The 57,671-nt window shown below is 40.3% G+C and carries 50 protein-coding genes (2 of these 50 running past the window's edge); 9 read left to right on the top strand and 41 right to left on the bottom strand.

The annotated features are described in order from the left end of the window. The 39 genes from V7161_RS03550 to V7161_RS03360 all read right to left on the bottom strand — a co-directional run. A protein-coding gene (locus tag V7161_RS03550; RefSeq protein ID WP_335442307.1) for an alkaline phosphatase PhoX crosses the window boundary here: on the bottom strand, positions 1–595 show its start. Its footprint begins 839 nt before the window's first position; the window shows 595 of its 1,434 coding nt (coding positions 1–595); it begins with the start codon at positions 593–595; its stop codon lies beyond the left edge, outside the window. Between the two features lie 164 nt (positions 596–759). Next, the gene (locus V7161_RS03545) at positions 760–1,326 is read right to left on the bottom strand and encodes an MOSC domain-containing protein (protein ID WP_335442306.1); all 567 of its coding nucleotides are present in this window, start codon (positions 1,324–1,326) and stop codon (positions 760–762) included. A gap of 50 nt (positions 1,327–1,376) precedes the next feature. Further along, positions 1,377–1,682 carry an ArsR/SmtB family transcription factor gene (locus V7161_RS03540; RefSeq protein ID WP_289989864.1) on the bottom strand — a complete coding sequence of 102 codons (306 nt, stop codon included), beginning with the start codon at positions 1,680–1,682 and terminating at the stop codon, positions 1,377–1,379. 24 nt (positions 1,683–1,706) lie between these two features. Further along, positions 1,707–2,471 (bottom strand): SDR family NAD(P)-dependent oxidoreductase, encoded by a 765-nt coding sequence (locus V7161_RS03535; protein ID WP_335442305.1) that lies wholly within the window; start codon positions 2,469–2,471, stop codon positions 1,707–1,709. Positions 2,472–2,731: 260 nt separating this feature from the next. Beyond that, complete coding sequence (locus V7161_RS03530; protein ID WP_335442303.1) at positions 2,732–3,058, bottom strand: cupin domain-containing protein; 327 nt, start codon at positions 3,056–3,058, stop codon at positions 2,732–2,734. A gap of 19 nt (positions 3,059–3,077) precedes the next feature. Beyond that, entirely contained in the window at positions 3,078–4,283 is a 1,206-nt protein-coding gene (locus V7161_RS03525) for an oligogalacturonate lyase family protein (protein WP_335442302.1), read from the bottom strand. A 262-nt stretch (positions 4,284–4,545) separates the two neighbouring features. Next, a complete protein-coding gene (locus tag V7161_RS03520; RefSeq protein ID WP_335442300.1) occupies positions 4,546–6,033 on the bottom strand; it encodes a UxaA family hydrolase in 1,488 nt (495 codons plus the stop codon). A 14-nt stretch (positions 6,034–6,047) separates the two neighbouring features. Next, positions 6,048–7,517, bottom strand: a complete 1,470-nt coding sequence (locus V7161_RS03515) for a tagaturonate reductase (protein WP_335442299.1) — start codon at positions 7,515–7,517, stop codon at positions 6,048–6,050. A 26-nt stretch (positions 7,518–7,543) separates the two neighbouring features. Then, a complete protein-coding gene (uxaC, locus tag V7161_RS03510) occupies positions 7,544–8,944 on the bottom strand; it encodes a glucuronate isomerase (protein ID WP_335442298.1) in 1,401 nt (466 codons plus the stop codon). 25 nt (positions 8,945–8,969) lie between these two features. Further along, complete coding sequence (locus tag V7161_RS03505; protein WP_335442297.1) at positions 8,970–9,812, bottom strand: sugar phosphate isomerase/epimerase family protein; 843 nt, start codon at positions 9,810–9,812, stop codon at positions 8,970–8,972. Between the two features lie 63 nt (positions 9,813–9,875). Continuing rightward, positions 9,876–10,652: a 2-dehydro-3-deoxy-D-gluconate 5-dehydrogenase KduD gene (kduD, locus tag V7161_RS03500; protein WP_335442368.1), complete on the bottom strand. Its 777-nt coding sequence runs from the start codon at positions 10,650–10,652 to the stop codon at positions 9,876–9,878. A 41-nt stretch (positions 10,653–10,693) separates the two neighbouring features. Beyond that, the gene (kduI, locus tag V7161_RS03495) at positions 10,694–11,524 is read right to left on the bottom strand and encodes a 5-dehydro-4-deoxy-D-glucuronate isomerase (RefSeq protein WP_335442296.1); all 831 of its coding nucleotides are present in this window, start codon (positions 11,522–11,524) and stop codon (positions 10,694–10,696) included. Between the two features lie 24 nt (positions 11,525–11,548). Further along, complete coding sequence (locus V7161_RS03490; RefSeq protein ID WP_335442295.1) at positions 11,549–12,562, bottom strand: sugar kinase; 1,014 nt, start codon at positions 12,560–12,562, stop codon at positions 11,549–11,551. A 3-nt stretch (positions 12,563–12,565) separates the two neighbouring features. Further along, the gene (locus V7161_RS03485) at positions 12,566–13,213 is read right to left on the bottom strand and encodes a bifunctional 4-hydroxy-2-oxoglutarate aldolase/2-dehydro-3-deoxy-phosphogluconate aldolase (RefSeq protein ID WP_335442294.1); all 648 of its coding nucleotides are present in this window, start codon (positions 13,211–13,213) and stop codon (positions 12,566–12,568) included. A gap of 203 nt (positions 13,214–13,416) precedes the next feature. Continuing rightward, positions 13,417–14,973, bottom strand: coding sequence for a response regulator (locus tag V7161_RS03480; protein WP_335442293.1), 1,557 nt, complete (start codon positions 14,971–14,973; stop codon positions 13,417–13,419). Beyond that, positions 14,960–16,762, bottom strand: coding sequence for a sensor histidine kinase (locus tag V7161_RS03475; protein WP_335442292.1), 1,803 nt, complete (start codon positions 16,760–16,762; stop codon positions 14,960–14,962). Before V7161_RS03475 ends, V7161_RS03480 begins: the two co-directional genes overlap by 14 nt. Before the next feature lie 264 nt (positions 16,763–17,026). Further along, positions 17,027–18,148, bottom strand: a complete 1,122-nt coding sequence (locus tag V7161_RS03470) for a class I mannose-6-phosphate isomerase (protein ID WP_335442291.1) — start codon at positions 18,146–18,148, stop codon at positions 17,027–17,029. An 87-nt stretch (positions 18,149–18,235) separates the two neighbouring features. Further along, positions 18,236–19,348 carry a glycoside hydrolase family 88/105 protein gene (locus V7161_RS03465; protein ID WP_335442290.1) on the bottom strand — a complete coding sequence of 371 codons (1,113 nt, stop codon included), beginning with the start codon at positions 19,346–19,348 and terminating at the stop codon, positions 18,236–18,238. Between the two features lie 96 nt (positions 19,349–19,444). After that, positions 19,445–20,788 (bottom strand): ABC transporter substrate-binding protein, encoded by a 1,344-nt coding sequence (locus V7161_RS03460; RefSeq protein ID WP_335442289.1) that lies wholly within the window; start codon positions 20,786–20,788, stop codon positions 19,445–19,447. Positions 20,789–20,830: 42 nt separating this feature from the next. Then, positions 20,831–21,667 (bottom strand): carbohydrate ABC transporter permease, encoded by an 837-nt coding sequence (locus V7161_RS03455; RefSeq protein WP_335442288.1) that lies wholly within the window; start codon positions 21,665–21,667, stop codon positions 20,831–20,833. Positions 21,668–21,675: 8 nt separating this feature from the next. Beyond that, positions 21,676–22,617 (bottom strand): carbohydrate ABC transporter permease, encoded by a 942-nt coding sequence (locus V7161_RS03450; protein WP_335442287.1) that lies wholly within the window; start codon positions 22,615–22,617, stop codon positions 21,676–21,678. A gap of 386 nt (positions 22,618–23,003) precedes the next feature. Further along, a complete protein-coding gene (locus tag V7161_RS03445; protein WP_335442286.1) occupies positions 23,004–24,347 on the bottom strand; it encodes an ABC transporter substrate-binding protein in 1,344 nt (447 codons plus the stop codon). Positions 24,348–24,718: 371 nt separating this feature from the next. Continuing rightward, positions 24,719–26,020: a Gfo/Idh/MocA family protein gene (locus V7161_RS03440; protein WP_335442285.1), complete on the bottom strand. Its 1,302-nt coding sequence runs from the start codon at positions 26,018–26,020 to the stop codon at positions 24,719–24,721. Positions 26,021–26,209: 189 nt separating this feature from the next. Beyond that, entirely contained in the window at positions 26,210–27,496 is a 1,287-nt protein-coding gene (gene kynU / locus V7161_RS03435) for a kynureninase (RefSeq protein WP_335442284.1), read from the bottom strand. 159 nt (positions 27,497–27,655) lie between these two features. Continuing rightward, positions 27,656–28,438, bottom strand: a complete 783-nt coding sequence (locus V7161_RS03430) for a serine hydrolase (protein ID WP_335442283.1) — start codon at positions 28,436–28,438, stop codon at positions 27,656–27,658. Positions 28,439–28,441: 3 nt separating this feature from the next. Further along, on the bottom strand, positions 28,442–29,446 hold the full coding sequence (locus V7161_RS03425; protein ID WP_420491564.1) for an ABC transporter ATP-binding protein: 1,005 nt from the start codon (positions 29,444–29,446) through the stop codon (positions 28,442–28,444). 2 nt (positions 29,447–29,448) lie between these two features. Beyond that, entirely contained in the window at positions 29,449–30,363 is a 915-nt protein-coding gene (locus tag V7161_RS03420; protein ID WP_335442282.1) for a C40 family peptidase, read from the bottom strand. Beyond that, positions 30,356–31,456, bottom strand: a complete 1,101-nt coding sequence (locus V7161_RS03415; protein ID WP_335442281.1) for a mandelate racemase/muconate lactonizing enzyme family protein — start codon at positions 31,454–31,456, stop codon at positions 30,356–30,358. Before V7161_RS03415 ends, V7161_RS03420 begins: the two co-directional genes overlap by 8 nt. Before the next feature lie 14 nt (positions 31,457–31,470). Then, positions 31,471–32,394: a S66 peptidase family protein gene (locus tag V7161_RS03410; RefSeq protein WP_335442280.1), complete on the bottom strand. Its 924-nt coding sequence runs from the start codon at positions 32,392–32,394 to the stop codon at positions 31,471–31,473. Between the two features lie 99 nt (positions 32,395–32,493). After that, positions 32,494–34,128, bottom strand: coding sequence for a peptide ABC transporter substrate-binding protein (locus tag V7161_RS03405; RefSeq protein ID WP_335442279.1), 1,635 nt, complete (start codon positions 34,126–34,128; stop codon positions 32,494–32,496). A gap of 27 nt (positions 34,129–34,155) precedes the next feature. Then, complete coding sequence (locus tag V7161_RS03400; RefSeq protein ID WP_335442278.1) at positions 34,156–35,154, bottom strand: ABC transporter ATP-binding protein; 999 nt, start codon at positions 35,152–35,154, stop codon at positions 34,156–34,158. Between the two features lie 4 nt (positions 35,155–35,158). Next, a complete protein-coding gene (locus V7161_RS03395) occupies positions 35,159–36,112 on the bottom strand; it encodes an ABC transporter permease (protein ID WP_335442277.1) in 954 nt (317 codons plus the stop codon). Then, a complete protein-coding gene (locus V7161_RS03390; protein ID WP_335442276.1) occupies positions 36,112–37,044 on the bottom strand; it encodes an ABC transporter permease in 933 nt (310 codons plus the stop codon). Before V7161_RS03390 ends, V7161_RS03395 begins: the two co-directional genes overlap by 1 nt. A gap of 13 nt (positions 37,045–37,057) precedes the next feature. Then, on the bottom strand, positions 37,058–37,882 hold the full coding sequence (locus V7161_RS03385) for a M55 family metallopeptidase (protein ID WP_335442275.1): 825 nt from the start codon (positions 37,880–37,882) through the stop codon (positions 37,058–37,060). Between the two features lie 211 nt (positions 37,883–38,093). After that, the gene (locus V7161_RS03380; RefSeq protein ID WP_335442274.1) at positions 38,094–39,248 is read right to left on the bottom strand and encodes a Ger(x)C family spore germination protein; all 1,155 of its coding nucleotides are present in this window, start codon (positions 39,246–39,248) and stop codon (positions 38,094–38,096) included. After that, positions 39,249–40,661 carry a spore germination protein gene (locus V7161_RS03375; RefSeq protein ID WP_335442273.1) on the bottom strand — a complete coding sequence of 471 codons (1,413 nt, stop codon included), beginning with the start codon at positions 40,659–40,661 and terminating at the stop codon, positions 39,249–39,251. Further along, on the bottom strand, positions 40,658–41,749 hold the full coding sequence (locus V7161_RS03370) for a GerAB/ArcD/ProY family transporter (protein WP_335442272.1): 1,092 nt from the start codon (positions 41,747–41,749) through the stop codon (positions 40,658–40,660). The genes V7161_RS03375 and V7161_RS03370 overlap by 4 nt, the downstream gene beginning before the upstream one ends. A gap of 143 nt (positions 41,750–41,892) precedes the next feature. Next, a complete protein-coding gene (locus V7161_RS03365; RefSeq protein ID WP_335442271.1) occupies positions 41,893–42,264 on the bottom strand; it encodes a hypothetical protein in 372 nt (123 codons plus the stop codon). Between the two features lie 90 nt (positions 42,265–42,354). Continuing rightward, positions 42,355–42,921, bottom strand: coding sequence for a GNAT family N-acetyltransferase (locus V7161_RS03360; RefSeq protein ID WP_335442270.1), 567 nt, complete (start codon positions 42,919–42,921; stop codon positions 42,355–42,357). A gap of 208 nt (positions 42,922–43,129) precedes the next feature. Here V7161_RS03360 and V7161_RS03355 point away from each other — a divergent pair, with 208 nt between their 5' ends. The 7 genes from V7161_RS03355 (at position 43,130) to V7161_RS03325 (ending at position 53,136) form a co-directional block, all read left to right on the top strand. Beyond that, a complete protein-coding gene (locus V7161_RS03355; RefSeq protein ID WP_335442269.1) occupies positions 43,130–44,350 on the top strand; it encodes an ATP-grasp domain-containing protein in 1,221 nt (406 codons plus the stop codon). Positions 44,351–44,368: 18 nt separating this feature from the next. Then, positions 44,369–46,360: a hypothetical protein gene (locus V7161_RS03350; protein WP_335442268.1), complete on the top strand. Its 1,992-nt coding sequence runs from the start codon at positions 44,369–44,371 to the stop codon at positions 46,358–46,360. A 274-nt stretch (positions 46,361–46,634) separates the two neighbouring features. After that, positions 46,635–47,669: an N-acetyl-gamma-glutamyl-phosphate reductase gene (gene argC / locus V7161_RS03345; protein WP_335442267.1), complete on the top strand. Its 1,035-nt coding sequence runs from the start codon at positions 46,635–46,637 to the stop codon at positions 47,667–47,669. A gap of 68 nt (positions 47,670–47,737) precedes the next feature. Next, the gene (gene argJ, locus V7161_RS03340) at positions 47,738–48,967 is read left to right on the top strand and encodes a bifunctional ornithine acetyltransferase/N-acetylglutamate synthase (protein ID WP_335442266.1); all 1,230 of its coding nucleotides are present in this window, start codon (positions 47,738–47,740) and stop codon (positions 48,965–48,967) included. A 17-nt stretch (positions 48,968–48,984) separates the two neighbouring features. Continuing rightward, positions 48,985–49,758 (top strand): acetylglutamate kinase, encoded by a 774-nt coding sequence (gene argB / locus V7161_RS03335; protein ID WP_335442265.1) that lies wholly within the window; start codon positions 48,985–48,987, stop codon positions 49,756–49,758. Next, positions 49,755–50,933, top strand: coding sequence for an acetylornithine transaminase (locus V7161_RS03330; protein WP_335442264.1), 1,179 nt, complete (start codon positions 49,755–49,757; stop codon positions 50,931–50,933). The genes argB and V7161_RS03330 overlap by 4 nt, the downstream gene beginning before the upstream one ends. Before the next feature lie 370 nt (positions 50,934–51,303). Further along, on the top strand, positions 51,304–53,136 hold the full coding sequence (locus V7161_RS03325) for a hypothetical protein (RefSeq protein ID WP_335442263.1): 1,833 nt from the start codon (positions 51,304–51,306) through the stop codon (positions 53,134–53,136). A 181-nt stretch (positions 53,137–53,317) separates the two neighbouring features. Here V7161_RS03325 and V7161_RS03320 read toward each other — a convergent pair whose 3' ends face one another. Together V7161_RS03320 and V7161_RS03315 are read right to left on the bottom strand one after the other, a co-directional pair. Continuing rightward, positions 53,318–53,953, bottom strand: coding sequence for a DapH/DapD/GlmU-related protein (locus tag V7161_RS03320; RefSeq protein WP_335442262.1), 636 nt, complete (start codon positions 53,951–53,953; stop codon positions 53,318–53,320). Positions 53,954–53,983: 30 nt separating this feature from the next. Next, the gene (locus V7161_RS03315) at positions 53,984–55,288 is read right to left on the bottom strand and encodes an alkaline phosphatase (RefSeq protein WP_335442261.1); all 1,305 of its coding nucleotides are present in this window, start codon (positions 55,286–55,288) and stop codon (positions 53,984–53,986) included. 273 nt (positions 55,289–55,561) lie between these two features. Here V7161_RS03315 and V7161_RS03310 point away from each other — a divergent pair, with 273 nt between their 5' ends. Both V7161_RS03310 and V7161_RS03305 read left to right on the top strand, forming a co-directional pair. Next, on the top strand, positions 55,562–56,704 hold the full coding sequence (locus V7161_RS03310) for a glycosyltransferase family 4 protein (RefSeq protein WP_335442260.1): 1,143 nt from the start codon (positions 55,562–55,564) through the stop codon (positions 56,702–56,704). Between the two features lie 50 nt (positions 56,705–56,754). Beyond that, a protein-coding gene (locus tag V7161_RS03305) for a metal-dependent hydrolase (protein WP_335442259.1) crosses the window boundary here: on the top strand, positions 56,755–57,671 show its 5' portion. It continues 67 nt past the right edge of the window; only the first 917 of its 984 coding nucleotides appear in the window; the start codon lies at positions 56,755–56,757; its stop codon lies off the right edge, out of view.

The raw sequence follows: 57,671 nt of genomic DNA, 5'->3' as shown, positions 1-57,671 counted from the left end.
GGGTTCTGGACATTTCGTTCTCCGGCTGTGTCGGATCCACTTCGAATACATAACCGTGAGTTTCGGAACGTGTTTCTTCACAAGTCAACCAGGTTCCCCATGGTGTAGCTCCTCCTGCACAATTTCGGATTGTACCTGAAGAGGTTACATATTCTTTGATAACTTCACGATTTGGTGCTACAACCAAAGCCGTTGTACCTCCTGCTGCAGCCGCATCAAAAGGCTTGGTTCCGACTACCGGATTTGCGGCACCTGGACTCAATTCATGATTCCGAACCAGAATCGTCGTATTATTAGGACCTTCAAAAGCAGCCATTCCATCAAAGGCACCTGGGATTTTTCCGCCGTTTGTCAGTTGACCGCCCTCTTCGGAGATAATTTTGTAATGGAACCCTTTTGGAAGATCAAGAATCCCATTTGGATCAGGAACTAGTGGACCATATCCGCCAAAGCCGCTTGTTGGATTACTAGCAGTATCCGCAAATGCTTTTGAACCGAGTGTTAAGACCCCAGTTGTTCCAAGTGTAAGTGCAAGTGTGCTCATACCTCCCGCTTTTAAGAAATCGCGCCGATTCATGCCGTTTTGATTTTCCATAAAGTAAAATTCCTCCTTAATGTTTTTCAATCTATTGCTAGTTTAACTGGAAAACATTAAGCATTAATGGAAATACTGTATGGATTAGGTAAATACGGTTAAAGAAATGTAAAAATACTCTGAATCAACTAAATAAGAGTAGTCAGAAGCATATACACCTTTATTTACTGCATCGGGTTGGTAAAATCATTAACTAAAATCTGAACTTCATCATTTTCATGAATTTTTCCGGGCCTTTCTACTGCACATACGATGCCGCGCCGCTTATAGCCTGCACGCACAAAACGGAAAGACAACCTCTCGTGATCTTCGTAATGCTTTTGGATTTCATCTCCAGGCAAGGTACAAGGCATATTTTCCCCCATACATATTAGCCCTGCACCACTTGGAAATAGGATGCGCGAGCCCATCGTGAGTTTCGTTAGATCCGGAAATCCTTTTATAAAAAGATTAGCCCCCAGCCACTCAGGCAGCACCAATTCGACCTTTAATTCTTCTGCAATCCTGTCTAATTCTTCTTCGGACACAATCGTTATTTGACGGCGGTTCAGAATTTCTGTCCCTCTTGGATACATTGGCTGTCTCGAATCCGCCTTGCTCGTTATGCCAAAGTGGCGATCCCCGCGAATCCCGCCGAATTCCAGATTTACTTCTTTAATCCTTCTGGTAACAAATGTCTCTGGATCATCTGCTATTAATATGCCATTTACGGTTGCCCAAACTTTTTCCAAATGTAAATCTCACCTTTCCGTTTATCTATTAGGTTGAATTCCGGAGAGAGCTAAAGAATACACTCACTCTCAACGATTTCAATGAGCTGCTTCAATTGTTTGACACTTTGATCTAAAGAAAGAGAATAATAGCGCTGTGTCCCTTTCTGTTCTAGTTTAACAAGGTGATTGTCGCGCATGATTTTTAAATGATGGGAAATGGCCGGGCGTGAGAGGTTCGATTGCTCGGCAATTTCGTTTACACTTAATGGCTCCTGTTCTGCAAGCATTAGGATAATGTCCTGTCTTGCCGGATCACTTAAAGCGTTAAATAATGGGATACATGACCTGAAAACATCAATAGCTTGCTGTGCCATATTAAAAAATTCCTCCAACTATCATTACTTTTCCTCTGCAACATACTTGGCAACTTTAGCGGCTAGACTTCTTGGCATAAATTTAGCTCCAACTGCACCTGCCTTATTGAATCCTCCCGTGACCACCACGCGCTTCCCACTCATCAATGCTTTATATCCACTCTTTGCCACCTGATCAGATGCCATCGCCCTGCTGAACATTTTAGTGCCCTCAACATTGGCCACCGCTCCAAAGTTGGTTTTCGTTGGACCTGGGCAGAGGGTTGTCACAGTAACCGAACTACCGGATAGCTCTTCCACTAGGGCTTCAGAAAATGAAAGCACATAGGCTTTGGTTGCATAGTACACTGCCATTTGCGGTCCTGGCTGAAATGCTGCAGTACTTGCTACATTTAAGATTCTGCCAACATTCCTTTGTTTCATTTTTTGCAGACAGTAATAGGTTAATTCCGTTAGTGCAGTTATATTTAATTGAATCATATTTAGCTGTTTTTGGATATCCAGTTCATCAAATGTACCCATTAACCCGAAACCAGCATTATTAACGAGAACATCAATGATAATTCCACTATTTTCGATCTCTTTAAATACTTCTTTTGCTGCCCCAATGACACTCAAGTCTTTCGGGATGACGGTTACTTCTAATTGGGAATAGGATTGTTTGATTTCCTTTAGTTTCTCTTCGTCTCTAGCCACTAGGACTAAATTGTATTTGTCATTGGCAAACAATTTGACAAATTCATATCCTAAACCGCTTGTTGCTCCTGTAATTAATGCTGTCTTTTTCATTTTATCTTGTCCTCCAATATTTTCAAATGTTTATATGTTTAAGTGTTTAAACATATAATAATTAAAAATACAGAAAGAGTCAATAATATTTATCGATTGGTATCGAGCAGGACTTTGATTTTGGTATACAGAAATGGGTGCCATAGCTTAATCTGACACCCATTCTATTAATATACGATTTATAAGGACAGGTTTCGCTTTCCCTGCCTGTGTTTTGTCTTCATGAACGCTCCATGAGGACAGTTCCCCCTTGTCTTCTATTACTTTAAAAAGTCAGCCCTCTGGGGGGTAAATACATCTAAAATTACTGAGTTCTCTTCCAGTGCTTTGACCCCGTGCAGCGCATTGGAGGGAATGTAAATACTATCCCCTTTCCCTACCTTCTGAATTTCCCCAGCCAAGTTGAACTCAAAGCTACCTTGGCTGATATAACTAATCTGTTCATGGGGATGGGAATGGATGCTGCCAATGGCGTCTTTCTTAAACGTTACTTCTGTCATCATTAAACTCCCGCCATAACTTAAAACCTTCCTCTTTACCCCTTCTTCCGTTGGCTCCGACTTTATCTGCTCTCCAAATGTAAACATTCATTTTCCTCCCGGCAAATTATTTTGGTACATCTACTAAATATAGATTACAGACTCCCTCTCGGTCTGAGGCAAATAGGATTTTTTCATTGTTCCAGCTAAAGGTAGGATGGCAGTGTGTCTGTTGGTTATTCCAGCTTGTGTGGTGGGAACATAAGGTTTGAATCGATGCTGTTTTCCCGCTTATATCAATTAATACTAAGTCCTCCACATCATCACCGACTAATAGCGTATTATCACGATTGCTGTGATAATGATTGCAATAATATGGTACATCAATCTTTCTCGATAATTTTCCATTTTCATCCGTAAATCCTACAAAGGGGACTTGTTTGGTTTCGGGCTTTACTTGAATCGTTGCTTGGGTTTTATGTACCGTAATGGTTCCATCATGCCCCTTTCGGCGATTATCGAAAAAGATTTTTCCATCATTTGTCCAAAACTCATGTCCAATACAATCATCTTCCTCCTGCCGGTAAACCGGCTCAACAGACCTTGCCCGAATATCCAACAGCCAAATTCTTTGTTGAACAAGATTCCACGGACCCTCGTGACAAAAAGTGGCTAAGCTATTATGGATCGGTGAGAATTGAAAGTGACCTAATTGATGGGTATCCTCAAAAACATCAAAGGCCTGCTTCCCATCCAGACTGATCAGGGTAATCCACCCTTTTTTTATGGCAAACATGCTCTCTTTAAATCCTTTGTAATTTGCTCCTCTTTCAATTTCTACGCTTTCATTTCTAGCCATCCCCACATACTTTTTATCAGCTGAAATGTGCGGGTGCCCTAATTTAATTCCTGGCCTTTCCTCATATAGTACTGATGTTTCCATTGTAGTGACATCCAATTTCTTGAGTAACCTTCCTGTTACATAAACAATAATGTCACTTTCAGGTGGTTTGGTATGAAAGCTGGGAGCTATTCCTTCGGGTTCATCGGTCATTTGTATCATTTCCCCTGTTTCAAGATCCATTTTAAAAAGATTGTAGATTCTCGGTATTGGAGATGACCGATCAGATAAGAAATAGATTTCTTTATCACCTAGCGTAAAAGAATTATCAGTAAAGTAAAAATGAAAATTATTGGACCCATTAGATGTTAATTGTTTAACGACCTTTCCTGTTTTCTGATCAATATACTCTTTCATTTCTGAAGGATATTTTTTACCGATCATCTCAATTCCCACCTTTTCATTTGGTGATAAACAAAAGGTGTCGCTCATCTAAACGACACCCTGTTTGATCATGAATATTTGTAGGGTACCAGCATTTCTTAATTAAAAATGCTGTGTTAAACTTTCCTGTTGATTTCCGCTCCAGGCGCTTCGCTTTCCGCGGGGAGGTCCTAGAGCCTCCTCGGCGCTTTGGCGCCTGCGGGGTCTCCAGTGACCTCTATATCCCGCAGGAGTCTCGCGCCCTCCACTCCAATCAACAGGGGGTAAAAAATCAACAATGGTCTTAAACACAGCCAAATAAAAATACTAGCTACAACGTCACTCCGGTTTTAAAAATAGCAATCTCTCGAAAATCATTTTTTTCGTTATTTACCCATTCACCGCTGGCCACTGAAATGATGTATTGAATAAATTCACGTAACACCACATCTGACTCCTTTTCCAAAAGCACTCCGGCATTAAAGTCAATCCAATGCGGTTTGGCTTCGTAAATGGGTGTATTAGTTGAAATCTTCATCGTTGGTACAAAGGCTCCAAACGGTGTGCCGCGGCCGGTCGTAAATAGAACTAATTGACAGCCTGCAGCCGCTAAAGCAGATGAAGCAACAAGATCATTCCCAGGAGCGCTTAACAGGTTTAGGCCTTTTTGTGTTAATCTTTCACCATATTTAAGGACGTCGGTTACAATCGATGTACCTGCTTTTTGAGTGCAGCCGAGAGATTTATCCTCCAAAGTAGTAATACCGCCTGCTTTATTCCCAGGTGAAGGATTTTCGTAGACTGGCTGTTTATTTTCAATAAAGTATTCTTTGAATTCATTAATTAGGTCCACTGTTTTTTCAAAGACTTCCTTGTCAGCTGCACGCTCCATTAGAATCGTTTCGGCACCGAACATTTCAGGCACCTCTGTCAGCACCGTTGTTCCACCTTGGGCAACCAAGAAATCCGAGAATCTTCCTAAAAGCGGATTGGCCGTGATCCCTGAAAATCCATCAGAACCACCGCATTTCAGGCCAACCTTTAATTCCGATAGCGGGACGGTCTCTCGCTTATCGCCCTTCGCATTTTCATAGATTTCCTTAAGGAACGCAACGCCCGCTTCAATTTCATCGGTCACTTCCTGGGAAACGAGAAACTTCACTCGGGTTTCATCGTATTCTCCCAGGCTTTCTTTAAATTCATATAAATTATTGTTTTCACAGCCAAGTCCAAGAACCAGGACACCGCCGGCATTCGGGTGCAGTACGGCATCTCTTAAGATTTTCTTCGTATTGTCATGGTCATCCCCTAATTGGGAGCAGCCATAATTATGCTTTAAGACTAGAACATTTTCGAAAGGACTTAAATCGCCCACTTCTTTTTCGAACAGCTTAATCATTCTTTCGGCCACACCATTGACACAGCCTACCGTTGGAACAATCCAAAGTTCATTTCTTATCCCAACATTGCCATTTCTTCTTCTGAATCCCTGGAATGTTAGGTCCTCCTTTTCATATTGGACCGTATTAAGCTTTTGATTATATTGATACTCCTGAATCCCATCTAAGTTCGTTTTTGTATTATGGGTATGAACATGTTCCCCCACAACAATTGCTTTAACGGCATGCCCAATCGGATAGCCATACTTCACCACATGTTCATCGACAGCAATATCTTTAACCGCTATTTTATGTCCTCTTGGTACATCGTCCTTCAGTTCAATGATGACTTCATCCACAGTAAATGTTTGACCTGCAGCTAAATCCTTTAATGCCACTACCACATTGTCTATATCATGGATCTGAATGATATCCAACATTTGCTTTCCCCCCACTATTTGGCTGTCTTTTGACCTATAAGGGATTCTACCGCCTTTTTCATTCCCAATGATTCAATCTCGTAAAGGTCATTGGAAATCGCATCCGTTAATCCAGGCACTTGATTTAAATCCTGCTCCCACACTTTTTCGTACCCTAACACACTCCGAGCGATAGCCCTGAGACTTTCAAAGCTGCCATTATATTGACCCCATTGCTCCTGGAATAATTCCAATACATCCTGGTCGTCTGATAGTGCAATCGATTCCTGTCCTCTCTTTCCTTTATAGAAGGAAAGAAGTGCAGCAAAAGAGAAAACGAGTTTTCTCGGCAGTTCCTGTTTTTGATGATAATAGTCTAGTAATGTTGGTAAATCTCGTGTCTTAAATTTAGACATTGAATTAAGTGAAATGCTTAATACGAAATGTTGGATAAATGGATTCTTGAATCGATCTAATACCGCATCTGCAAAGGCATGTAATTCATCGATTGGCTGATCCAAGACTGGAATAATTTCGTCGTATATAAGTTCTTTTACAAATTGCCCGACCACTTCATGGCCAACTGCTTCTGCAACCGTATCAATTCCATATAAGTAGGAAACGGGTGTCATCGCTGTATGGGCACCATTTAGTATCCGGACTTTTCTCGTTCGATAAGGGGTGAGGTCATCGACAACTAAAGTATTTAGCCCTGCTAAATGGGCCGGAAATTCCTCGCGAATCCATTGCGGTCCTTCTATGACCCATTGCTGGTATTGTTCACCCGCTACAACGAGGTCATCTTTGTAGCCCAGCTCCTCTGTGATTTCTTCAATCGTATCCCGAGGGTAGCCTGGGACAATCCGATCGACAAGGCTCGAGCAAAAGGCATTCGCATCATGGATCCACTGGATAAACTCTTCACCAAGATTCCATTGTTCTGCATATTTCAGGACGATTTGCTTTAATTTTTCACCACTTTGATCAATCAGTTCACACGGAATAATGATAAAGCCTTTTTTCCGATCACCTTGAAAGGCAATAAACCGATGATACAAAAAGGCAGTTAATTTTCCTGGAAAGCTCTTTTGCGGCCGGTCTTCTAACCGATCATTTTCATTAAAGGCAATACCTGCTTCTGTCGTATTGGAAAAAATAAACCGCAGTTCAGGATTCGAAGCCAGTTCAAGATATTGATCATACTGATTAAACAGATTAATTCCTCTGCTAATGCTGGTGATGATGGAATGCTCCTTAACCGCTTTTCCTTCCTTCAGCCCTTGTAAATAGAGGGTATAGAGGCCATCCTGTTGATTAAGCTTTTCGACCTTTTCCTGGCCGCGCGGCTGTACCACCACAACACTGCCGTTAAAAAGACTTTTCTTATTCATGACATCAATTTGCCAATCTACAAATGCCCTGAGGAAATTCCCCTCGCCAAATTGCAGGACTTTTTCCGGATATGTTTGCAAATCTTTGACTAAGCCTTTATTTAATTGTTCCATTGCGCACCTCCCCGCCAATCGGGCAATTAAAATTGAAAATACTCTTTTGCATTTTTGTAGGCGATTCCTTGGACGATTTCACCCAAATACTCCGTATTATTCGGTACTTCACCATTTTCTACCCATTCACCAATGAGATAGCAGTATAATCTTCTAAAATATTCATGCCTTGTATACGATAGAAAACTTCGTGAATCTGTCAGCATCCCGATAAATCGGCTGAAAAGACCAACATTGGCTAAGGCTTGCATTTGATCAAGCATTCCGGACTTATTATCATTAAACCACCAAGCGGTCCCAAATTGGATTTTCCCAGGAATGCCTCCTCCTTGGAAGCTGCCGATTATCGCAGCAATAACAGCATTATCTTTTGGGTTTAACGAATAAATAATGGTTTTCGGCAGGGCGTTTTCCTGCTCCATCGCATTTAGTAACTGGACCAAAGGCTTGGCAATTTCTTGGTCATTGATCGAATCATATCCCGTATCAGGCCCCAATTGCTCATACATCCGGGCATTATTATTTCTTAAGGCATTAATATGAAACTGCATCGCCCAGCCTAACTCGGAATACAGCTGTCCAAGGAAGGTTAAGGTATACGCTTTATATTTCTTTTCAGCTTCAATGGAGATGTTCTTACCATCTAAAGCATCTTTAAAAATCTTTGCTGCCTCTTCTTTGGTTGTATCGGCATACATCATGACATCAATGGCATGGTCTGACACTCTTCCCCCAACAGAGTGGAAAAACCGGACTCTTGATTCAAGTGCCTGTAAAAAGCGGTCATACGAATCGATTTCAATACCCGACACCGCTTCAAGCTTCTTCACCCAATCTAGATAGCCAGCCCGATTAATTTCGAGCCCCTTATCTGGACGGAAGCTAGGAAGTACCTTTACATCAAAATCGTTTTCTTCTTTTAGTAGTTTGTGATATTCGAGGCTGTCAACAGGGTCATCCGTTGTGCAAACTACCTGGACATTAGACTTTTTAATAAACTCTCTTGCCCCAAAGCCTTCACTATTTAGTAAGGCATTCACTTTCTCCCAAATAACTGGGGCGCTTTCTTCGTTTAACAGCTGATCAATCCCAAAGAATCGCTGCAGCTCTAAATGGGTCCAATTAAACAAAGGATTCCCAATCGTCATGGGAACGGTTTTTGCCCAAGCTAGGAACTTATCATAATCACTGGCACTTCCGGTAATGTACTCTTCTTCGATTCCATTACTTCTCATTAACCGCCATTTATAGTGATCGCCGTATAACCAGATATCAGTAATGTTTTTGAATTTCTTATTTTCATAGATTTCCTTTGGACTTAAATGGCAATGATAGTCAATGATTGGCATATCCTTTGCATATTCATGATACAAACGAACCGAAGTTTCATTATTTAATAAAAAATTCTCATCCATAAAGTTTCGCATGATGGCACCCCGTCTTTCTTTAAAATTAGGCTTTATCGTATTTTTCCCTTAAGCATGCAATGCTTCCGTCAATAAATGGTTCCTTCGTACTTTCCAATAACATTGTCATATAGGGCTTTTTGTTTTTTAATAATTTGAATAACGCATCATAATTTAACATGCCATGACCCACTGGGACGATTTTGACCTGTTGATTCTCGATGATAAAATCCTTTGCATGCAGAATCACCATCCTGTCTCCAAACAGTTCAAACGCTTCTTTCATAACTGCTTCCTGACTTTGATAATTATCGAGTGAGATAAAGTTGGCCGGGTCATAGATAACTTGAAGATTATTAGAAGGAACAGCATCAAGTAATCGTTTCATCCGGCCAGGGGTATGTATTGGGTGATTGATTCCTCCTTCGATCCCTACAATCACCCCAAATCGTTCAGCCTCGTAAACTAGCTCTTTGACACTTTCGACTACTTCATGAAACGGCCGTTCCTTAAAGTTTTCCTCTGTATACGATATTTCGGCCTGAACATTTCCTGTCTCCGTTCCGACAATGCTGCAGCCGAAATCCCTCGCAAAGCGAAGATGCTCTTTGAAACGTTCCAATCCTTTTCTTCTTTCCGTTGGATCAGGATGGATCATGTTGATATAGCAGCCTAGTACGGCAATTTGAATATCCCGTTTATGAAAAACAGATCTAATCGTATGAGCAAAACCAGGACTTAAACTTCCTAATCCCGTATTAGTATTTTTTAAGGTTTTACTTAGTGCTAGCTGAACAGAGGTTAATCCTTTTGCTGCCGCCTCATTTGCTATCTCCTCTATGGAAAGGTTTTCAAAATCATGGGCCCGGATTCCTAAATTTATAACCATATTGATCCCCCGTTATTTTGGTAAAAGCCGTATCACTTCACGATGTGATACGGCTTTTTTTAATTATCTAGCCAGCCAACCGCCGTCAACTGCTAAAATATGTCCGTTCATATAGTCAGATGCTCTGCTCGCTAAGAACACCACCACGCCCATTAAATCGGCAGGGGTTGCCCAGCGGCCAGCCGGAATTCGTGAGGTGATTTCCGCTTTACGCACTTGGTCTTCTAGAATTGGAGCTGTATTGGCGGTCTCCACATATCCTGGTGCAATCGCATTGATTTGTACGCCATATTGCGCTAATTCATTTGCAAATGCTTTGGTTACCCCTGCAACCCCATGCTTGCTTGCAGTGTATGGCGGTACGAATTTTCCACCTTGGAAAGAAAGCATGGAGGCAACATTAATAATCTTGCCGCTTTTCTGTTCCACCATGACTTTGGCTACTTCTTGACTTAAGAAATATAGAGAGTTTAAGTTGAGCTCCATTACAGCATCCCAATCTTCTGGCGTATACTCAAGCAACGGTGCACGGCGAATGGTGCCAGCATTGTTTACTAATATATCAATTCTTCCATAAGCACTAACACATGCGGCTGCCACATCTTTTATGATTTCGCGATTCGATAAATCCGCTTGGAAAAACTCGACGCGGCGCCCCTCTTGCTCGATTAGCCCTCGGGTTTCATCCCAATTGTTCCCATGAGTCACTATAAATAGGTCAGCACCAGCCTTGGCAAGTGCCACGGCATAGCCTTGGCCTAATCCTGTATTACCTCCCGTAACAATCGCAACCTTACCGGTCAGGGAGAAAAAGTTTAGTGAGAAATTATTTAATTGGATGGTCATCTGTTATACCTCCTAGTTTGTTAATCTATTACGTTCTATCTCAAATCTTCCATTTTTACATGGTCCATATCATCATAGGTAATATTTTCACCGCACATTCCCCAAATGAATGTGTAATTGCTGGTGGCTGTTCCTGTATGGATTGACCAGCTTGGAGAAATGGCAGCCTGCTCGTTTTTAATGACTAAATGTCTTGTTTCATTCGGTTGTCCCATGAAATGGAAAACACGAGTTTCAGGTTCCATATCAAAGTACAAGTACACTTCCATCCGGCGCTCATGGGTATGGCATGGCATCGTGTTCCAGACACTTCCTGGTGACAACATCGTTAGTCCCATTTGCAGCTGGCAGCTTTCACAAACATTTGGATGAACATACTGATAAATTTTTCTTTCATTCAATGTGCCTGGCTCACCAGCCTCAAGCGGCTTAATTTTGTTGATATCGATTTTGACGGTTGGATACGTATGATGAGCAGGAGTAGAATTGATATAGAACTTCGCAGGATTATTGGCATCCTTTGAACGGAAAAGAACCGCCTCTGTGCCTTTGCCTACATAAAGACCATCACGGCGCTGCATCTCATATTCGACTCCATCAAGAATAACAGAACCGTCACCGCCAATATTAATGATTCCTAATTCACGGCGCTCCAGGAAATAGTTGACACCGAGCTGTTTATCAAGCTTAATCGTCAATTCCTCTTCTGCAGGAGTGACCCCGCCAAAAATCATCCGGTCCACATGTGTATAAGTCAGATGAACCATCCCTGGTTCAAAAAGTGTTTCCACAAGGAAATGCTTCCTTAATTCGTCTGTATTGTAACGCTTGATCTCTTCTGGGTGATTTGCATAACGAGTTTCCATATTGGAATCCCTCCTTCAATATAGTTAGCGAACAATTTTCCCTGGTGCCTGGCTGGCGAATTCTTTAATCTCATTCGGTGAGAAGATGTTGCAGTCACCATGCACGGTATGCTTCAATACCGATGCAGCGGCGGCAAATTCTACTAGCTCCTCGGGGGCCATTCCCTCAACGATCCCATATAGGATTCCGGCAGCAAAGGCATCACCGCCGCCAATCCGCTCTACAATATGTTCGATTTGATGAACCTTTGACTGGTATAACTCTCCATCGAGATAGTAATTCCCTTGAAGTGCATTAGTCGAGGCTGAAATGACCTGACGGAAAGTAGAGCTCATAAATCGGATGTTTGGGTACAATTGTTTTATTTTTTGATAATAATATTCGAGCTTGGCTCTGCCTTCTAATGCAGGCGCCGCTTTTTCAATTCCTAATAAATAAATCGCATCGAGTTCTCCGCAAAAGCATCCATCCACGTATGGAAGGAATGTCTTGATTGTGTCTGAAGCTTCTTCTTGGCTCCATAATTTTGCGCGATAGTTAAAATCAAAGCTTGTGGTAACTCCATGCTCCTTTGCTTTTTTCAAGGAGTGTAAAACAAGCTCTCGTAAACTTGGAGAAAGGGCAGCAGTAATACCGGTAACATGAAAAAGGGAAGCATCTTGAAAAATTTCATCAAAGTCGATTTCTTCTATCGTTAATTGTGAAAAACTAGAGTATTTCCGGTCATAGGTTACTTGGGCACTTCTAAGGCCGACCCCTGACTCTACATAATAGGTTCCTAGCCGTTCTCCACCCTTTAGTAAAAAATCAGTTTGGACTCCATTTGATTGCAAGTGTCTGTCGACAGCCAATCCGAGCATGTTTTCTGGCACCTTACTGACAAATTGAACATGGTATCCGAAACGAGCTAATGAAACGGCCACATTTGCTTCGGCTCCACCATAGTGCATCTGAACCTGATCGGCCTTGAAGAGCCTCTCCCCAATATTTGTCGAGAACCTAAGCATGATTTCACCTAGAGTAATAATCTTTTTCATCGTTTACGCCTCTCTAGCAATCTGAACTTTTTTTACATATTCTCTTGCGTATTCCGAGATTTTTTCAAAATGACCTGTTTTGGCCGGAGCTGATAAGTTCCCGCCTACGCCTACAGCCGCACAGCCATTTTTAATCCATTGACCTACATTTTCTAAGTCCACTCCGCCTGTAGGCATAATATTCACCTGTGGAAGCGGCCCTTTTACTGCCTTGATAAAGTCCGGCCCATAAGCACTTCCAGGGAAGAGCTTCACAATGTCACAACCAAATTCCAGCGCGTGTTTTATTTCTGTGATCGTCATACAGCCTGGCATATAGGGAATTTGATAGAGATTACATAATTTAGCTGTATCTGCATCAAAACATGGACTGACAATGAACTGTGCCCCAGCTAAAATGGCAATCCTTGCAGTGGAAGCATCAAGAACGGTGCCCGCCCCAATGACGACATCCGAATGATTTTGATAAACAGACGCTAACTCTTTAATCACGTCATCGGCACCTTTAACTGTAAAGGTCACTTCAATCCCGGATATCCCTCCGCTCACACAGGCTTCTGAGATTTTTACGGCCTCTTCGGAGGAGTCGGCTCGAACAACCGCGACTACACCGCAATCTGTTATTTTTGATAAAATAGTATATTTATTCATAAATTCCACTCCCACTATTGTGTCTGATTCGGAAATTTACATGATTACAGCAACTCACACGTTGATTATATAAAGCTATGAAAGGGGTTACAATTCATCGCGGCAAAGTCCTTAAAATCTCAAACGATAATCTTAAAAATTTGAACAATTAAAAAAACATCCAAATGGAGCCCTCTTTTTCAAAGAAGATTCCATTCGGATGTCTATTTAAACTTTTTCTTAAACTCAGCCGGTGTAAAGCTTGTATACTTTTTGAAACAAATACCAAAATATTGAGGGTTGCTATAGCCTACTTTTTCACAAACTTCATAGGTTTTTATATTTCCCCCACCTAATAGTTCCATCGCCTTCTTCATTCGTAATTCCAACAAGTAATCTCCAAAATTAAACCCTTTCTCCAATTTAAAGAGGTTACTTAAATAAGGGGTGCTGACATGAATGATCTCTGCTACCTTTTGAAGGGTTAAACTACTATCATGGAAATGGTTCTTCATATACTCGATCGCCTGGTCGACATGGCTTAAATAATTCTTTTCTTTCTTTTTAAACATCGCATTCGACCATTGCTCAATTAGTCCATGCAGAATCTCGGTCATTTCCGTCAGCGTCCGCAATTCCATAATATCCTTATAAATATCGGATGCGTTAAAGCTATTGGTATCTTCCTTTTTCCATTTTTCAATTTCAAAAAAGAGCATGGTGCTAAATTTTAATGCAAGGACCTTTAAATCAGATAATGGAACTGTTTTTCTCTCGACAATCGCTTTGCTTAACTCGCTCAGTACGTCATCGGCTTTATCAGGCAGTCCCAATTTTATTTGATTTTCTAATTTCCATTCTAATTCTTTGATGTAATCTTCTTTTTGTTCACATTTAGAAACGGTTTCATCTAGAGAAAACACGCGGCCGGTTCCCATAATATGCCTCATATCCATAGCCAGCCTGGCTTCTAGAAAGGATTTTCCCACTTCGAACATATTAGAATATGTCCTGCCATACGTAATGGTAATGGGATCCTTTGTTTGATGACTGAGTATATGGAACAATTCTTGAGCTAACTGCCCCTTCCTTGCATCATTTTCGTTTTCAAGGGAAAGCAGGACGGCAAATTCATCTGTATCCGCCTTCATCACCCTGCTGTTCATTTCGTTAAGAACCGTTGAAGACAGCTTTTTTTGTAAAAGATGAACGTCTGTATCCCACAAAGAAGGCTGCTTAACAAGAATAACCGCAAAATAAGGACCATCCATTTGGATCTCAAGCTCGAATAATTCCTTCTCTACATCGATCCGGGATTCATCCTCTTTGGTCAACCTTTGAAAAAATTGCTGTTGAAGCAGCGGCAAGGACTCTACCATTCTTTTTTCGATTACGGTTTCCTTCTCCCAATCAGCCGCAGCCTCCTTGGCCTTCTTGAGCAAATATTCTGAATCTACCGGCTTTAAGAGATAGTCATACGCTTTTAATTTGACCGCTTCTTGCGCATATTTAAAATCTTCATATCCTGTCAGAAAAATAATTCTCGTTTCGGGGCTTTTCTCTTTAATGTGTTTCGCCATTTCTAAACCACTCATGAACGGCATATTAATATCGGAAACGACCACCTGCGGCTGTTCCTTTTCGATTAATTCCAGTGCGATTTCACCGTCTCCTGCTTCTCCTGCAATCACAAAACCATGTTCCTCCCAAGGAATGGACTGACATATGCCCCTGCGAATAATTCTATCATCTTCTACAACGATTACTTTATGCATGCTCATTAATCTCCCCTTTTGTTTTGGGAATCGTAATGCTAACTACAGTTCCACTGCCAGGTTCACTTGCAATCGTAAGACCAAAATTGTTTCCGAAGTGAATTTTAATCCGTTCATTAACACTTTTTAAGCCAATACCAAGGTATTTCTTCTTCTCTTGGTAAGAGGCTTCTATTTCTTGCAAAATATCTTGTAATTTATCCGGTTCAATCCCATTCCCATTATCGATCACCTCTAAATGGATCGTATCATCCCTCTGATATCCCTTTATGGTGATTTTGCCTAATCCCCGTTTTCGCTTCACCCCGTGATAGATCGCATTTTCAATCAGCGGCTGTAAAGAAAGTTTAATAATATTATAGGATAAAATATCTTCATCCACAGCTATTTCATAGGAAAAATCGTCCCCGTAGCGCATTTCCTGGATAAACAGATAATGCTGAATATGTTCCATTTCCTCGCGAATAGAAATGATTTCCTTCCCTTTGCTAATTCCAATTCGAAAAAAACTCGAAAGGGCAGTTATCATTTGACTTGCATCCTTATTCAGCCCCATATCACACAATCCTTTAATCGAATACATCGTGTTATAGAGAAAATGTGGATTAATTTGGGCGTGCATAATCGCAAATTCTAATTGTCGTTTCTCTTCTTGTTCTAACCGAATCTGTTCCAATAAGGTATTGATCCGAACAATTAACTCTTTAAATCCTGTATGAAGAATCTTCATTTCTTCCGGGCCAGACATTTCAAACTCAAAATCAAGATGTTGTTTATCAATCATTCCCATTTGTTTGGCCATTTTATTAAAAGGCTTTGAAATATATTTTCCAACGATGTTGGTGAGAAATGTGGCACCAATGATCATCAATACAATTAATAAAATCGTAAAGTCTTTAATGTAATTCACTTTTTTTAAAATTTCATCTTGAGGAATAACAGCCGCTATTTTCCAGTTATTCGCACTTAATGTATCGTAAATCACAATCATATTTTCTCCTGCAGCATTTTCATAAGAGAATTTACCCTTTTCCTTTTGCAAATGTTGTAAAGAGTGAAGAGTGGATGGATCCAATTTGTAATCCTTTTTTACTGTTTTTGATTCATAGATTCCATCAGGACTAATCAAAGTCAGATATCCATTATCTCCGATTAATGATTTATTCAATACTTGCTCAAAAAATTCTGCTCGTAAATTAAATAATACAATCCCTTTTGCTGGTGAATGCTGCTTTTCCAGTAATCTAAAAATCGACAGGACTCGATTATTTTGATTAAATTCTTGATCATGATGAATATTTCTCCAATAAAAGCCTTCTTTGTTTCCGTTAAAATTGGCAAAATAGTCATTATATTTTATCGTTGGATTGGAATTATAGCTGCTATGATAAAGTAAAAAATCATTTTGATTAAGATTCACTAGAACGGAGTCAAGGATTACGTTGTATCTTGAATAAATAAACTTCAGATTATTATCAATCTCTACATACGACTCTGGCTTTATCTCTGATTTCTCTTTATCTATTAATGATAGAATCCTTGGATCATTCGATAAAGAGACTAATTGCTGAAACACATCTGATAGCATATTATCGAGGTAATTCTTTGTCTGGAAAATCGTATCATTTACATTTTTATAGGCATTCTCTTCAATTTGAGCCGTTGCCAGCTGGGTAGACACCCATCCAGTAATGAAAATAAAAATAACAATGATAGGTAAATAGAGAGTCATTATGGTCGACTTAAAGGAATAGAACAAATATTTGCGAATAAATTTATTTATCTTTACATCCATTATAGAAGGACCCCTAGTAGTTATAAAATTAATAAATATTCATCAAACCTTTTGAAACCGTTTTCCCGCATTTTATCATATTACAAAATTAATGGTCAATTAGACTTTTCACACAATTCCGAGATTTCTTCGAGAAATCTCGCAGTTAGTTGTTATTCTACGATATGGAAATTTATTGAATTAAGTTAAAGGGGATACTGGGGTAAACCATTCCTAAAAAATACAAACAGCAGCCAGATGATGATCTAGCTGCTGTTTTGACTCTTATTTTCCTTGCGGTCCAAATAACCTTAGAGCTTGAACCGCTTCATTACCATTGTTTTCAATCGTAAAACTGGATACTTGGGCAGGAATAAATAGCTGGGACCCTTTTTTGACTGGCAGACGTTCCTCACCTGTTATAAGTACGGCATCACCAGAAAGAATATACAATCCGGAAAAAACACCGTCCCCTTGAACTTCCAGCTGATCCTGGACTTCCACCAGGGTCATTCTAAAATAAGGTGTTCGTTTATAGCCAATCAGTTCGATTTCTTTACTGCCCTCTGACTCGCATAAAATTTCAGGAGCCACCTGCCACTTTTCAAGCGTTTCTGACCGTGTATACGTGTCGTACTTAAAAATATCAAACATTTTCTCAAAGCCTAAACCTTGATGAATTAAGAAATCATCAATGGGTAAGCCTGAAGGTGATTTCTTCTCCATCCGGATGGTATAATCTGAAGGCTCCTGAATCTCCACCAATAAGCAGCCTGATCCAATCGCATGCGGGACGCCTGCTTGTATTAAGAAGGTATCACCAGCATTCACTTCATATTTGTGTAAACAATCAAGCATACCTTTAACATCTTGTTCATCAAACAAGGCTTTCCATTGTTGTTTCGTTACACCCGGTTTAAAGCCAACATACACATGCGGTGGTACACCATCCATTTCCCTGCCGCCGACAAAGTGCCAGCATTCTGTTTTTCCATACAAAGAATTAAATAGTTTCTGAGCCTTCTCCCTGTCAGGATGGGTCTGAATAATCAACCGCTCTGCTGAATCAATTAACTTAACTAATACTCCTGTTTGTATACCGAATTGCTCTACATGATGAGCCCCTAAAAATTCAATCGGATTTTTCTCGATCAGTTCTTTCAATGAAATATCCCTATCAGGCATGTCCAGCTTGCTTAGCCCTTCCTCTTGAATATGTTCACGGTCGGCATTTCTAGTTGTTGATATAATCGACATCATCCATTCTTCAGGAAAATGACTATCTCCTGGCTGCTCGATTCCATGCAGCTCATCGATGAGTTTTCCTCCTAAATAGGTGCGCCAAGCCCTAGTTGGTGAAAGCTTGAGGGGCTGTGAGCCATCAATTTTTATTGTACTTACCGTCAAAATAAGAACCCCCTGTCCAATAGATAGAATAGAAAGCTCCCATTTCCATGGAAGCTCTCCTATTCATCATATTATTCTAAGATAATATTATTTTCCGTTATTTAGTTCATAAAGAGCCATACTTGCTAAGATAAATGCCCCCATGCCATGCAAGTCATTTTCAGACGTCGGACGAGATACGTAGTAATCGTATGTGCCTGCAGAGGTACCGATCACAATTCCTTTTAATGTAAAGGAAGAGTCGTCCGTTTCCACCATATGCTTTAATAATCCTGCATAGGCTTTCTGACAAACCTCACGATAAGACTCATCCACAATGCCATGCTTAATGGCTTTGGCAATAAAATATAAGAATAGTGCCGAACATGATGATTCCAGCCAGTTGTCTGGACGATCTCCTTTATCGACAACGTTATACCAAAGACCAGTTTGTTCATCCTGGAACTTTACGATAGCAGGAATGAAGCTTTGTAGGGAATGAATCCATGCCTCTTGACCACGGTTCTTTTCGCCTAAAATTTCTAACATATCAATGAGTGCTGCACCGTACCAGCCAACGGAACGTCCCCAGAAGTCTGGTGAACAGCCTGTTTCAGAATCTGCCCATGGCTGTACTTTTTTCTCATCCCATGCGTGGAAAAGCAAACCTGTTTTAGAGTCTGTCATATGTTTGCGCATAAGCTGTTCTTGAAGCAGCACGTGCTGCACTAATTCTTCTTCCTGAAAGTGCTTGCTGTACAGCAGCATGAATGGTCCACCCATAAATAAGCCATCCAGCCACATTTGATAAGGGTATTTTTCCTTGTGCCAGAAGCCGTTTTCAGATGTTCTGTTGATGGTATCTAATGCACTTCTTAATTTCTTTGCGGCAATCATATATTTTGGATTCTTTGTCTTTTCATATAAAGGAAACAACAGAATCCCTGCCATTGTCGAGTCGAGCTGATCTCTCTCGAATACAACGTTTCCTTCTTCATCGATTAGATGATCGAAATAGGCCTGAATGTAATTAAAGTACTCTTCATTGCCTGTTGCTTCCCAAACTCGGTACATTCCATATAAAAATACGCCTTGGTGATAATGAAACCAATTTACTGGAGGTAACTCCTCCGCACGGAATGTATTCATTAATGCTTGGCAAGCCTTTTCTGCCATTAATAACGGAGTTTCTATTTTGATTGGTTCAGTTGTAATTCCCATTCTCTCTAATCTCCTTTTTTAAACTAGTCTTAAATTTTTATTCACATAGAACAACTGGGTGCTAATAAAATCAACACCCAGAAGGAAAAGCTTTAATTACTTTTTAAATGTTTCATCGTATTTCTTTTTAGAGTCTTCGATTGCCTTTGCCCACTGGTCTAGGAATTCTTTCGCTGTCATTTTTCCACTCATGACTGCCTGAACACCTGGGTCTACGACACCATCAAGAATAGAGCGGTAATCAGGTAAATAGAATGGAGGCATATAAATCTTTGTTTTAGGATCGTTGTATACATCAAATGCAACCTTAATGTGCTGAGCTTTCTGTACCCATTCATCATCTAATACATCTTTATTGGTAGGGATTTGACCTGTTTGCTCATTCCAGTAGCTTTGTGCTTCAGCAGAGTTAACAAACTCAACGAATTTCCAAGCTTCTTTAGCATGCTTTGTTGATTTGAAGATACCAAGGTTAACGGCATTTCCACCTTCGGCAACATATCTGCCATCATCTGTCTGTGGAAGTGGAATCAATTTAAATGAACCTGCTGGTAAGGCTTTGCTGTGTTCACCGAAAGAACCTGGGTTGTGGTGTACCATTGCTACAACTCCGGTATCAAAGCCGGCAATCATTTCTTTATATCCATTGGTAATGTCGCTCTTAGGCGTAAATTTGTTATAGTAAGAGAAATACTTTTCAACAAATTCCACATGTTTAGGATCATTTATGTTGGTCTTCCCTTTTTTATCAAAAAAGTCTAAACCACTGTACGCAAACATCGCTCTTTGAATCGTGAAAGATGCACCGGCTCCGCCGCGGATCGTAAAGCCATAACGGTTATTTGCTTTATCCGTCATTTTTTCAACTACATTAAAGAATTCGTCCCATGTTTTTGGCTCTTGGACGCCCGCTTTTTCAAACCAATCGGTACGAATCCATAATGAATCCAAGTTTTGCGCATAAGGAATACCATAAAGCTTGCCATCTTGAGTGATTTTCTTATTTACATCTGTTGCGCCTTTGTTAATTTTCTTGCTGATTTCTGATTTATTAAAATAAGAATCTAGTGGAAGCAATGCTTTACGAATTGAGAATTCTGGAAGCCAAGTTGTTTGCAAAGACCCAATATCCGGCGTATCCTCTGCTGCAATCGCTGCATCATATTTTGATTTTGCTGAAGCATTTGGAATACCAACATACTCAATATCAATGTTCGGGTACTTGGCTTCAAATCGCTTAATAACTTCTTCCCATACAGGGGTACGAGCTGGACCAGCGTTTTCATCCCAAAATTGGAGGGTAACAGGTTCGTCTGTTTTAGTTGCTGCTTTTTTGGTTGTAGAAGAAGCTTTTTCTCCGCCTCCGCCGCAGCCAGTAAGCAGCATTCCGGTTGCCATTGTTAGTGCAAGAACGGAAGTAGTAACTTTTTTCTTAAACATGGTATTGCCCCCTTAAATATTTTTATTAAATATTATTTTTAATTAGCCTTTCACTGCTCCACCCATACCGTTTACTAGGTGTTTCTGTGCATAGGCAAATAAGATAACTGCCGGGATTAAAGCGATTACACTTCCAGCTGCCAAAGCTCCATAGTTGATACTAAATTCTCCCATCATTGAACTTAAACCGACAGGGAGAGTGAACTTGGCTTGTTTATTCGTTAGCATCAGTGCAATTAAAAATTCATTCCAGGTATAAATGAAGGTAAAGACTCCTGTTGCCACAATACCAGGCATCAATAAAGGAAAGACCACATGGCGCAATGATTGTAATTTCGTACAGCCATCCATCATCGCTGCCTCCTCTAATTCCTTAGGAACATTGGAGATAAATCCGCTCATCAAGATGGTGGTAAATGGAATCTCTACAGCCGTATACGTAATAATAAGTGAAAGCGGGTTACTGATCAGCCCGAGATTTTTGAAGATGATGAACAAAGGAATGATCATCATGGCCCTTGGGATGAACTGAGTACATAACAGCATGAGCATGAAGGCACGCTTGCCCTTGAATTGGTATCTGCTTAAGGCATATCCAGATAGAGTAGAACAAATGAGAACCGCAATTACCGTAAATACACCCACGATTAAACTATTTTTAAAGAAGGTAGCAAAACCGACATTGTTCCAAGCATTGACAAAGTTATCAACAGTTGGCGTAATCGGCATATACTGCAACGGACGTTTTACGATATCCCCTTCAGGTTTAAAAGCTGTATTAAGTGTCCAGTAAATTGGGAAGATGGTAAAACATAACATCATCGTCAAAGGAAGATACAGAGTTAAGAGTTTGTCTGCTTTTTTATTTGCTGTAAACATCTAAGAAATCACTCCTTTTCATAACGGGATAGTTTCAGATATAGAATGGCGAAAATGAGTAAAATACCAAATGAAACGACTGTTAATGCCGAACCATATCCAAAATTACTTCCATGAACGGCTAAATCAGCAATGTACATGGTTAGTGTTGTTGTGGAATGTGCAGGTCCACCGCCCGTTAAGTTAAACAACAGATCCACGTTATTAAATTCCCAGACAACACGCAGTAGGGTTGTTAAAACAATTGTATTTTTCAATTGCGGCAGAGTAACAAAGATAAATGACTTCCATCTGCTCGCACCATCTACCTTTGCTGCTTCATATAATTCAGCAGGAATACTTTGTAAGGAGGCTAGCAGGGTGATGGCAAAGAATGGGATTCCCCTCCAAAGCTCTGCAAGGATCACGGAGGTAAACGCAGTTGACGTACCAGCCAAGAATGCCTGTGGTTCATCAATCATTCCCAATTTCATTAGCAAGTCATTGAGTACGCCCATATGTTCGTTAAAGATTAGTGACCACATCGTGGATGCAAGCACTCCTGAAATTGCCCAAGGGATAAAGGCAACCGCACGCACGACACCTCTAAACTTAAAAGTTTGGTTCAATAATAAGGCCAAAATCATCCCAAAAATTAATTGAAGACCAACTTCTGATACAACCCATTTCAAGCTATTTAGTAAACTAGGGATGAACATCTTGTCTTTTGTAAAGATGTTGATAAAGTTTTCAAGGCCAGCAAAGCCATTGTAATATGGCGCTGACACATCATAATTTTGAAGACTGTAATAAAAAACTGTTCCTATAGGATAAAAAAGAAAACCTAAGACAATTAGGAAAGATGGGAGAATGAACAGATAGGGAACCCATTTTTCCTTTTTAGCTTTCTTTTTATTTACCGCCTTTTGACTCTCAATGACCGTTTCAGTAACACCTTGTGAATAACTCATCTAGTTTCCTCCTCTCTGCTTCCATATTAAATGAAAACGGTTTCTTTCATAATTAAAGATTTTAAGATGAATGGTTAAAATTTTAAGATATTTTAAAAAACTAGGTTCTGTTAAACTTAGTTGTTGATTTGCGCTCCAATCAACACGGAATGAGCAGAGTGACAGTCGATATGAAAGATTCATAAAGCCCGTGGATTAGAAAAATAGGACGCGGCAGTCGTTATGAGGGGTTCATAAAGCCCGTGAGCTTGAAAAAAGCTGGACGACGGTCGATATGAAGGGTTCATAAAGCCCATGAGCATCGGTTCAAATCCAACAATGTTCTTTTATCAGCTTTAACTAAAAAAAAGCATCCGATGCCAAATGGCATCGAATGCTAAGATGATTTATTTCACTTGGATATTTTTATATTGTTCATCGTATTGCCGTTGGGCTGCTTCAATGGCCTCTGCCCATTTTTCCAAGAACTCTTCTACCGTCATTTCCCCGCTTAACACCGCTTGTGTCCCTGTGTCCACAATGGTATTTAGAATTGTCCGGTATTCAGGCAGATAGAATGGGGGTTCAAATAGAATCGTTTCCGGATCATTATAGACCTTCTGGGCTATCTGAATATGCGGGGAAGTCTTGATCCAGTCCTCACTCAGTGCATCTGAATTGGTTGGAATTTGACCGACACTTTGATTCCAATAGCTCTGCGCCTCCTTAGAATTAATAAAACGGACAAATTTCCATGACTCTTTTGGATGCTTGGTTCCCTTAAAAATACTTATTCCAATGGTATTGCCGTCTTCCTCGACATAATGGCCTTCTATCGATTTTGGCAAAGGAATAGCCTGAAATTGATCAGATTTTAACGATGCGCTATGCTCGGCATAGGAGCCGATATTATGCTGGACCATTGCAACCGAACCCGTATCGAATCCTGTAATCATTGCTTTATAGTCATTGGTAATATCGCTCATAGGCGTATAATTTTGGTACAGGGCAAAGTATTTTTTTAAGAATTCGGCATGCTTAGGATCGTTAATGGTGCTTTTCCCATTCTTAAAGTAAGTATTTATGCCCGAATAGGCATACATCATCCGTTGTAACTGGAAAGAACCGCCCGCTCCTCCTCGTATGGTATATCCATATCGTCCCTTCGATTTATCTGTTAACGTTGTAACGTCTTGAAAGAACTCGTCCCACGTCTCAGGCGTCTTCAACCCTGCTGTCTTAAACCAATCAGAGCGGACCCACAGGACGTCAAGGTTTTGAGTATACGGAATCCCATATAGTTTGTGGTCGCTGACTATTCGCTTATTAAATCCAATGGCATCTTTGTTGATTTTGTCCTTTTGGCTCCATACTGAAAAATACGGATCTAGCGGCAATAAGGCATCGCGAAAAGAAAACTCCGGCAGCCAGCTCGAATACACACTAGCCACATCAGGCATCTCTCCAGCCGCAATAGCGGAATCAAACATTGCTTTAGCGGAGTCTTTAGGCAATCCTACATATTCCACATCGATGGTTGGATTTTCTTTCTCGAACTGGTCGATTATTTTTCCCCAAATAGGGGTCCGCTGTGGTCCTGTATTATCATCCCAGAAAGTGATTTTCACTTTTCCAGTAGCTTTTTGTCCTGATTCTTGTGATGAAAATCCTTCACCATTGCAACCTGTAAGCCCCAAGCCAATAACTATGGTCAGCGCAAGCCAAGAAGTTGTTAATTTTTTTATTAACATGCTTTTATCTCCTCGTGTCAAACAACTTCCTTAAAAGTATGGCTGTTTTATACTTGCCTGTTGATTTCCGCTTCAGGCGCTTCGCTTTCCGCGGGCGGTTCGGGGAGCCTCCTCGGCGCAAAAGCGCCTGTGGGGTCTCCCCTGTCCCGGACTCCCGCAGGAGTCTCGCACCTTCCACTCCAATCAACAGGGGTAAAAAAATCAACAATGTTCTTTAACACAGCCAAAAGTATAAAATTATTCTACTCATTTTGAAACGGAGGTGCAAAGCTAATTTCAACGGAGAATAGAAAAAAACATACTAATTGTATCAAGATTGACAATTAGTATGTTCTCTCTAAGTAATCCCCTTTGTTGTCAACCGCTTTTCATTAATTGGTTAATTGGTGATTGGAATGGTAAAGGATTTCCTTTATGCTAATTGGTTTCTTCTCGGCAACAGAGCGCCATACCCCTTCTCCGACCGCAATGGAATAGGCACCAGCCTCCGCTCCTGCTAAAATTTCATAGCCGCGGGCAGGATCCGGACCAAGGAAAAGGTCCTCTAATAACAGCGGATCTCCTCCGCCATGCCCTCCAGAGTTTTGAACAAGTTCTATCGTCTCTTTTGCGCCAAAAAGAGGATAATAATCAATTGTTTGATCACGATATTCAAACGGTATCCGCGATGGTTCATGGTATTCAGTCGTTTCGATTCTTCCCTTTGTTCCGTTAATCGCTAGACGGTATCCTTCATAAGGAGCTGAGAAGTTGATTGAATAACTGAGCAAGCTGCCCCCATCATACTTAACAGCTGCTACATACGTATCCTCTATCGAAATTTCCTCATCAAAAATACAGGCATCGGGACGATAATTCGTATAAGGAACGTCCTTTTCATAAACACCCGCTAATAGATGGTCATCTTTTACCGTTGTTGAGCCAATTCGCGGGTTCCAACGCCTAAAATAAGCACAGTTATTGCGAACATCGCAAGTCCCGCAAAAACGGCCCGATTCTTTCTTCGGATTCATTTCCCCGTCTTGTCCGTAGTAATTTAGTGCACCGTACGCAAATACTTCCTCCGGCTTTTGATCCAACCACCAATTGACCAGGTCAAAGTGGTGAGTGGATTTATGAATCGATAAGCCTCCGGAAATGCCGCGATTCCGGTTCCAGCGTTTAAAATAGCTTGAACCATGATAGGTATCAATATACCAATTTAGATCAATCGAAGTAATTCTGCCAACTTTTCCTTCGAGAATCATTTCCTTAATTTTTCGATGAAAAGCGCTGTACCGATAATTAAACGTGACTAATACTTTCCCTTTGCTCTTAGCTTCCGCTTGCATCACCTTATATGCATCTTCTGCAGTTGTCACCATCGGTTTTTCTGTAATCACGTTTACCTGTTTCTGCAACGCTCTTAAAATATAATCTAGATGTGTATCGTCTCTTCCTGTCACAATAACATAATCCGGTTTCGTTTCTTCAATCATGCTTTCAAATTGTTCTGGATCGAAAGTGGGAATCGGCTGCAATTGCGGGTATTTTTCTTTCGCAATGGTAAATCTTAAAGGATCAGAATCTAGTAATCCAACAATCCGATTATCTGTTGAGAACTCATTTAGGAGTGGTTTCATATACATTTCTAAAGCCCGATTACTAACGCCGCAGATCACATACTTTTTCATAACGGTGTCCTCCATTTTTTATAAAAGGCCTATTTTCTAGTCCCCATTTTATATGAAAACGGTTTCCGTCATAATAAAAGATCTTTAGACTTTTGTGTAAATTTTTAAGATATTTACTGTTTTTACCTTCTCGGCCTTTTTTTAGAGTTAAGGGGCTTTTTCCACACTTATTTTTGTCCTCAGGTTTATTTAAGCTACTACTTCCCGTTCATTTTTAAATTTTTCATATTGCTTTTCAGTCATGATTTTTTTAAGAATCTGAACGACTTTCCAAACTTCCTCATAGGAAGTATAAAGAGCGACAGGTGCAAGGCGAATGATGTTTGGCGCACGGAAATCAGGGATGATTCCATTTTCCTTTAAGGACTTACAAATTCTTGCTGCTTCATTATGCTCCAGGCTCACATGCCCGCCGCGGCGCGCGTCCTCTCTTGGCGAACCAACGAAAAATCCCATTTCAGCCAGCTCAGTTTCAATTAAATCTACTAAATATTGATTAATTTTAAGAGACTTTTCACGAATATTTTCAATACCGGCTTCTGTAAAAATTTCTAGAGAACCGATCAAGGGAGCGATGCTAAGGACATGAGGCGTTCCTATTTGGAAGGCTCCTGCTGAATGTGCAGGTGTTAAGGTATGCTCCATGTCGAATTGTTTTTCTTTATTCGAACTAAACCAGCCAGCGAGGCCAGGCATCTTACCAAAATGCTTGCGATTGACATATAAACCGCCAACACTGCCAGGTCCGCCGTTTAAATGTTTATAGTTGCACCAAAACGCAAAATCTACATCCCATTCACTGAAATAATGAGGAATGGCCCCAGCCGAGTGACAGGCATCAAACCCGATTAAAATCCCTTTCTTATGAGCTTCTTCTGTTAAGCGTTTGATATCCAATATCTGACCACTGCGGTAAAGAACGGTTGGCAGGACAATTAAAGCAACATCATCGGTCATTGCTTCGATAATATCATTCTCTTCTAAAAAGCGGCCGTCGCGGCTTTTTACACGGATGAGATGTGCATCTGGATTATATCCGTGGGTACGCAGCTGGCTTTGAAGCGCATAAATATCAGATGGGAAAGTTAGTTCATCTGCCAATATTTTCGTACGATTTCCGTCTGGCTGATAAAACGTTGACACTAGCTGGTGCAGATTGACGGTTGTGGAACCCGTTACAATAACTTCTTCAGCGGAAGCTCCTACTAACGGTGCAAGCATCTTGCCCAATTCCTCCGCCATAAAGAACCATGGATGGTCCCCCTGTGTCCAGCCGTCGATTCCATAATGTTTCCAATCATTTAACGAGTCTAAGAGCGCTTTTTCTGCTCTTTTCGAAAGAAGACCTAACGAATTTCCATCCATATATATGGAACCAGGCTTTAAATAGAACTCTTCTCGAAACCGTGCAAGTGTATCCTCATTATCTAATTGTTTAGCAAACTCTAAAGTTGGCAAAAAATTCGATGCCATCATAATCCACCCTTCCCCAATTGAAATCGTTTACAAAATCATATCAAAGAATATGACATGGTGTCAATATTTTAAGAATGGTCTGCCCTCCGCTTCTTTAACGTAAAAAAAGAGAATCCTTCAAAGGATTCCCTGCCAATTATTACTTAGTTTCCATTCCTTCTATGATTTTTCCACTAAATAATCAAATATGTGCTTACCAATTCTACTGATTTTCTGCTTTCCTACAAATGCATCATCCAGCTGATCCATTAAGACCACTGCATAGGCTGTTGCTGTTTTCCCATTATTCGTTATCACCGCACAATCATGTTCAATGTGAGGAAGACTGCCTGTTTTATTTGCCACTTTAACCCTATCAAATTCCATCATGGCTGGAAGTCTATCTTGAAATTGCTGATGACTTAGTATTCTTAATGCCGCTTCACGGCTTTGCTTTGCTAAAAAGTCACCTTCTTTGACTATCCTCAAACATGTCATCATATCCAAAGGGCTTGTGTAGTTATCAAGCCCTTGTTCAATCGCCTCGAAATCCATCATCTTCCTATTAAGGGCGGTATGCTTCAATCCCATTTTTTCAAAGGATCGTCGAATGGTATCCATTCCTAATTTATCTATGAGCAGGTTGGTGGCTGTATTATCCGAAACCGTAATCATTAATGTCATGAGATCTTTAATTGTCAAGAGCGCATCACGGGAAAAGGCCTGCAATACGCCTGACCCGCCTGCATGATTTGTAATGGAAACCAATTCATTCACGTTTAGTTTTCCCATCTCGCTCTGCCGGAACGCCTCTATTAAAATAGGTAACTTAATCAAGCTTGCGGATTGGAATACTTCTTCACTATTTACATAAAAACTCTCGCCCTCAATTTCGATAGCCAAACCGATTCTGCCGTTCGAGCTGCGGAGTTCTTCTTCGATTTTTGCCTTTAATTGTTCCATTCGTTACCTCGTGACAGCAACCTGAGAATAATCATGATCACCGGCTTTGTTTTTATCATAAAGATGACAGGCAATATAATGGCTATCCTCAACTTCCTGCCACACTGGTTTCTCCTTGGCACAAACATCCATGGCCAATGGGCAGCGGGTACTAAATACACATCCGCTAGGAGGATTAATCGGGCTTGGCAGTTCCCCTTTTAATATAATCCGTTCACGTTTGTCCTCAATATCCGGGTCAGGAATCGGGATGGCCGAGAGCAATGCCTGAGTATATGGATGCAGCGGCTTCTTATATAGCTCACTGCTTGTCGTTAATTCCACTAATTGCCCTAAGTACATGACACCAATACGGTCACTGATTTGCTTTACCATCGAGAGGTCATGGGCAATAAATAGATAGGTTAATCCCTTTTCCTTTTGGAGTTTGATCAGCAAATTAACAACCTGTGCCTGAACGGATACATCCAAAGCAGAAATCGGCTCATCAGCAATGATAAAATCAGGGTCAAGGGATAAGGCCCTGGCGATTCCAATCCGCTGGCGCTGACCGCCGCTAAATTCATGCGGATACCGATTGGCATGTTCGCGGTTTAAACCCACATCTTCTAATAATTGATAGACCCGATTTAACCGTTCTTGTTTATTGGGATACAAGCCGTGGACTTCCATGGGCTCAGAAATGATTTCACTTACCGTTGACCTTGGGTTCAACGACGCATATGGATCTTGGAAAATCATTTGCATTTGCCTATGAAAGGCAAATCGCTCTTTTGAATTAAAATTGTGTATATTTTTCCCTTTAAAAACAACCTCACCCTCTGTTACATCATAAAGCCCGATAATCGTCCTGCCAGCCGTAGACTTCCCGCATCCGGACTCACCAACAATTCCGAATGTCTCCCCTTTGTTAATATGAAAGGTTACACCATCAACTGCTTTTAAAACTTGATCTTTTCCTAGGTGAAAATGCTTTTTAAGATTGTTTACTTGTAATAACTTTTCCATAGTTATGCCTCCGTCTTAACCCAGTAGCGTCTTGCTGCACATAGTTCCTGCTCGTATATCGTTCCTTCTAATGGTATAATTTCCACCGTTTTTCCTGTCTTTGGGGAATGAAGCAATTTTCCTTCTCCATAATAAATGCCAACATGATGGATTCTTCCTTTTCCTTCTTCATAGGCAAAAAATAATAAATCACCTGGTTCGATATCTGTTAATTCAACTTTTTCTCCTGCTGCTGCTTGGTCACTGGCATCGCGGGGGATGACATACCCATTTGCCTTACACATCGAGTAACTGAACCCTGAGCAATCATAGCCGTAACTGCTCATTCCTCCCCACAAATAAGGCAGGCCAAGAAACTGTTCGCCTGCGGATACAATCTCCTGTCCATTTCCCCTTGCAGGTGAATCGGAGACAACGACATTCTCTGTATCTAGCACAGCAGTCCCATCTGGGGTTTTGACGTACACCTTGCCATCCTGTTCCTTTATGAAAGGCAGTTTCGTTAGATAGGAGAGTTCTATGCTAAAGGGATTATTCTCTTTAAACAACTTTGCCCTTTGGCTGGTCACAACAGCGACTGGGCCATCTGTTAAATTCCAGCCATCAGGAACCTCCACAAATTGGGCTTTAGGAACCCAGCCTGGATAGCCGCGATCTTCCTTTTTGGTGGATTGGCTAGGAATAATCACATGTGCCCAATCACCATTTTCCTCTAAAACTATAACTTCTTCACCATATAAAACTTGGGTTTGAACAAGGTTTTCGTTACATAATTCAAGCCTGGTTTCATATGTCAATCCCTCTAACCACGATTCAATCCTTCCAGGGTTGGATACTGCATCGTTATCGATTTCCCGTGGTGAATCAAAAGACGTCCATACGGTTGCGACCGGAACATTTACAATCCATTTAGCCAATTAAGACCCCTCCCTCAATGTCAATGCCCTTAATTCCAAGTCCTGGAGACTCCGGCATTGTTATTAATCTATTATTATATTGAACCCCGCCTTCCACGATTTCCTTTGCTAGCATTAACGGTGCATCCAAATCAAAACGGTTAATATTTTGCTTACTTGCAGCAAGGTGAGCTGCCGCCGTGATTCCAAGACGGGTTTCAATCATACTGCCAACCATACATTCGACACCGCATGTTTCAGCGAGCTGGTTGATGATTTGGGCTTGATAGATACCGCCAGCCTTCATCAGTTTAATATTTATTAAGTCAGCACTTCTTGTTTTTAATACTTGGAAGGCCTGCTTCGGGGTAAACACACTTTCATCGGCCATAATGAGTGTGTCGACTGCATCCGTTACTTGCTTCAAACCTTCAATATCATCTGCTTTAACCGGCTGTTCAACAAGCTCAATCCGCAAATCATTGTCTTCCATTTTACGAATGGCCCGGATGGCATCCTTCGCTGTCCATCCCTGATTCGCATCCAAACGGATCTTAATATCTTTTCCTACCCGCCTTCTAATCTCCAGGATTCGTTCTATATCGGCAGCGATATCGTCCTTCCCCACCTTTACCTTCAGGACATTGAAGCCTTTTTGAATATAGGAAACCGCATCCTCGCCCATTTCCTCTGGTCCGTTTACGCTAACGGTGAAATCTGTTTCCATTTCCGTTTTATGACCGCCGAGGAATTGATAGAGCGGCAGTTTGCAATATTGAGATAGACAATCATAAATTGCCATATCTACAGCTGCCTTCGGACTCGGATTTCCAACCAAAAGCGTCTTAAGTCCCTGAAAAATCACCTCATACTGAAGCAAGTTTTTCTTCTGTAAAAATGGCTTGATCACATGATGGATTGCCGATTCAATGCTCAAGAGGCTATCACCCGTAATAACAATGGTAGGCGGCGCTTCACCCCAGCCAACGATCCCATTATCGCAGGTTATTTTCACAAAAATGGATTCAGCTGTCGTCACTGTTCGAAGGGCCGTTTTAAATGGTTTAATTAACGGTACAGCAACTCGGAATGTTTCAATTTGCTCAATAATCATGGGTTATCCATCCTTTACAAGATGCCGCTATCGACAATTAGTTTTTTTTCATACGTATTCATGGATGCCTGTACACCCAAGGGAATAGCGATATGCGGGTTGCAATGCCCCATCATGAATCCCTTCATCGCCGGCCTGTCTGCGAGCTGAACATAATGGGCAATGACTTCTTCTAACGATAAGGTAAGATTCCTTTGTGGTGTACAATCACAAAAATCTCCTACAAGTATGCCGCTGGTATCCTTAAGTTTGCCAGCCATATAAAGCTGATTAAGCATTCGGTCAACGGACCGGGGTTCTTCATTCACATCCTCAATAAGCAGCAGCTTACCCTTCGTATCAATTTCGTAGTCTGTACCAAGAGTGCTGACTAGAAGCGACAAATTCCCACCAACAATTTCTCCACTTGTCTCACCATCTACTAAAATTTCTAATGGAGAAATCTGTTCCGTATAGACGAAAGAGGAAGGCTCAAATAATTGCATAAAACCTTTTTTAGACATTTGGTGTGTGTCCTCTTTCCCTATATCTGAAGCAAGCATCGGCCCATGAAAGGTCACCTGCTCCGCTTGTTGCCGAATGGCCGTATGTAAAAAAGTAATATCGCTATAACCCCAAAAAATTTTTGGATTCCTTTTAACTAATTCATAGTCAATTTGCTCGGCCATTCTTCCTGTTCCAAAACCGCCGCAGGCGCAAATAATAGCTTTAACATCTGAGTCAGCAAACATTTCATGAAAATCTTCTAGTCTTTCTTGATCAGAACCGGCTAAATAACCATTAATACGGGATACATGTTTTCCAACCTTGACTTTTAGTCCTAAATTCTTCAAAAAAGTGATCCCACGTACTAGATTTTCTTGATTCGGCGGGCTTGCTGGAGCAATGACTCCAACTGTATCTCCCTTTTTTAGCCGATTTGGCTTTACAGCATTCATTAAAAAACCCCTTTTCGGCACTATCTATAAATCTATGTTTCTAGGGTAAAAGGGATGTTCAATCGAACATCCCTTTTTATTAAAACTACCTTTGGCGATTTATTTCTTATCTGCCCATTTGAATTCTAAATATCCAACTGGGTGGCGAACGACGCCGGTTACATCCTTATTTTGTAAATAAACTTGGTTATAGAAGTGAATTGGAATGATTGGGGCAGCATCAAATAATACTTTTTCAGCCTGATACATCATCTCAAAACGTTTCTTTTCATCTTTTTCATTTTTTGCGTCTTTAATTAATTGATCAAACTCAGCATTGCTCCAGCCTGTACGGTTCATTGGAGAGCCGGTAATAAAGTTTTCCAGGAAGTTGATAGGGTCTGCATAGTCAGCAAGGAATGAGCTGCGTGACAACTGGAACTTTAATGCTTTTTGGTCTGTCGCAAAAACACTGCTTTCCATATTGGCAAGCTTCACGTCAACACCCAGGTTTTCTTTGAACATTTGCTGCAGGGCTTCTGCGATTTTCTTGTGCTCATCACTTGTGCTATACGTAAGAGTGACTTCCGGAAGTTTTGTGTAATGCTCTTCTTCCATACCTTTTTTCAACAATTCTTTTGCCTTGGCAACATCGGTTTTAAGGAGGTCACCGCTTTTCTTACGGAAGTCCTCACCAGTTGCATCTTTAAATCCGTAGGAAACAAAACCATAAGCAGGTTTTTCTTTATTTTTGGTAACTAGGTCTACCATTTGCTCCTGGTTAACCGCGAGTGCGAATGCCTTACGGATGTTCTCGTTTTGAAATGGTTCTTTTGTTAAATTAAAACGATAGAAATACTCACCCGCTTGGTCTTCAACCTTTACGTCGCCTTCTTTAAATAGCTTATCAGCTAATTCAGAAGGAACATCGGAGGAATCTAGTTCACCAGTCGTGTACATTTGATATTCCGTATTTTCGTCATCCACCATAGCCCAATGAATTTTATCCAGTTTTACATTTTTTGCATCCCAATATTTATTATTCTTTGTCATCGTGAAATCAGAATCGTGGTTCCACTCAGTTAGGTTGAAAGGACCATTTCCTACAAATGAACTTGCTTCCGCAAACCATTTTGGATTGGCTGCTGCTACTTTTTCATTGATTGGGAAGAACGCAGGATTCGCAATCACGCTTAAGAAATATGCCTGAGGGCTTGTTAGTGTTACTTCAAACGTCTTATTGTCGACCGCTTTTACTTTCACACCATCTGCTGTGCCTTTTCCAGTGTTGAAGGCTTCGCCGCCTTCAATGAAATAGCCCAAGAATGCAGCGGAAGATCCTGTTTTTGGATCTAACAGGCGTTTCCAAGCATATACGAAATCACCAGCAGTCAGGTCGTCACCATTTGACCATTTTGCCTCCTCACGAATATGGAAGGTATAAACTTTCCCATCCTCTGAGACATCCCAGCTTTTTGCTGTGGCAGCTTTTGGCTGATGGGTTTGATCTAAACGAGTTAACCCTTCCATAAGGTTGTTCAAGGCATTCCAGGATACGGCATCAAAGCCAATTGGCGGGTCAAAGGAAGTTGGTTCTTGACCATTGTTCCAATTAACCACTTTTTCTACTTTTTCCTTCGTCTTTCCTTTGCCATCATCTTTTGTCGGCTCACTTCCAGCATCTTTGTTGGCTGTACAAGCTACTAAAGCAAAAACCAGCAAACAAGTTACCAACATTGTCATAAACTTTTTCATGACTTTCCCCCTCAGTGTTTTTTATAGTTAAACAAATGTTGAAACCAATTTTTTAGCCCGTTCGTCTTGGAGCCAGCAATCTACTTGATGATGGCTGCTTAGCTGGGTTTTAAACGGGTAGGCTTTATCACAGACTTCCATCGCATAGGGACAGCGTGCCGAAAAGGCACATCCAACAGGTGGGGAAAATAAGTCAGGCGGTGTTCCTGGTATCGGAACGAGTTCTCCCTTTTCCATGTCAAGCCGTGGTACAGATTGAAGTAATCCCACTGTATATGGATGCTGTGATTGGTAAAAGATTTCCCGCCTTGTCCCTATTTCCACGATTTTTCCTGCATACATCACGGCTACTCGGTCCGCCACCTGTGCAACTACCCCCAAATCGTGAGTAATCAGGATAATCGATACCCCTGTTTTCTTTTGGATATCTCTAAATAACTCCAGAATTTGTGCTTGAATGGTAACATCAAGTGCGGTTGTAGGTTCATCAGCAATTAATACATCTGGCTTGCACACAAGCGCCATGGCAATGACGATTCGCTGCCGCATTCCGCCGCTAAACTGATGCGGATATTGTTTTAAGCGCTGCTCCGGACTAGGAATTCCCACAAGAGTAAGCATCTCGATGGCTGCCTTCTTTGCCTCGTCCCGTGATATCTTTTCATGTTGGATAATTCCTTCCATAATTTGCTCACCAATCGTAAGCGTTGGATTTAAAGCGGTCATTGGATCTTGAAAAATCATCGAAATATTAGAACCACGAAGTTTCCGCAGCTCTGGCTCTTTTAACTTAATTAAATCCGTGCCTTTGAAAAGGACTTCTCCGCCCGTTATTCTGCCGGGAGGACTGGGAATAAGCCTCATGATGCTTTGAGAAGTGACACTTTTCCCACAGCCTGATTCACCAACAATGGCTAACGTTTCACCTTTATGCAGGTCGAAGCTGACACCCCGGACGGCATTGACTTCCCCTCCATAAGTTGAAAAGGATACTTGCAGATCTTTCACTTGAAGAATTTTCTCCATGATGTTACCTCCTCAGTTTCGGATCAAGGGCATCCTGCAATCCATCACCTAGAACATTAAACGCAAACATCGTTAATGAAATGAACAGGGTTGGAAAAAACAATCGCCACCAGTATCCTGAGAGAATAGTAGATAAACCGTCATTCGCCATTACTCCCCAGCTTGCATGCGGTGCTTGGATGCCGAGGCCGATGAAGCTTAAAAATGCTTCTGCAAAAATAGCAGATGGAATCGTAAGCGTCATTTGGACAATGATTGGCCCCATCGTATTCGGCAGCAGGTTTTTTCTAATAATACGCGCAGTTTTCGTACCGAACGTTTTTGATGCCAGGACAAATTCATAGTTTTTGATTTGCAGGACCTGTCCGCGGACAATTCTGGCCATCCCGACCCAGCCGGTTATCGATAACGCAAGAATAATAGTTGTCAATCCCGGTCCAATTACGACCATGACTAAAATAACAACGAGTAAATACGGAAGTCCATAGAGGATCTCCACAAATCGCATCATTAAGTTATCAATTCTGCCGCCTTTATACCCGGAAAAACCGCCATAAACAACGCCAATAACAAAGTCAATCAGGGCCGCCATCAACCCAACAAATAACGAGATTCGCGCACCATAACACGTTCTGGTAAAGACATCGCGACCTAAATCATCGGTCCCAAACCAATATTTACTAGATGGAGGCAAATTCTGCAGTGTTAATGATTGTTTTTCCACCGAGTGGGGTGAAATGATTGGTCCGAAAATAGCCAATAAGGTTAAAAAGGCCAAGAATACCAAACCTGCCATCGCCAGCTTATTTTTTACCAGCCTGAGCCAGGAATCCTTCCAGTAAGACAGGCTCGGTCTTATGACAGCCTCTGCTTCAGTTTTGTTTCTTGCTTTTGGCACAAACCATTCATCAGGAACATCTGGCGAAATATTTCTGTTTTCCTGTTTCCGCAGCTCCATTATTTCGCCTCCTTTTTATGGAGTTTAATTCGTGGATCTAATACCCCATAGGCGATATCGACGATTAACAGCATAAGAATCAAAATGGCACTATAAAAGACGGTAGTTCCCATAATCACTGGATAATCACGTGTATTGATACTGTCAACAAAGTATTTTCCCATTCCGGGAATCGCGAATATTTTTTCAATTACAAACGTACCGGTTAAGATACTAGCAGCTAATGAACCCAAAACCGTCACAACTGGCAATAGAGCATTTCTTAAGGCATGTTTAAAAACAATTTTCACTGGGGATAGGCCTTTTGCTTTCGCCGTTTTAATGTAATCTTGGGTTAATACTTCGAGCATACTAGTGCGCGTTAAGCGGGCAATAATCGCCATCGGTCCTGTTGCCAGCGCCAAAATCGGCAATACCATATGTTTCGGGCTAGTCCATGTAGCGACTGGGAATATCGGAAATCTTACAGCCAGCTCCTCAATTAAAAATGTAGCCATGACAAAGTTCGGGATTGATATTCCCAGGACCGCAATGCTCATCGCCACATAGTCGATGATGCCGTTATGGCGAAGGGCAGCTAATACACCAAGTAAGATACCTGAAAAAATTGCGACTAAAAGGGTATAAAATCCAAGTTCAAATGATACCGGAAATCCTCTCCCCAGCATGTCGTTAACAGTCTGGGATGATTTTTTTATCGAAGGTCCGAGGTCTAGCTTGACAAGTGCTGTTAGGTAATTCCCATATTGGACTAAGAGAGGCTGATCTAGATGATAATAGGCTTCGAGGTTCTTTTGTACGGCTTCATTCGTTGTTCTTTCCTCATTAAATGGTGATCCTGGTACTGAATGCATTAAGAAAAAGGTTGCTGTAATGATGAGCCATAACGTGATAATCATCGCGGCAATTCGTTTAATGAAATATGTATTCATGCTTGTCCACTTCCTAACAGAATGTTGTTCTCATCGCCAATTCCGTCATTACTAGCATTGCTTGGTATGCTTCTAATATGTCTTTCGCTTGGAAACGAACAATCGTCGTTTCTGGGATGATTTCTGTGCCTGGCATTAAATTTGCCCATTCCGCTTCCCCATAATTGGTAAATTCAATCGCTAGAAGCGGCCTATCCGGTGGCGTAAGCGGTTTCACTTTATCTCTATTGTTTAGTGCGATGGCCGTTTTTTCACGAAGCAGCTGCCCTGCTTTTGCCGGCGTTAACGATTTGACTGCAGACCTTGAAATAGATTCCTTTACAACTGCGGTTGTCACACCCGGAATCAGTTGCTCTGCCTCAAAGGCGGCACGATCATCACCAGCTACCATTAGAAGAGGAACATCGTAATATCCTGCGACATAGGCATTGAATCCTAATTCGCCTACTGCTACATCATTGATGTACATATTGCGAACCCCAAAGATCATGGAATGGGACATGACCCCTTTTAAGGCTGCGCGGGCATGGTAGCCAACAAAGGCCGCCCCCGTAAAGGTTTTATCTAACCCTTGGACCATTGAAAATGGTTTCACATCGCCAGTTATCAGTTGTGTCTCAGGGTGAAGCCTCTCAATTAATAGATTATTCATCTTTGAGTGGCTGTCATTTACGATTACTTCTTCACATCCTGAATCAAAAGCAGCTGTAATGACATGGTTTGCTTCATCCGTCATAATAATCCGGCTGCGCTCATAGTTATGCTTGCCAGAATCAACTTGGGTATGGTCAACCATGCCAGTGATTCCTTCCATATCCACGGAAACATATAATTTCACCGAAATACCCCTTTCTATTAAAATATTATTTTAATACTATTATAATTTAAATTTACTAAATATTACAAACATATTAAAAATATAGTATTAAAGTACCATTTTTTGATTAGAATTGTTCGAAGATTGATTTTACGAAAGCAGACAAATAAAAAGACGTCTATTAAGTATGACGTCTTCATTTTTTCCTTTTTTATTAATGCCATCAATCTCCCTACTTTAAGGGAAGATGAATCCCGGCGTTTATTTTATTTATACTTTTAAGCGGTTGGACTTTTACATGAATGTCTGTTTTATCCAAGATGGGGAATTTTCCGCTTTTTTGATACCTTAACCAGTCATCGTGCATAAATCGATACATATAGTCCTCGAATTGATAGATATCTCCTCCGATTTTATGGCTATTTACATAGGCTTCATATACATGATCTCTAATTTTCTCTTTAATCTGCCTTTTAATTCTTGGAGCAAGGATGGTATGGTCAGATTCTCTGACTATAGCTGAAATCTTTATATCCAATCCAACCTGAACCTCATTTTGGTCTTTATTCATGATTCTTTTGACCTTAGGATTTAATAATTCTATTTGAACATGATCCGCTTTCCCATTTTTCCTTTCAGTAATGATCACAGGCGATCGTATAGCCTTATTGTTCACGCGGATAAAACCTTCAAGTTCCTTATTTGTTAAAAAACCCTTCATCTTTTCATCTTTCAAGACATATGCACCATTAAAAGTAGTCACAGGAAATTTTTCCAAGTTCTGCTTTATATTCTCCTCATTAACAGAAATGCTTGGAAGCAATATGTTTTTTGTTTTTTCATTAAACTGAAAAATCAATTCTTGCAGGGAAGTAGTCGGAATAGCCGATTCTTGCTGCTGCATATATTCGGGCTGATTAATTCGAGCATTCGAGAAAGCATAATTAAAAGGAACCTGCGAAGTAAAAATTTTTTCAATTGGTTTCTCCGTACCGTAGACCATTCCCGTTAGACGAATATTGAAATTGGTATCCAATGCCTTGAGGGTAAGTCCTAACCTATGTTCCAATAAAGACTTTCCAAAAACGAATAAACTTATCTGGTCATAATTTACAGGAATTTGAATACCATGGTAGATTTCAACGATTGCTTCTTGAACCGTCTTGCCTTTTCCAACTCCTAACCAGATAGGACTAGGCTTATCACTTTTACCTTGCTCGGTTTTTGCTACATTCGAAAAGTCTAAAAACTGCATAACCACGTGATATTCATCAGCTTTATAATCAATTCCTATCCCCACTGCATAGGCTTGGAATTGGATTTCGTTTATTTTAGAACAGCCTGAGAGAAGCAACATGGCATAGGTAATGTATAAAAATTTCTTCATCTATTCACCTGTTCTTGTACCATCTTTAATATGTAAAGAGGCATTTCGTTTTTTCATAAAGGAAAATGGGATTCTAAAAAAAGTGAACATGATATCTTTTCCTTCTGAGGAAGAGATTTCTGCTAATACTGGAACCCCAAAAGACTTTAGCCTTGTTAAATAGAGGAAGACGAACATAAGACTTATAAAAAACCCATAAATCCCCATACTGTAGCTAAAGATCAAAACGAATACTCTAATGAAAAATACATTTCCTGATATAGACTGATTAACAAGTGTAAAGCTGGAAATAGCTGTTACACCGATGACAACAAGCATCGTTGGAGAAGTAATCCCACCTCTAATAGCAGCATCACCAATAATCAAGCCGCCAAGAACGGCAACGGTTTGCCCAATTCCCTTTGGAAGACGGGCGCCGCCTTCTTTAAATAATTCAAACATGACAAGCATGAGCAGAACTTCAATCAATGGTGAAAACGGCAGGCCCAATCTGGAATTCGTGATAGTGGCAATGAGCGGAAGTGGTAATTGCCCTACATTATGTGTAATCAACGCCGTATAAAAACCAGGCAGAAATGTTGTCGTAAAAAGCCCTATAATGCGCAACGTCCGTTCCAATGACGCAAAATAAAAACTTGTGTTATCGTCTTCAGGTGTCTTAAATAGAAAGGAAAGATCCGCAGGTGCAATCAATACAGTCGGAGCTCCATCCACAACAATGGCGAACCTCCCTTGATTGATTGATTCCGCGACGAAATCAGCCCTGCCTGAGTAGTCTATCGTTGGAATGATCGTAAATTTATTTTCCATTAAATATTCCATCAACATCGATGTACTAGTTAATATATCAACGTCTAATGCAGCAAGCCGGCCTTTGATATCACTCAATATTTGTCCATTAATAATATCTTTAATATAAAGAAGTGAAACCCTTGTATTGGTTCTTTTGCCGATTGTGTAATCTTCAATGACCAAAGAGGACGTACGCAGCCTTTTACGAATTAGACCAAGATTGGTTGTAAGATCCTCAACGAAACCATCCTTCGGCCCTCGAATCGAAACTTCGGCAACAGATTCATCCGGCTGTCTGCTGGGAAATTTACTAATATTATAAAAATAGACTTTTTCTCCCGGAGGAATAACCATTAGTTTTCCTGAGAAAATGGCCTCCTCGATTATTTCAGAAGTAGTTTCCTCTCTCTCCAAAATCTCCATCTGGAGAGATTGATAAATGGAGTTGGAATGTTCACTGGTGGGCATGCTGACAAATTGAATAAGACTAGCATCCGATAAAGGTATACAGTAAACAAAGATGGACGGATCGGGATAATTTTGATCGGTTTTAATTTCTATATCGGATGAATGATTAAAAAGCTTTTGCAGATATTCAATAGAAAAATGATGGTCATTCATGAATTAACCCTTCCTCCTAACCATTTCTGCTTATTCTTCACAGTATAGAAAGTTATCATTGAAATTTGTATGATTAATAAGAAGAAAGATAAAGGTCGAATATATCCATAGACAATAGTCGCAAAAGGACTTTGGTCAAATGGGTAAATGCAAGCGATAAAAACGATGGAGTAAATAATTCTTACCACTTTTACATTCTCTATTCCTTTAGTAAGAATTCGGCTAGAGATGAAGAGAAATAGACTAATTCTGACAACTCCTCCTGAGAGCCATTGAAAAATCGCAAAAAAGTCAGCATGGGAAAAATATCTTCCAATGGAAATTATGCGCCACTCTTCATAGGCAGGGTATCGATATTTAGCGGCCGTTGCTGGGCCAAACTCAACAATCGCCCCAATGGTAGGTCCCAGCATTAAGCCAATAATGATCACCCCAACAATGAATAACTGCTTTTTTGTAACAGCTTTTTGTAATACTGGAGTTAAGAAAATAATAATGATAAATAACTCTAAAATTGGTAAAGAAGTATACAGAAGACCCTTCGTGACAGGTAATACTCCATCAGTAAATAATGGGAATAACAGTTCATAATGTTTTTTCTTCATGTTCGCAAATGAAATAAAAAAACCTAAAAAAAGAACGATTGGGCAAAGAATACTGCTTAACAGTCCAATAGAGAATAATCCCGATTCGGTGCAAATCAAACAGAAGATAAGCAGTACTAACCCCAGAGTGAAACTGTTGAACCCTTCCATATAGCTTAATTGTGACCAGTAGATAATTTCTTTCGCCGTAACAAAAGCATCAATTAGCATATATAAAGCGATTGGAAATAGCAGAATGTAATAACTGAATACACTTCCACTATCTTTTAAGAGATGGATGATTGACCGTTTGTTTAAAATGGAGACTATCTTGTATAGGAGATAAATCCATAAAGGCAGAATGATAAACGTTAATAGAATGCTTACCCAAGAATCTCTTTTTGCTATATTCAATAGGAACGGGATAATTTCAACATGTGCAAAAAGGCCAACAGATAGTAATATGACATACACAATGGAAATAAATCTTAGCTTATTCTGCATTTTTACATTTCCTTTTTTCCCATATTATTCTTATTACTTGTGTAAACTATTCTTGTTCATTAACATTCCCCTTGAGCACGCAAAAAAACCTTTGTTCTGCCCTATTAAAGGCATAAACAAAGGTTATATTGTAAAAGGCTCTACTATGAATTTGATAATTCCTTAATTTTTCCAACCCAATCCTTAAAACTTCCAAATTCACTGGAATTAAAGCCGAAATGCGCCTTAATTAAGTTGACGGTTTCGCTTTCTTCGTTTTGAAACACTCCATCTGAATAGATTAGTTTAAAGAGCTCCGCTAACACGATATTTCGTGCGCGTTCCGTTTTGAATTTATTGAGAATATCCTCCATTGCAAGGCCCTTTACTTGATAATCTTCAAGTCCTGTTTCGTTTTTGTATTTGTTAAGAATGGAAAATTCATATATAGATACATTTCCATCAATTGTGGCAATCATGTGGGCCAGTTCAAGAAAAGCCTCTTTTTCCTCCTGATGTAGTTCTGCTAGAAACAATATTCAACTCTCCTTAAAATCTTTATCCTATTTATACGAACAAGCCCGTTTTTGGTTTCAATTATATTCATTTTAAAGCACTTATCAAATTCAACCAATCATAACTTTCGTTAATTCTCTCAGCCAAAGGACCTCAGAATCAGATTGGGGATTACGTCCATACATTTCCCTTGCTTTAAAAGCATGGACTTCCGTATAAATTTCTTTCATTTGGTCATACACCCATTGTTCTGTTCTAGGTACTGGAGACCAGCAAAAAATGTCCATCATATTCAACTCATTCGTGACCATATGGATTCTTTCATAACTAATCGATTCCATCTTCAGGAAATCATTCTTTTCATAAAATCTTATTCGTTTTTCCGAGTCGGGATCTATAAGAGTAACTGGTTCAACCTCTAGGATGATTGCTTTTCCTTTTCGCTTCAATTGGTCAAGGACCACACTTCCTCTCCCAGTTCCTCTGGTATTTCGAGCCACTAGTATATAATCTACGAAGATATAATCAGCCTTTTCAAAGTAAACTAATACATGGTCCTGGCTTTCCTCTACTTGGTAGATTCCTGGTTTTTCTTGGAAAAGGATTTCAAAATGCTTTTTAGATTTCATTTCTTTTTCTGGAAAATAATCAGTCAATCTAGTATACCAGTCGCTCATCCTAATACCCCTTTGCCCGAATATTTGAAGATAAAATCATCAATTCTGATGTCTCCTCCATTTTAGTTACCCATTGTAAATCTTTTGTTAAGCAAGCTTGAAGTATTTGTACTATTTTTGTAAATCTGAAAATTACAATATTAAATTTTGCTACTATAGGGCTGTTAGGATCTTTTATATATTTCAAAAATAGGGAGAGTTAATTCAGATGAAACAGAACAAGGGTAAATTAACGGCATTACTGGGCTGGAGCCTGCAAGCAATTGAAGCAATTGACAAAATGAATCGACCATTTGTTGTTGTTGGTCCACCTGAATTTCAAAGTTTTGCTGACGCCCATGGCATTCAGTTTGTCCCATGGGTATTCCGACACTTAGAGGAACGGGCGGATGAACTCTATGAAAAATTAAAGGATCTTAATACAACAGTAGCAGTACCGATTTACGAAGAAACGGTCGAGTGGGCTGGCGCCATAAATGCTAGGCTCTGGAATAACCCGCGCATTTTCCATAAAACTCTGCTGCTCCGGGACAAAGGCTTGATGAAGCGTAAGGCACAACTTGCTGGAATCCGTGTTGGAGTCTTTGAAGAAGCAAACAACAAGGAAGATATCCGTTATTTCCTAAAAAGAATCAATGAAGCACTTTGCAATATAGATGAAGACGACTATGCCCCTATTCACGTTAAACCCTTTGATAAAGCCGGCACAGTCGGACATTACATGATTAGAAGGATAGCGGAGATTGACCAAATTGACGATTCAGAATTTCCTCTACTAATGGAAAGCCACCTGGAAGGTCAGGAGTTTTCTTGCGAGGCCTTTATCCATAATGGAAAGGTAAGGTTCCTAAATATTACTGAATATGTAAAGTTAGGACATTCCAACTTTGTACCAGCTTCTCCTTCACTTGAAAAATGGAGACCCCAAATCAAGGAAGCGATTGAGAAACTTGTGGATGCCTTTGAAGTTGATTATGGCATCATCCATCCTGAGTTTTTCATTACTCAAGAAGGGATACTGAGTTTTGGCGAGGTAGCGAACCGTATTCCAGGCGGGCATATTTTTGAACATATTGAAAACGCATATGGGTTCAGCCCTTATCAAGGCCAAGTGCTTTGCTGTAATCCAGATACTGCTGAGGAAGAAATTGAGGCATTTTTCCCTGAGGAAGTGGTATCCGCAAGAGGGTATTCTGGTAATCTCATGGTCTATCCTAATGTAAAAGTCGTTGAAAAGTTGAACATACCTAATAACCTCAAAAACCATCCTTTTTTTGTAAACCATAATATGTTTATTCCTGTTACATCCAAAGTAGCAGAACGGGTAGGATTTGGTAATCATTATGGAACCATTTTCTTTTTTGGAGAAGATGCAGACGAAATGAGATCCATTTTGCAAGATTATGAGAAATATAATTTCTACCAATAAGAAGGGGCGAATAAAAGGATGAGTACTTTGACGAAAAAGAAAAAAAGAATGGGTAAACAAACAGTAGCTTTAAAGGGTAAATTTGATGATGCTTTAGACAGGCTTGATCAGGCGAAACCATTCGCAAAAAGCCTCTATCAAACAGACGTGTACCAATTAACGATCGAACTTTCTTACTCCTACGATGGAATGAATATACTCTTTGAAAATGCTCATCGTTTTGATCAGGCTGGTGTCTTCCTTGGAGGTCAATGGGAGGATCCAACTAAAATGCAGCCTCCACTCGTTGGCGGTTCATTGAGGTCTAAACAGGGCTTCAATTCCATTATCGAATTGTTAAGTGAAATGAGAATGCTGGCCATTGCGAAAGGAAATTACATACATGAGGGCCTGAGCAAGGAAGAAGCCAATGCCTTTTTAAATGAAGTCATGGCTTTGAATCTCGATCTTTTGTTCACACCGGAAACAGAAGAAGGCCGTATTTTAGAAGATCATACGATTCGGGCTCAAAGCTTATTCCAATACTTGGGTGAGCAGCTTTCATTTCGAGCAATCGGTTATCAAATTGTGCAGGAATTAGAACGCCTGTCTGTCCAGCGTCCTATTATGACAGGTCGCATATTAAGCATGATCAGCCTTTCTAAACAATTAATAAAAAGCGGTATTGATGAAAAAACGAGAGAAGCACTTGAAAAATATATAGATGCCGCAAATGCTCCAACCCCTTTAAGTAAGGATGCGGCCGATCAAAGAGAATATAGACTCAGACTAGAAAATGCCAATGAAGATGCTCTTGAATCAGAAGCTAAAGCTTTCGCAAAATCAATGAAAGAAATAGGTCTTGTATCACCTTATCATGCCGTTCTGCTTCGGTTTCTTAACCGGAAGAACCAAGATAAAATTCAGGCGGCTCTTGATCTATCAGAAACAGGGCTAGCAAGCTTTAATGCCAATCAACACCTGATTCATGATATTATCCAAATTTCGATTTATCCTGAAACACGTCAAGCTGTATACGGACTTGCAAGAATGCTTAATCGGGGGGTTCTCACACAGGAACATGTACTTCCTGCGATTCGCCGGCTTTTTGATCTCCCTATTCATGCTCAAGTACGCCAGGCACTTACCAAATTTAAAGATGAACAAAGTGCAATTAGCTTAAATGGTCTTCTTATTGCTGGAGTTATGAGTATTCTTGGTCAGCCGCTTGGTGTCGGACAAGGGAACAATCCAACTTGCCAGTCAGCTAGAGCCATTTCCCTCTGGAGTCAGCATGGAATCGGTCAACTGTTGGAATATATTGCTCGAGCAGCCCGTGACAATGATATTGATATGACATTTGAAGGTGAGACCATTCACTCAAGCCTCCTTATTGGAGGAGTAGCGGGGGAAATCGGTCAGGATTTGGATCCAATATCTATGGTTCTCGTACCACATCTGGATAAAATTTATAACGAAATGATGAAAAAAACGCTGCTTCGCGGCGAGGACGGACATAAGTGGGTAAACCCGGAATTCTATGGTGCTTGGATTCCAAAGGGCTTTATTAATGCGATTGATCAATTGACACTCTATGTAACAAACTACTCTGCTTTTGTTAAGTTATTCTATGCCACCCACCATCCTGATTATAATGAAGGCTATGAGATGATTTATCCGAATCCTGTTGGCATTCTCATCACAAACGTCCATGGGGAACTGCTCGGCCTACATGCTGTATCGATTCAAAGAATTAAAAAAGACCAGCACGGAAATGTTCGAATCTATTTTTACAATCCTAACAACGACAGCGGCCAGAATTGGGGGCAAGGGATTATTGCAAGTGTTTCAGGATTTGGCGAACTTGAAGGAGAAGCATCCCTTCCGTTCCACGAATTTGTATCGAGAATGTACGCCTACCACTATAACCCTTTCGAACAGAGTGACACCTATATGGTTGAACACAGTCTTGTTGAAGAAGTGGAAGCACTGGCAAGAGAAAGCTGGGGCAAAAATTATCAGTGGGCATGATATCTTGCCAGTATTTCATTAAAATTAAGCTTTTTTCGTAAGGAATGATGGTTTTCGCTATTTTCAGAGGCCGATAGAGTCATACTTAAGAATAAAATTACATGAATTACTTATTAAAATATGATTTATCGGCGGATTTCTTAAGTTTATCGGCGAATCTGACCACTTTATCGGCGAATTTTCGATTTTATCGGCGAATCCGAACACTTTATCGGCGAATCCAAAAGGCAACCATCTTTTAAAACAGTTTTTGACCTATTCGGGGAGGATCGTAATGAAAGTATCTATAATCGGCACTACTGGATATGGCGGAGGTGAACTTTTTCGTATATTACATCATCATCCGGTATTTACTATTCAATCTGTTCATACCACAAGGAATGAGATTCCATTAATCGAAGAGTTTCCTCACCTAAACGGAATTACAAACCTAACACTTGAGCATATCGATGTGGAAAAAATCGCGAAGCATTCAGATATCGTTTTTATCGCCGCTCCATCAGGAGTATCTAGTAAGCTTGTTCCTGCCTTCTTTAGGACTGGCGTTCAAGTGATTGATTTATCTGGTGATCTGCGGCTAATCGATGGTGAAGAATATCGGAAATGGTATAAGCACGAACCGGTTGAAAGCAGTTTTTTGGAAAAAGCTGTTTATGGGTTGAGTGAATGGAATAAAGAAAAAATTATCAATGCGGAATTAATCGCTAATCCCGGCTGTTACCCTACGGCGACGTTACTGGGTCTTGCACCAGTGGTAAATGAGCGACTAATTGATCCGGATATGATCATCATTGATGCAAAATCCGGAGCTTCCGGAGCTGGAAGATCGGTATCTAAAAGCCTGCTATTCTCTGAAATCAATGAAAATTTCCGAATTTATAAGGTAAACGAGCATCAGCATATTCCTGAGATAGAGCAGCAATTGAACCGATGGAGTAATGGAATCTCACCTATTACTTTTAACACCCATTTGCTGCCGATCACAAGAGGAATCATGGCTACAATCTATGTCCAGCTTAAAGAAAATTTGCATACTGATAGACTCATTGAATTATATAAGGAACAGTATTTATGGAGTCCGTTTGTGAGGATCAGGCCAAAAGGCAATTTCCCATCCGTTAAGGAAGTAGCAGGATCGAATTTTTGTGATATTGGGTTGCAAGTTGACGAAAGAACTGGAAGATTAACGATCGTTTCTGTCATCGATAATCTTATGAAAGGTGCTGCCGGCCAGGCAGTTCAAAATGCCAATTTAATGAGTGGATTAAATGAAAAAACGGGATTAGAGTTTGTACCTGTGTATCCTTAAGGGGCCCGGAAATTTTAATGTAAAAGCATAACCTTTAACTTCAACTTATACAAAATGGAGGATTTGGAATGCAAACACTGTTACAGGATAAAATAGTTGAAATTGAGAATGGGAATATATTGTCAACACAAGGCTTTACAGCAGCAGGAGTCCATGCCGGCCTCCGTTTTGCTAAAAAGGACTTAGGGGTTATTATTAGTGAAATTCCGGCTTCAGCTGCAGCAGTTTATACCACAAATCAATTCCAAGCCGCTCCTTTAATAGTAACTCGAGAAAGCATTGAGAGTGAAGGTCTCTTACAGGCTATTGTTGTAAACAGTGCCTGTGCCAATGCTTGTACTGGAGTAAGAGGTTACAAGGATGCATTAAAAATGCGCTCCTTAACATCTGAAAAGTTCAACTTGAAAGAAATGTATGTGGCAGTTGCTTCGACAGGTGTCATTGGTCAGTTCTTGGATATGGATAAAATCGAAAACGGCATTCAATTATTATCACCTGGCATTGAAAGCAGTGATGCCATTGACTTTCAAACTGCTATTCTCACAACCGATATTGTGAGAAAAAGCTGCGGCTACTCAAGCACCATTGATGGCAAAACCATTACAATTGGCGGAGCGGCCAAAGGCTCGGGTATGATTCATCCGAATATGGCTACCATGCTTGGTTTCTTAACGACCGATGCCGCGATCTCGCCTGAGCATTTATCGACAGCCTTAAAACAGGTAACCAACCATACATTTAACCAAATTACAGTGGACGGAGATACGTCTACCAACGATATGGTTCTCGTAATGGCGAATGGGCTGGCAGAGAATGATCCGTTAACTCCTGAGCATCCTGAATGGGAGACATTTGTTGAGCTTTTAACAAAGACTTGTGAAAATTTAGCCAAGCAAATTGCCACGGATGGTGAGGGAGCTACAAAGTTAGTGGAGGTTGAGGTTTTTGGGGCAAGGGATCCTGAGGAAGCAAGATTTATTGCAAAACAAATTGTTGGGTCAAATTTAGTCAAAACAGCCATATTTGGAGGAGATGCCAACTGGGGACGCATCATTGGCGCAATTGGGCAGACTAATGCGGCGATTAACCCTTATACAGTCGATATTGCCATCGGCCCGATCCAGATGCTGGAAAATAGTGTACCATGTGTGTTTTCAGAGGACAAAGCTCGCGATTATTTGAATCAGCCATTTATTAAGATTTTGGTTGATCTGCATGTGGGGAAAGGTACCGGCAAAGCCTGGGGCTGTGACCTATCCTATGACTATGTCAAAATCAATGCAAGCTATCGGACTTAAGGATTGGTGAATTAGGGATGAGATATATTGTTATCAAATGCGGCGGCAGTGTGTTAGACGAGTTGACATCCTCTTTTTTCACAAGTCTTTCCAAATTGGAGGATCTTGGCTATAAACTGGTGTTTGTCCATGGCGGCGGCCCTGATATTAATGAAATGCTCGAATTAATGAATGTGAAACCACAATTTGTCCATGGACTTCGCAGAACAGATGAGCAAACACTAAAAATTGCTGAGATGATTCTATCGGGTCAGACAAATAGAAAGCTCGTTTCCAAGCTTCAGCAGCACCAGTTCTCTGCAATTGGAATCAATGGAAGCGATGGGAAATGTTTGCAAGCTGATTATATAAATCGGGAAGAGCTTGGGCATGTTGGCGAAATTATTAAAGTGAATACACAAATCTTTCATCTTGCCATGAATGGAAGCTACATTCCAGTCGTTACCCCAATCGGCATTACGGAGGACGGCCAAAAACTAAACATTAATGCCGATTATGCAGCAGCAGAGGTGGCAAAGGCCCTTCATGCAGAACAATGCCTATTTGTTACCAATGTGGATGGAGTATTCATTGAGGGTTCTTTAGCGAGCAGACTTTCGAAAGAAGAGGTCAACACCTATATTGCAAAGGGTGAAATTAGCGGCGGGATGATTCCGAAAGTTCAATCAGCGCTTAATGCTGTAGAAAAAGGCGTTGAAAGCGTCATGATCGTATCAGGTAAAAAAGCATTTTTTGAAAATGGCAAATGGAACGGTACGAGAATTTTTCAAAAGGAGCCGATTACAATATGAGTCACTTATTCCCTACCTATTCACGCTGGGAGATTGAACCTGAAATTACCGGCGGCAGTATGATGATAGATAAAAATGGACAAATTTATCTTGATTTCACTTCAGGGATAGGTGTCTGTAATCTTGGACACCGCCCAAAAAATGTTGAAGATGCCGTACTTAAGCAGCTCAATCAATATTGGCACGTTTCGAATTTATTTCAAAGCAGCACCCAAGAGACAGCCGCAAAAATGCTTGCTGAAGCTTCTGGGCTGGATCGCGTTTTCTTTGCCAATAGTGGTGCTGAAGCAAACGAGGCCGCCATTAAGCTGGCACGTAAAGCTACGGGTAAATCAAAAATTATCACTTTTAAACATTCTTTTCACGGCCGCACCTTTGCAACCATGTCAGCTACTGGCCAAGAGAAAATAAAGCATGGGTTTGGGCCAATGCTCGAAACATTTGTTTATGTTTCCTATAATGATATCCAAGCCGTTCAAAGAGAAATAGGAAATGATGTTGCCGCAGTTATGATTGAGGCTGTTCAGGGTGAAGGCGGCATTCATGTTGGAAAGAATGATTTTTTACAGGGTGTTGGGCAGCTTTGTAAACAACATGGTGCACTATTAATCATTGATGAAATCCAAACAGGAATTGGCCGAACAGGGAAACCGTTCGCCTTCCAGCACTTTGACCTAGACCCAGATCTCATTACATCAGCGAAAGGATTAGGAAGCGGATTTCCGATCGGCGCTGTAATTGGGAAGGAAAAACTTGCACCATATTTTGGTGCAGGAAGCCACGGCTCGACCTTCGGCGGGAATCCAGTCTCGATAGCAGCAGCTATTGCTACGATGGAGACTATATTTAAAAAGGAATTTTTAGATGAGGTAGTTGATAAAAGTGAGTTTTTCTTTAAGCAGCTGCATAATCTAAAACACTTAAGCACGATCCGGGAGATAAGAGGACTTGGGTTGATGGCCGGAATCGAATGCACAATACCAGTAACGACACTTTTAGCCAAGCTTCGAAATATAGGGCTTATCGCATTGCCAGCTAGCGAGAAGGTCATTCGGTTATTACCACCCCTGACTGTATCAAAAGCACAATTGGAAAATGGAGTTAACATGATTAAAGAAATTCTTGAAAAAGAAACATTCACCCATTATGAAGATGAAAGGTTAGTAAAATATTAATAAGCCCCAAAATTCATATGACCCGAAATATCATTTCGTGGTCCTTTTTTTGCATTAGTGCACGGGGGTTTTCTTATTGCCCCCCTGCCCATCTCCTAAGTGATGGTCAAACAAAAAAAGATTTAATATTTGAAATATCAATTAATATGTGTTAAATTAATCTAATAAAAACTTTAATTTAAAGAATATTCATAATATTAAATAAATTATTTCTCCTTGAAATTTAACTTTCCTCAGTTCACCTGCTAACTTTAGCTGAAAAGTCATCTCTTCTTTGTCTAATCGATGCATTTGTTTTTTCAACCAATAAATATTTCAATATAGCCAATTCGATACTGTAAAGGAAATTTTCTGGAAAGGAAATGGACATATGGGACTTTTTCTGTTTACTTCAGAGAATTCTTTTCAAAAAGCGCTTAAGCAGCTATCGCAAACCTCTACCCTAAATAAGAGTTTATTTCAGCAAGCCGTTCTCAGTGAAGCTGCTGCCCTTCTCACAGAACCGATGGGAATAGCCAAGATGTATAAATATGCGCATCTCTTTGATGAAGCTGGGCTGTTTGCCGGAAAGCCATGGGAGAATGTCCGCAAGCTCAATCCCGTTCTTGTTAGAGGCACCCTCCATGCCGGTGGAAATGCTTCAGCAGCCGAGACATTAAGCGAACTTAGAATTCTCGCCATTGCCAGAGGTGACTATGTGCATCCAGAAATGTCGGCGCAAGAAGCAACTGAATTTTTAACGAAGGTTATGGCTTTAAACTTGGATCTGCTGTTAATGAAAGAAACTGAAGAAAATCGAGTCATGCAGCTTCACAAGGATCAACAAGCGTCAGAAATTTTAAGATTTATCTCAGACCACTGTTTTTCGCCGCATGTTTTTCAAAGCCTTTATCAGGAAATCGATAATCTTGCCGTCCAAAGACCCATTGTTACAAACAAAATCCTGAAATTGATTGCCAGCGCAAAAAGATTAGCCAGCTCCATTGATAAAGCAGATTCAAGCCTATTTCATTACCAAAATGCCGTATATTCTCCCGCGGATTTGGCGGCAGCATCTACTATTAAAAATTATGAAAAAAAACTGAAAGCCTGTAATGATTTATTACTAATCCGGGAAGCCAGCCAGCTCCGGGCTTCCATGAACCAAACCGGGCTTGTTTCTCCGTTCCACGCGTTATTTTTAACCTATATAAATAAAGAAAAAACCGATTTGCTTCAGAGTATACTGTGTGTGGACGACACATCCAGGGAAAACCTGCGTTTGAATCTGCCAATTATTTCTTCTCTCATTCACTCTGCCATTACAATCAAAACAAGAAGAAGCATTTATGGTTTATTACGCCTTCTACAGAGAGATATATTTACGAGTGAATTCATCAGTGAAATCGAAAGGCTTTTACAAGTGCCTCTTCATGATAAGATTAAAAGCACACTTACAGCCGTTCATAAAATAACAGATAAAGATAGTCTTCGTTCCCTCCTACTTTCGGAAGTGATAAGCATATTAGGGCAGCCGCTGGGGATTGGTCAAGGGTTTAACCCGACATGTCAATCGACTAGAGCCCTCAGCTATTGGTCACAAAAAGAGCCTGTCATGCTGCTCACAATGTTTAATGATTTTCTGGAAAACGGAAAAATCACCATTAATTTCGAGGGAAGAATCATATCTTCCGATACACTCCCGCACATTTATCTGAGTGATCAGGACAATATTGATACTGTATCTTTACTCTTAATTCCACACCTTGATTCTATCTATTTTGAGATGTTAAAGGCTGCCCAAGGACGCGAGTCTGATCCCCATAAATGGATTAATCCCTCTTTTCATTTAAAAGGGACATGGACAGAGTTTTCAGATGCATTCAGTGACCTAGATTTTAAAACCAAATTCCGCCAACACTATCACCCGTCAAACAATCCAAACGTCAATGATGGCCTCCCTCAGCCAGCCGGTATTACTATTTACAACCAATCTGGGCAAGCGCTTGGAGCTCATGCAATACTTATTCAAAGAGTGGAGTCAGACGCAGAGGGCTGTATTCGCGTTTATTTTTACAACCCGAATAATGACAGTCTTCAAGTGTGGGCAAATTCCATTAGAACAAGCGTTACCGGTAATGGTGAATATGAAGGTGAATCATCCCTTCCATTTGATGACTTCCTGCACTGCTTATATGCTTTTCATTTTCCAAAGCAGGATTGATGGATTTTAATAATAATCGAGCATCTTCTGTTAGAGAAGATGCTTATTTCTGTTTTAAAAGCGCAGTTTAGACTCTATGCTGTTTTGTGTTGAAAATACCCTGTAAGTCAAAATAAATATGAAATTATTAAAACGGTCTACCCTTCTAGGGTACACCGTATGTTTACATATGATAAATCTCTTATTTTCCATATTTATCAAGAAAAGTTTCCAAATCATTCAAATCATAAAAGAGTTTTTCCATCATATCCCTCGGCCAATTCCACCAGGCGATTTGCTGCAATTTATCTGCGATCTCTCTGGAGAACCGTTCCTTTATCGGTTTTGCGGGAACCCCGCCAACAATAGTATAAGGCTCGACATCTTTTGTAACCACTGCTCCTGCAGCAATGACGGCGCCTGTTCCGACCTTGACACCTTTCATGATAATTGCCCCATGACCAATCCAAACATCATGGCCGATTTTTACACGATTTAATCGGCGCCGGTCAAAAATTTCCTCATCATCTGTCTTTGCAAATCCATAAGAGATGCGGCGATAGGTCATGTGGTGCTGGGTTACACGTTCAATTGGATGATGGACGGGATTTATACAGACATGGGAAGCTATCGAGCAAAACTTTCCAATTTCCGCGTAGTAGATGGTTACATCATCCATTGTATAGGTATAATCACCAATTTTAGATTCAATGATAATATTACTCGGGCCAATGGATGTCCAATCTCCCGCATAGCTATTTGTGATATGACTTGTTAAGTGGACCGAAGGCTCAGGTGACAGTTTCTTCTCCTTAAAAGGCTGGTGAATAAAATTCATTTTAATCCATCTCCTTTTATTAGCTTTCTATTAATCAATAATCTGAAAAAGAATCTTTGCAATTTCACTATTTTCCATTCTGCCGCTAAACAAATGTCTATTTAGACCATATGCATAAATGGGAACATCCTCTCCCGTATGCCCTTTCGTTGTCCAGCCCGTGCTGGAATAGTGATTGATAATGTTAATCAGTGCCTGCTTTGTATCCTCCACTTCCAACTCCAACGTTGTTTGGATGGTTTTCAAGTCCTCTTCATGTAGTGTAAAGTGCATATGATGCTTTAAAGTCTCCATATCTTTTGTTTCATGCAATCGTATGGCAATCACGAAGGGGGTGGAGGTAATCGATTTTATTACACTTGGATTCCACTTATAGTTATCATTACGATCGATGCTCATCCCTCCGGTTGAGTGATCGGCCGTCGCAATAACAATTGTATCTTCCCGATTTACCGCAAACTGTATTGCTTCTTTAAAAGCGGCCTCAAAGTCTTTAACTTCACTCATTGCCCCTACAATATCATTGTCATGACCTGCCCAATCAATTTGACTCCCTTCTACTAAAAGAAAGAAACCATTGCGATTTTGCTTCAAGCGTTCAAGGGCGGCTTTTGTCATTTGAGCAAGGGATGGGACAGTCAGACCGCGGTCAATCTGTTTTGGCAGTTCAATAGGAGCGAATAAGCCCAGCAGCTGCTCATTTTTGTTCATAACAAGATCTTGTAAAGTTGTGACATAACTAAAATTATTTCTAACAAACTCTTCTATTAAATTCCGGTCTTTTCGATTGAAATAAGAAGTGCCTCCTCCTAGCATCACATCAATTTTCTGTTTGCCTTCTATTCGTTCATCAAGATAGTCATCGGCAATTTGATCATATTGATCTCTCGATTCGATGTGCGAGGCACAGGCTGCCAATGTTGCGTGATTAATCTGGCTCGTTCCCACGAGACCAGTAGATTTGCCGCGAAATTTAGCATATTCTAAGATCGTTGGTACGGTTTGTTTATCAATGTTTAAACCGAGAGCTCCATTATAGGTTTTATACCCTGTCGATAAAGCAGTACCAGCTGCTGCCGAATCCGTGATATTACTTTCAGTATCTAATGAGTAAGTGGATTGAGAGCCAACAAAGAATTGGTCAAATATAGTGGGGTTCATTAATCCTTGTTGAGAATCATGATTAAAATAACGCAGTCCGGTGGTATAAGAAAAACCCATTCCATCGCCGATGAGGAAGATTACATTTTTTACTTTTTGGGTTCCGATATATTTCACAAAAGGACTAAATGGATTTAAACCAAAATCATGCTGCTGAGCGGTGGAATTTAACAAAATAAACAACACCTTTCATGTATGAATTTAACTTTCCTTTTCAAAGAAACTAACGAAATTTTGGATGACACTCCTTTTATAACATGAAAAAAAGTAAAACAATTATGTAATACAATAGTTTTACAAAAAAACAAAAGATTCTTAACATTACGGTTGTTCTATTAATGAACCAAATCTTTACAATAAATTAACAGTATCTCAAGAAGAATAACTACATTTATCTAATACAATTAAGGGAGAATTTATCATTTGGGAGTTTAGGGGGAGTATGTTATGAGAATTGCCATTTTCACTGATACCTTCCATCCAGACATCAATGGGGTTGCGCGGACGCTGAAACATTTTACCAACTACTTAGATGAACAAAACATTACTTACAAAGTCTTTGCACCGGATTCTCGTTCAAACGAATATATTTCTGCTAATATTCGCCGCTTTAAAAGCTTCTCTTTTTTCTTATATCCGGAGTGCCGTCTCGCATTTCCCAACCTCTTTCGCATCAAAACTGAATTAGAAGATTTTTCACCCGATATCATCCATGTTGCTACACCATTTAACATGGGACTTTGCGGTGTCTACCTTGCCAAAAAACTCAATATTCCACTTGTCGGTTCCTACCACACCGACTTTGATTATTACTTACGATTCTATGACCTTCAATTTCTTTCAAAATTCGTTTGGAAATACATGAAATGGTTCCATAAACCCTTTAAAAAATTATTCGTCCCTTCTAATGAAACGTTAACGCAGCTAAAACGTCATGGATTTACAAAATTAGAAATTTGGCCAGGCGGTGTGGATTGCCAGCTTTTTCACCCTTATTACGAAAAACAGACTATTCGTGAGGAATGGGGAATCACAAAAAAGTATCTTCTTACCTATGTAGGCCGAATAGCACCAGAAAAAGATGTGAAAACACTTCTAGCTGTTGCTAAAGCTCTGCCAACAGAGATGCATGAACAACTTCAATGGTACGTTGTCGGAGATGGTCCACTTAGGGAAGAACTTCAAAAAGATGCACCTTCTAACATGACATTTACAGGATTTTTAACAGGAGAACGATTAGCGGAAATCTACTCGGCATCAGACTTATTTGTATTTCCTTCTCCTACTGAAACCTTTGGAAATGTCGTCATTGAAGCACTGGCAAGTGGTACACCCGTTATTACCGCCAATTCCGGTGGTGTAAAAAATATTATTAAGTCAGGGGTAACAGGCTATTTGTGTGAAACGGGCAATGAAGCGGAGTTTGTTAACGCCATTTTGAAGCTATTAGAAAATGATAATCTGCGAAGTCAATTTGGGATAGAGGGAAGAAATTATGCACTGGCACAAAGCTGGGAGAAGATCTTTGCTCAATTAATTTGGCATTATAGGATCGTTGTCGAGGAACCTAAGATACCAAAATACGCTTAATTATTAATTTGAGAAGGTGTAACCAATTAACAAACTTAGGGAGTGATCGAGTGGATACGTTTTCTCATATTGTGATGGGCTTAGGTATTGGTGCTCTGGCTCAAATAGACCCTGTAGTTGCCGAAAATCCTCTCTTAACACAAGCAGTCGTTTTAGGTGCAGTTATCGGTTCCAATGCACCGGATTTTGATATTCTCTATCGGTTGAAGGGAAAGGGAAGCTATTTCAGAAATCACAGAGGTCTGTCACATTCACTTCCTGCGATTCCTTTATGGGGCATCATTGTTTCTGGCCTGCTATATCCCTTCTTTGCTGGCACAGGATTTCTCCATTTATTTTTATGGACATTTTTAGCGGTGATTCTCCATGTTCTTTTTGATTTATTCAATGTGCACGGAACGCAAGTTTTGATGCCTTTTTCCCGAAAATGGATTGCCTTTGATGCGATTCCTTTAATGGACCCCTCTATTCTATTGCTCCATTTTCTAGGTTTTTGTTTACTCTTAATTTATCAGTCAGGAATAACCTTCTTGATCATATATGTATTTATTTTTTTATACCTGGCCTTAAGAACTTTTTCAACAGCAGCAGCAAAAAAACATTTACAAGAACACTTTATTAGGGCAGAACGGATCAAGTCAATTCCCTGTTTAGCCCCATTTAAATGGAATATTATCATCGAAACAGATGCGGATTTCTTATTCGGTGTATATTCAGATAATAACCTTGCTATTGAACATACTCTTTCCAAAAAAATCGATTTTCCAGTATTGGTTTCAGATAGTACAAACAACCAGTCTGTTTCGGACTTTCTCTCCGGTACAACATTCGCATATCCATTTGTTGTTGTTAGAAAGAACGGATATTTAGTCTTTTGGAAGGATCTTCGATTTCGAACAAAAAAATTTTTTCCTAACCTTGCTATCATGTTTATTTCCTCTGACTTCAAAATTAAGAATAGCTTTAT

The organism is Neobacillus drentensis (genome assembly GCF_036965425.1).
Classification (GTDB): Bacteria; Bacillota; Bacilli; order Bacillales; family Cytobacillaceae; genus Neobacillus; species Neobacillus drentensis_F.
This window is presented reverse-complemented; position numbering and strand designations above follow the sequence as displayed.

What these genes read in the sequence shown, in the direction of transcription:
- V7161_RS03540 (WP_289989864.1), bottom strand. Translation starts at nt 1,682, where the DNA reads ATGGCACAGCAAGCTATTGATGTTTTCAGGTCATGTATCCCATTATTT.
- V7161_RS03535 (WP_335442305.1), bottom strand. Translation starts at nt 2,471, where the DNA reads ATGAAAAAGACAGCATTAATTACAGGAGCAACAAGCGGTTTAGGATAT.
- V7161_RS03530 (WP_335442303.1), bottom strand. Translation starts at nt 3,058, where the DNA reads ATGTTTACATTTGGAGAGCAGATAAAGTCGGAGCCAACGGAAGAAGGG.
- V7161_RS03525 (WP_335442302.1), bottom strand. Translation starts at nt 4,283, where the DNA reads ATGAGCGACACCTTTTGTTTATCACCAAATGAAAAGGTGGGAATTGAG.
- V7161_RS03520 (WP_335442300.1), bottom strand. Translation starts at nt 6,033, where the DNA reads ATGTTGGATATCATTCAGATCCATGATATAGACAATGTGGTAGTGGCA.
- V7161_RS03515 (WP_335442299.1), bottom strand. Translation starts at nt 7,517, where the DNA reads ATGGAACAATTAAATAAAGGCTTAGTCAAAGATTTGCAAACATATCCG.
- uxaC (WP_335442298.1), bottom strand. Translation starts at nt 8,944, where the DNA reads ATGCGAAACTTTATGGATGAGAATTTTTTATTAAATAATGAAACTTCG.
- V7161_RS03505 (WP_335442297.1), bottom strand. Translation starts at nt 9,812, where the DNA reads ATGGTTATAAATTTAGGAATCCGGGCCCATGATTTTGAAAACCTTTCC.
- kduI (WP_335442296.1), bottom strand. Translation starts at nt 11,524, where the DNA reads ATGGAAACTCGTTATGCAAATCACCCAGAAGAGATCAAGCGTTACAAT.
- V7161_RS03490 (WP_335442295.1), bottom strand. Translation starts at nt 12,562, where the DNA reads ATGAAAAAGATTATTACTCTAGGTGAAATCATGCTTAGGTTCTCGACA.
- V7161_RS03485 (WP_335442294.1), bottom strand. Translation starts at nt 13,213, where the DNA reads ATGAATAAATATACTATTTTATCAAAAATAACAGATTGCGGTGTAGTC.
- V7161_RS03480 (WP_335442293.1), bottom strand. Translation starts at nt 14,973, where the DNA reads ATGAGCATGCATAAAGTAATCGTTGTAGAAGATGATAGAATTATTCGC.
- V7161_RS03475 (WP_335442292.1), bottom strand. Translation starts at nt 16,762, where the DNA reads ATGGATGTAAAGATAAATAAATTTATTCGCAAATATTTGTTCTATTCC.
- V7161_RS03465 (WP_335442290.1), bottom strand. Translation starts at nt 19,348, where the DNA reads ATGGGAATTACAACTGAACCAATCAAAATAGAAACTCCGTTATTAATG.
- V7161_RS03460 (WP_335442289.1), bottom strand. Translation starts at nt 20,788, where the DNA reads ATGTTTAAGAAAAAAGTTACTACTTCCGTTCTTGCACTAACAATGGCA.
- V7161_RS03455 (WP_335442288.1), bottom strand. Translation starts at nt 21,667, where the DNA reads ATGTTTACAGCAAATAAAAAAGCAGACAAACTCTTAACTCTGTATCTT.
- V7161_RS03450 (WP_335442287.1), bottom strand. Translation starts at nt 22,617, where the DNA reads ATGAGTTATTCACAAGGTGTTACTGAAACGGTCATTGAGAGTCAAAAG.
- V7161_RS03445 (WP_335442286.1), bottom strand. Translation starts at nt 24,347, where the DNA reads ATGTTAATAAAAAAATTAACAACTTCTTGGCTTGCGCTGACCATAGTT.
- V7161_RS03440 (WP_335442285.1), bottom strand. Translation starts at nt 26,020, where the DNA reads ATGAAAAAGTATGTGATCTGCGGCGTTAGTAATCGGGCTTTAGAAATG.
- kynU (WP_335442284.1), bottom strand. Translation starts at nt 27,496, where the DNA reads ATGATGGCATCGAATTTTTTGCCAACTTTAGAGTTTGCTAAACAATTA.
- V7161_RS03430 (WP_335442283.1), bottom strand. Translation starts at nt 28,438, where the DNA reads ATGGAACAATTAAAGGCAAAAATCGAAGAAGAACTCCGCAGCTCGAAC.
- V7161_RS03425 (WP_420491564.1), bottom strand. Translation starts at nt 29,446, where the DNA reads ATGGAAAAGTTATTACAAGTAAACAATCTTAAAAAGCATTTTCACCTA.
- V7161_RS03415 (WP_335442281.1), bottom strand. Translation starts at nt 31,456, where the DNA reads ATGATTATTGAGCAAATTGAAACATTCCGAGTTGCTGTACCGTTAATT.
- V7161_RS03410 (WP_335442280.1), bottom strand. Translation starts at nt 32,394, where the DNA reads ATGAATGCTGTAAAGCCAAATCGGCTAAAAAAGGGAGATACAGTTGGA.
- V7161_RS03405 (WP_335442279.1), bottom strand. Translation starts at nt 34,128, where the DNA reads ATGAAAAAGTTTATGACAATGTTGGTAACTTGTTTGCTGGTTTTTGCT.
- V7161_RS03400 (WP_335442278.1), bottom strand. Translation starts at nt 35,154, where the DNA reads ATGGAGAAAATTCTTCAAGTGAAAGATCTGCAAGTATCCTTTTCAACT.
- V7161_RS03395 (WP_335442277.1), bottom strand. Translation starts at nt 36,112, where the DNA reads ATGGAGCTGCGGAAACAGGAAAACAGAAATATTTCGCCAGATGTTCCT.
- V7161_RS03390 (WP_335442276.1), bottom strand. Translation starts at nt 37,044, where the DNA reads ATGAATACATATTTCATTAAACGAATTGCCGCGATGATTATCACGTTA.
- V7161_RS03380 (WP_335442274.1), bottom strand. Translation starts at nt 39,248, where the DNA reads ATGAAGAAATTTTTATACATTACCTATGCCATGTTGCTTCTCTCAGGC.
- V7161_RS03375 (WP_335442273.1), bottom strand. Translation starts at nt 40,661, where the DNA reads ATGAATGACCATCATTTTTCTATTGAATATCTGCAAAAGCTTTTTAAT.
- V7161_RS03370 (WP_335442272.1), bottom strand. Translation starts at nt 41,749, where the DNA reads ATGCAGAATAAGCTAAGATTTATTTCCATTGTGTATGTCATATTACTA.
- V7161_RS03360 (WP_335442270.1), bottom strand. Translation starts at nt 42,921, where the DNA reads ATGAGCGACTGGTATACTAGATTGACTGATTATTTTCCAGAAAAAGAA.
- V7161_RS03355 (WP_335442269.1), top strand. Translation starts at nt 43,130, where the DNA reads ATGAAACAGAACAAGGGTAAATTAACGGCATTACTGGGCTGGAGCCTG.
- V7161_RS03350 (WP_335442268.1), top strand. Translation starts at nt 44,369, where the DNA reads ATGAGTACTTTGACGAAAAAGAAAAAAAGAATGGGTAAACAAACAGTA.
- argC (WP_335442267.1), top strand. Translation starts at nt 46,635, where the DNA reads ATGAAAGTATCTATAATCGGCACTACTGGATATGGCGGAGGTGAACTT.
- argJ (WP_335442266.1), top strand. Translation starts at nt 47,738, where the DNA reads ATGCAAACACTGTTACAGGATAAAATAGTTGAAATTGAGAATGGGAAT.
- argB (WP_335442265.1), top strand. Translation starts at nt 48,985, where the DNA reads ATGAGATATATTGTTATCAAATGCGGCGGCAGTGTGTTAGACGAGTTG.
- V7161_RS03330 (WP_335442264.1), top strand. Translation starts at nt 49,755, where the DNA reads ATGAGTCACTTATTCCCTACCTATTCACGCTGGGAGATTGAACCTGAA.
- V7161_RS03325 (WP_335442263.1), top strand. Translation starts at nt 51,304, where the DNA reads ATGGGACTTTTTCTGTTTACTTCAGAGAATTCTTTTCAAAAAGCGCTT.
- V7161_RS03320 (WP_335442262.1), bottom strand. Translation starts at nt 53,953, where the DNA reads ATGAATTTTATTCACCAGCCTTTTAAGGAGAAGAAACTGTCACCTGAG.
- V7161_RS03310 (WP_335442260.1), top strand. Translation starts at nt 55,562, where the DNA reads ATGAGAATTGCCATTTTCACTGATACCTTCCATCCAGACATCAATGGG.